The organism is Bacillus sp. 7_6_55CFAA_CT2, from assembly GCF_000238655.1.
GTDB classification, from domain to species: domain Bacteria; phylum Bacillota; class Bacilli; order Bacillales; family Bacillaceae_G; genus Bacillus_A; species Bacillus_A cereus.
This window is the reverse complement of record NZ_JH414710.1, coordinates 801,743-859,413: the sequence shown is the minus strand read 5'-3', so window position 1 is coordinate 859,413 and position 57,671 is coordinate 801,743. Positions and strand designations below refer to the sequence as shown.

Below are 57,671 nucleotides of genomic sequence, written 5' to 3'. Positions count from 1 at the left end.
TTATTTACTACTTCTTGTTGTTCTACTTCTTGTTGTTCTACTTCTTGTTGTTCTACTTCTTGTTCTACTTCTTGTTCTGCTTCTTTTTGTTTCTCTTCATCTTGTTTCGTTTCCACTTGCTCTGAAGATTCTTGAGATTCCTTATTTTCTTCTTGTACATTCACTTCATTTATTTTTTGATCTGGCTCAATTTGTTCCTCAGCCTGACTTTGCAAGGGGAAGAACAAGCACACATGTATGCATAGCCAACTCATTAGAAAAAACTTTACGTTTTTCATCTACTAGTTCAAACTCCTATTTCAATGCCTTATAGTGATTTCGTCACTTTTACTCCAAAAAATCCATTTACATTTACAAGTTCACCATACGCCACTAATACATCATTTACATAAATACGAATCGGTTCATCAATATCCTCATCTAGTACAACTGCTTCATTTTCTTGTAAACTTAATATATCTTGAATCGTTTTCACTGTACTTCCAAATACAAATTTCACGTTCATTTCTACATTTTGTAGAATGGACGTGTCCATATATACTGGTTCCATTTGTTTTACTTCTTTAAATTCAATAGGTTGCACAACTGGTTCTACAATTTTTTCTTCTTCAATTTCTTCTGTGGCAATCTCTTCTTCTTCCACCATCGGATACAGAAGTCGCCTTACCATTTCTTTCGCTTCGGAAATTGGCAAAATTTGATACATCTTCGATTGAAGCAAATCGCCAATTTCAAGATTGAACGTAATTTGAACGAGTTCGTCCACTTCCATTGACTCTCCCAAATATTCCATTTCTTCTTTTAACGTTACAAATTTAACATTTGGCGGCGTCATGTCCATTTTTTCTTGAAACATTTCTGACATTGCCGTAGCAGCATGACCCATCATTTGGTTCATAATTTCTTTAATACCGCTCAGTTCTAATTCAGTAAGCTCTTTTTCTGGGTCAACTTCTCCTGTTCCCATCATCATTAAATCTACCATTGTTAAGGCAACATCTTTCGTAAATACGAATACATTCTCATTCTTTAGCCCTTCAACAAAGTCGACATTTAAAATAACAAATGGTACTGGTACTCCATCATAATGACGAACATTGATTGCTTCCACATTTGGTGTACTAATTGTAACTGGCTGATTTAAAAGCGTTGATAATACTGTTGAAGCGGAACCAATTGAAATATTTGCAATTTCACCAAGAACATCTTTCTCTTCTTGTGTTAAATGCTCTTTTTCAACTTGTTCTTCTACAATCTCAGTTTCCACTACTTCTGCTGGTTCGTCTGTTTCTTCTACTCCACCAGATAATTGCATTAATTTATTTACCATTTGTTTCGCATGCTCAACTGAAACAATTTGTACAAGTTTAGAGTTTACAAGATTATCTATCTTTAAATCAAACGATACTTTAACAATCGTATGATTCCCATCGATTTCAGAGATTTTCTCCATTTCTTCTGATAACTTTACAACTTTAATCGTCGGCGGAGACATATCTACTGTATCTTGGAAGAATTCCGACATAGATGTAGCTGCGAATCCCATCATTTGATTCATCGCTTCTTGTACAGCACTTAGCTCTAATTCACCAAGTTCTTTTCCGTCCTCCACTTCACCTGTTCCCATCATCATTAAATCAGCAATGGACAATGCAACATCTTGCTTAAGGACAAGAAGGTTTTCCATATCTAATCCTTTTGTAAAATGAATGTTTAATACAACATGTGGAACTTCGACATCTCTTGAATCATATAAATCTACCAACTCTATACGAGGAGCAGTAATGCTTACTTGCCTATTTAAAATTGTTGATAATACAGTCGAAGCTGAACCAAATGATATATTTGCAATTTCGCCAAGAATATCGCATTCTTGGGGCGTTAAATGCTCATTTTCTTTTTCTAGCACAATCGTGCTCGTATCCCCTTTTGTGTGTTGCTCAGGCATTTTCCCTGCCTCCTCATTTCTGTTTTTCTATCAAATAATATAAACTCTTATTTTATTTTAGCAAACTCATTAGTATAAAACGTTACTATGTATCCCATTATTAGATTCGTAACGATTAGCCAAAAAGCTCCCCAATTGTATACAAGTGGGGAGCTTTCCTTCATTCCTATTATAAACCTTCTGGGTTTAAAATGAGGACCACTCGTCCATCACCGAGAATCGTCGCACCAGAGAAATAGTTAGAACTCTCTGCAAAGAAGTCACCTAATGACTTTAAGACTATTTCTCTTTGACCGATAATTGTGTTTACAATAAGTCCATAGCTGCGATGTGTATTACGAACAATTAACACAGGAACCATTTGACCATCATATGACGCAAACGCCTCATCTACTGTTTTTTCACCAAATACAGTACTTAAATGTTTCACTTCAATAATTTGATTACGATAATTTAATACATCTTTTCCTTGTAAGGATTGGATGTCTTCTCTCTTAATTCGAATTGCTTCAACGATATTTCCAAGAGGTAAAGCATAACGCTTATCATTCGTTTGAACAAGCATAGATTGAATAATAGATAACGTTAATGGAAGTTCAATTCTAAATGTACTTCCCTTTCCTTCCTCAGAATCAATAATTAAATGTCCACCTAAACTATGAATCGTATGTTTTACAACATCTAATCCGACACCGCGTCCAGAAAGATCTGATACAACTTCAGCTGTACTAAATCCCGGTTGGAAAATAAGATCAAACACTTCACGATCTGTTAATCTGTTCGCATCCGCTTCAGTTACAACGCCATTTTTAATCGCTTTTTCTAATACTTTCCCTTTATTAATACCGTTTCCATCATCCGTAATTTGAATAACGACATGATTTCCACTATAAAAGGCTTCTAATTTAATCGTACCTGTCTCATTTTTACCTGCATCACGTCGTTTTTCAACAGTTTCAACACCGTGATCGATTGCATTTCGAATTAAATGAACGAGCGGATCGCCGATTTCATCAATAACAATTTTATCTACTTCAGTATCTTCACCTGTAATTTGTAAATCAATTTTTTTCCCTAAATCTTTCGCTAACATACGTACCATACGCGGGAAACGATTGAACACAGTTTCAATCGGCACCATACGCATATTTAATAGTACATTTTGAATATCTTTTGAAATATCGCCTAATCGATTTAAATGTTCAATTAGCTCCTTGTTTTGAATCGTTTGAGCCAATTCATCAATGCGCCCACGTTCAATTACACTTTCTTCAAACATATTCATTAATCTTTCGATTTTCTCTAATTGAACACGAATTGAACGATTCTCCACTTTAGCATTTTTCGTTTTTGTAGTACTTTTAGCTGGCATAGTACTTGAAGGTTGATTCGTTGCCTCTATCGGTGAGTTTACTTGCGTAACCACAGCAGGTTCTAGCTTTTCTTCTACTTGCACAACTTCTTGTGTCACGACTTTTTTAGAAGCTACTTCCTTCGATATAGGTTCTCCTTGCTTTACTTCCACTTTCTCAATTTCAGAAACATGAAGTACTACTTGTTTCAATTCTTCTATACTACAATCAGTATCCATAAATACTGTAAATTCAAATCCGAAAGCATCTGCTTCAATTTCTTCAATACTCGGAGCTGTTTTTTGTATATTCCCTACATTTTGCAATGCTTCAATACACATAATAGCACGTACCGCTTTTAAAATTGCTTGCTGTTCAACTGTTATATGCACTTCATGCGAAACTCCATCATCGGTGTCTATATGATTTTGCTCTATATGTTCCGTAGGAGTTTCTACATTGCCGTTCAATAATGCTTCTAATTTCTGTTTAGTTGAGGCTACATCAATATTGCCCATTCCACCTTGTTGCACATCTGCAACCATCTTCTCCAAATTATCAATGCACTCAAAAATCACATCAATAATATCCGCATTTACAACTATATTTCCATGACGAATTTCATCTAACACATTTTCCATCTTATGCGTTAAATCAGCCATTTCCGTAAATTCCATGCTCGCAGACATACCTTTGAATGTATGAGCGGATCGGAATATTTCTCCTACAACATCCATATCAGCAGGATTTTGTTCTAACACTAGCACATTTTCATTTAGCGACTGTAAATGTTCTTCTGACTCTTCGAAAAATATATTTAATAGATCTGTTTGCATTTTTATCCCCTACCTGTCTAACAAACATTTCATTTATGTATAACAATTTAGTGTTTTACAATGAGAAAAAAGGGGGCCACACGTCGATCCGCTATCACTGTTTTGATTCCTTGTGGCACCCCTTCTATATTAACTATTTGCTACTTTTGTTAAAGCTTCAATTACACGATCCGCTTGGAATGGCTTTACAATAAAGTCTTTTGCCCCGCCCTTAATTGCATCTAATACCATACCTTGTTGTCCCATTGCAGAACAAATAACAACCTTTGCACTTGAATCAATTTTAATAATTTCTTTTAATGCTTCAAGCCCGTCCATTTCTGGCATAGTAATATCTAATGTTACAATATCAGGTTGAAGTTCTTTATACTTTTGAATTGCTTCTACCCCATTCTCTGCTTCGCCAATAACTTCAAATTCAGCATTACTTTTTAATAAGTTTTTAATCATCGTTCGCATAAACATCGCATCGTCTACTACTAAAATTTTATGTGCCATTCTTTTTAATTCTCTCCTTCTATGTATAAATATATCTTAATATTTCACCTTATCATTCTCACTCATTATACAAAATAAAATGATAAAATTTAATATTTTTTAAAAGAATTTTCGTGTTTTTATTATTTTATTATTAAAATAATAATATACTACTCTTTTATATAAATAACAACGCGACGGTTTTTTTCCCAGTTTTGCGGTGAATCATTTGGTACAATTGGCTTTGTGTCTGCATATCCTACCGCAGCTAGCCTTTTATCGTCCACATTATACACTTCAATTAAATGGTGAATCATATTTGCCGCTCGTGCTGAAGATAACTCCCAATTAGAAGGGAATTTCTCATTATGAATAGGTCTACTATCTGTATGTCCCTCTACAACAATTGGGTTAGGTACGGATTGAAAAAATCCAACTAATTGACTTATTATCCCTTTCGCTTCGGGCTTAACGTTCGCATCGCCTGTATCAAATATTAAATTATCTACTATAACGACGCTTACCCCTGTATCCTCTCGATATACATTCACTTGACTAATACCGTTATTATCTACATACGCTTTTAACTTCTTATATAATTCATCCATTCTCTTTTTTGAAATCATTTTTTCATCATTTTTTTCATGTGAAATATCCGGTATTGTATTTTCCATTACTTTTGCATCTACTTGCCCCGTATCACTAAACTTTTCAAGCATCTTTGACAATTTTACTGCATCTTGCTTTGATGTAGCAACTAGTAATACAAAGAAAGTTAATAATAACATCGTTAAATCTGTAAAAGTCGTCATCCAACGAGGCGATCCCTTTTGCGGTCCTTTACTCATCATACCACTCCTTGAAATATTAGGCTGCTCCTTTTACCTTTTTTACCTTTGTTTCGTATACGTATGTATCCAGTTTCAACTTTAATTTAGAAGGGATTTGTCCACGATACAATTCTGAAATTGCTTCTATTACAAACTTCTTCTCTGTATATAAATCTTCAATACCACGATATACTTTTTCCGCAAGAGGGATTGCAATCATATTCGCAAGTACAGACCCATATAATGTCGTTAACATCGCAACTGCCATTCCTGTACCAATTTGCGATGTATCTTGTAAGTTTTGGAGCATAATGATAAGACCGATTAACGTACCAATCATTCCCCAAGCTGGAGCAAAATCACCAATTTTATCTAATAATACTGCTCCTTTTCTTAACTCATACACTTCCGTTTCAATATCTTTCAATAACACTTCTTTTAATTCATCTTCATCGTAACCGCTTAACATTAATCGAATTCCTTTTTGAATAAAAGGATTGTCTACTTGCTCTCCATCTACCTCTAAAGAAAGCAAGCCGTGCTTTTTAGACTTTTTCGAAAAATCGACAAACAAATCCGTTAACTGTTCTAAATCTTCTTCTCTTCTATGTAAAACAGTAAAAATGCTTTTCGTATATTTTTTTATTTCTCCAAATCGATATGCCACAACAATTGTCGCTGTTGTTCCCCCTATGACAATTAAAATAGATGAAACATCTAAAAAGTTTTTGAAAGCTTTTATTCCACCGCCGCCAAGCATAATTGCCGCTATCACTATAATGAAACCTACTATAATGCCCACTGGGCTAGAAATATCAAACTTCCTTTTTTTCTTTGTGGTCTAGCTAATACTTGATTTTTCTCTCCCATATTTCTGCCCTTTCCTTTCCATTTTTATATAACATTTTTTTATTTTAATAATACGTTTTCGCATATAACATGTATTATACGCTTATCATCTGTTTATCGCAATATACTCATGAAATTGACACATTTCATTTCTATATTAGAATTATGGTATGAATAAATGAGGAGGATCACGATGGAACACAACATTTTACAAGTCATTGCATTAGCAGAAAAACTAAAATATGAAATGCGACATAGCTGGCTTTCCAACGGACGTCAAGAAAGTGTTGCCGAACATACATGGCGGATGTCTCTAATGGCCATTTTAGTTGAACCTTATTTGGATCAAAAAGTAAGTATTGAGAAATTACTTAAAATGGTTATTATTCACGACCTAGTCGAAGCCGAAGCTGGTGATATTCCTGCTTTTGATACAATGAATAGTCACGAATTACAGTTACAAAAACAAAAAAATGAACTGGAGGCTATTTTAAATATTAAACAAACGTTAACAGGTTCTCTCGGCGAGGAATTATATGACTTATGGATGGAGTTTGAAGCGAAAGAAACATACGAAGCACAAGTTGCTAATGCACTCGATAAACTTGAGGTGAAAATCCAGCATAACGAAGCTGATATTGATACGTGGCTACCAATTGAACATAAAATGACATTCCAAGTAGCAAAGCATACAAACTTTGATTCTTTCCTATCTAAATTACAAAAAATTATTGAACAAGATGGAGAAAAGAAGTTAATTGCTGCCGGCATTGATGTTGAGGCATGCAAGCAATAATGAAATAAGACACTCAACAAGAGTGTCTTATTTCATTATTGTTGATATAGCCTGCTTATAAATAAGCTGTTGTTTTCCATCCACTAAGATTAAAACTGTAAATTTATCCACTCCAACAACTTCTCCTACTATTCTAACGCCACTCTTTAAGAAAATTGTAACTGTACCTTTTTCTTCTTTTATTTGTTTATACAATTCTTCCTGTAAATGTTCCAATTACTGTCCTCTCCTTTCTGTGAAACATCTTAATATAAAAAACTATAAATTTTTTATTTATGCACTTTGTCTTTTATGTTCATAAACTTATTAATAAGTATATCTAAATCACGACTAAATAACAAAACTTTATCATGATCCAATCCGTGTCTCGCAACAAGTTGAATTAACTCTTTCTTTTTGTTTTCTATTTTATTTTTTAATTGTCCCATCTCCATCTCTATACTAAAACTCCCTTTTCCCATAATATTACTTGTAAAATTATAGTACATATTCTCTCATAAAAAAATAAGAAAATGGTTTTTTTACAATTTTTTATTTTTTATGCCTAAATTATGAATTACGTAAAGGTTTATTTACAAATCACTAACATGCAATCCTAATGAATCTACAGGCATTTGTCTAATTATAAATGAGACTGGCTCGTTTTCTATACAAAAAACATACTGTATATAGTAGTCCATGAACCATATAGATTAACTTACTAAAAAGGAGGAAAACATATGAGTTATGGTGGAAGTTGCGCTGGTTTCGGCGGTGGATTTGCTTTGCTTATCGTACTATTCATCCTTCTAATCATCATCGGATGTAGCTGTTGGGGTGGCGGCGGATACGGATATTAATATATCCTATCCTTGAAAAATGAACTAAAAACTATAGAAAAACAGCTCAAATATGAGCTGTTTTTTTCATACTTTCGTATGAATTTATATCCCTCTTATTTGCGATTTCAACTAGCAACATATTGTTTACTATGGAATAAGAAACATTTTTACTAAGGGGGATTACAATGATTAGAGGTCTTTACGAAGCACATTTACCTGTCCGCAACTTAAAAGTATCAATACCTTTTTATGAATCACTAGGGCTAAAATTATATAAAAGAGGAGATAATATTGCTTTCTTTTGGATTAAAGAAAATGAGAGTTGGCTCGGCCTTTGGGAAGGCACAGAATACAAAGTGAATTATCACCCCTCTTTACGACATATCGCCTTTCAAGTAAGTTTACATGATTTAGAAAATGCGATTCATTGGCTAAATCAAAAAGGAATTTCAGCACGAAAAGACTTTGGAATGGAACCAATTGAACCGATTGTTTTTCCGGAATTAGCACATGCAGCCGTATACTTTAACGACCCTGATGGAAATAGTTTAGAATTGATTGCACAATTACCTGTTGGACTTCCCACAGCGGAAAAAGTGTATTTAAGTGAGTGGAAAGAACAAATTCAAACATCGTCATTACATAAGGATTAATCTATTTATGTCAGTTTCTTATTCCACACTTCTTAAAACAAATAAAAACTTCAATAAACTATTTTATGGGCAAACATTAAGTGTACTTGGGGATTGGTTCCATACGGTAGCTTTATTAACATTTGTCTACAACATAACGGAATCGCCGTTTATGATCGCACTTACTTTTATAAGTAAAAGTTTACCACAGCTTCTTCTTAGTCCATTCATAGGCGGAATTGTAGATCGTTTCTCTAAAAAGAATATTATGATTTTTACCGATATTACACGGGGAATTCTAGTCCTTACATACTTACTCGCAGGCTATAAAATTGAGATTATTTTCATTGCTAATATATGTTTATCTGTACTTTCTTGTTTATTTGAACCGGCTAAACAAGCAACTCTAAAAAATATCGTACACCAAAATCATTTCGTAACTGCTAACTCTCTTTCTAGTACAATTAATGGTTTTATGTCTATTATGGGGGCTTCTTTGGGCGGAGTAATTGCACAATCTTTACATATTGAGTTCGCTTTTTTAGTAAATAGCCTATCATACTTTATTTCAGCCTATTTTATTTATAACATGAGTATTCCTGCTCATGATACTTGTAACAAGAACAAAGCATTTTTCACTGATATAAAAGGTGGTTATACATACATATTACAAACAAAAATCATTTTAACATTAATTCTTGTCGGCATTTCATGGGGGATTATTGGAGGTGCTTATCAACTACTTCTAACGATCTATGCCGAAAAAATTTTCCATACGAACATTGGGATTTTATATACGGTTCAAGGGGCTGGGCTTATGATAGGAAGCCTTCTCGTTAATCTTTATATATCCCATAATAAAGAAAAAATGAAAAAAGTATTCGGTTGGGCCTACTTATTACAAGGAATTTTCTTTCTCGGATTCATTCTATCCGATCAACTTATTATCGGTATCATTACTTTATTCTGTATGCGCATAGCAGGAGGAATCATCGTTCCACTTGATACGACATTACTTCAAACTTACACACACGAAAATATGATAGGTAAAGTTTTTTCATTCCATTATTCCATTTACGGATCTCTTATTCAGTTATCGATGTTTTTTACAGGAGGGCTGTTAGAAATTCTTTCTCCTCAAATGATTGGCTGTTTATTAGCTACATGCTGTATTTTTGTAAGTTTTATATGGCTGTTCTTGTTTTATCGCGGGGATCTCAGTGAATAATTTAATGATAATCAATACATTTTGATCCCATTCATTATTTGTTTCCCCATAATAAAATTGTTTAAAAACACAAGTCAGATTTTTTAGTTAAAGAGCCTTATATGGCAACACTATTTGAGAAAAAACTAGATATTTATGTTAAAATACAAATAAGTTTGTGAAACATTGCACTTAAATAATAGACTTTAACTAGTTAAACTTGATTAAATAGGAGGGCTGTTTTGGGTATCACATTCTTTTTCATATGTATTATATTAGTGGCTTCTATTCTGCAAGCAAGTACAGGTTTTGGCTTTTCCATAATGGCAACCCCTTTCTTACTTATGTTATTTCTACCACAAGAAGCTATACAAATAAACATTATTTTATCTTTAATTATCTCCATTTCACTCATTTGGAAAATAAGAATGGACGTTGATTTTGTTCTACTGAAAAGGTTTATTTTTGGAAGTATAGTTGGTGTTCCTTTTGGCATTTTAATTTTCATTTCCGTTAACATAAACACTTTTAAATTAGCAGTTAGCATCCTACTCTTACTATTAACATTGTTGCTAATATGCAACGTTAAGGTTAGATCAACACAATCTAGAGATTTCATAGTTGGCGGATTATCTGGTCTTTTAACGACAAGTATCGGTATGCCAGGTCCACCCCTGTTACTTTATTTTACAGGAACTAATACTGAAAAAGAGAAGTTAAGAGCAACTACATTAGCTTTTTATCTGTTTATATATTTCATTAGTCTAGTAACTCAAATACTCTTTACTGGCACAAACAAAACCATTTGGGAATCAAGTTTTTATGCCATTCCAATTGTATTTTTAGGTTTGTTTATAGGTCAAATTATTTTTAAATGGCTTAATCAACGGATTTTTAAAATATTTACGTACATTCTTTTAAGTTGTACAGGGGGTTATCTTCTTATTGAAAGTTTGAACTTGTTATAGAGGATGCTTTAGATCGTGCAATAACAGATATGTTCAAACGAAATTATTACTGTATTTTCCGGCGGGGTATTCCATATCAAAACTTAAATAACTTTATTGACAGTTTACAATTAGCAATAATCTTTCTTTCATAAGGAAAATATTTCAAATCAAATACTAAATAAAACGATAAAAAGCGGCTATTATGCCGCTTTTACTTACTATTGGCATTTCATTCTCATTTTCTATCACTTTTGTAAAAAATTATTAATTTTTATTTCTATGTACATGATAACAAACAAAATACCTAAGTTCAGAAAGAATAAACAACTTTCTGGCCTTAGGTATTTCTCCTTCTCAAAAAAGGCAAACCCGCATCACAGGTTTGCCATTTCACTCATTTTTTATTTAGTCCTTTTTCACTTAAAAACTCTTTCATATGCATTCTTTTTTCTTTAGACATAAACGAACTCATTGATTCCGTCCATGTTACGTTTTTCTTGTTTGATGATCTTTCTTTATAATACGCGTTCATCGTTTCATCATATTCGTTTAGTAATTCATCATATTTTTGTTCATCATATCCATTTTCATGAAGAACTGCTGCTACTGGTAAACGTGGTTTAACTCCATGTTCTTCATCTGGTACACCGACTGTCATTCCGAATACAGGATATACTTTATCCGGTAAATGAAGCAGTTCACTCACTTCTCTCGGATTATTACGAATACCACCAATATAACAAATACCGTATCCTAACGATTCTGCTGCTAGTGCTAAGTTTTGCGCAAAAAGTGAAGCATCTACCGTCGCAACGATAAAGTCTTCTACTCCCTCATGCTTTATCTCTGTACTATGTTTTTCACATGCAATTTCAAGTCGTTTTAAATCTGCACAACAAACAAAAAATGCTGCACAGTCCTTCACATGGCGATTTCCGGATAGCTCTGCTAGTTTAGCCTTTAATTCCTGATCTGTTACATATATAACAGAATACGCCTGTACAAAATGTGATGAGGCTGCATGTTGCGCAGCATGCACCATCTTTTCTACTACATCTTTCGGAATTGATTCTTCTTTATATTTACGAACTGAAACATGTTGCTCCATCTTATGTATGATCTCATTCATGAAAATCACTCCTTTTTTCTCTTCATAATGAAAAATTAACATATCTTTTTCAATTTTCACAACTTATAAGCACAAAAAGAGCAATTCTTTTTGAATTGCCCTTTTTTAAAACGTTTATCGATACGGTAAATGAAATTATAATTATCTTATTACGCCGTTTTCAAAACTTTAATACCTTTTACGATATTCCAAATGAAGTAGTAAATTCCTACAAGAATGAACACTGCATATGTGATAGCCATTCCAATTCCAGCACCGTCAGATTGATTGAAACCTAAACCGTACATGCCTGATACTGCTAGTCCTCCAAATAAGATTGCGTATGGGAAAACATGTGACCAAAATGCTTTTTTCGCGTGATACTTCACTTCATCTTCTGCAACAAAGTACACGATAATTGGTAGTAAAAATGGTGCAAAAAAGATACTAAAGTAACATAACGAAGATAAAATATTATTTCCTTTCATCCGATTCACCTCTAAATAGTTTTTGTTACCTTCATTATGTCAGGAAATCATTCTAGAAACTATCGCTTTACCTTTCACGAACGTGACATATTTGTAAGATTTTCCTCAAACTAAATCCCGCCTAGAATTTCAGACGGGATCACTTTCACTATATTCGATTCATAAACCAATACTGTGTAATTGCTAAATATTCTCGTACATTCGATGGAATGATGATTGGTTTCGGTGTTTTTGCCGGAAGACCTTCTAATTGTAAACCTTGTTTGGCCGCTATTTTTTTCGCTCTAAACATGTGAAAATCGTTTGTTACGATCATACCTTTTTTCATATCGGCTGGAATTAACGGTTTTGAGAATGTAATATTCTCATCTGTACTCGTAGATTTGTCCTCCATTATAATGCGGTCTTCTACGATATTTTGTTTTATTAGTCCTTGTTTCATTGCTAATGCTTCTGAAATGTCTTCACCTTTTCCTTGTCCTCCAGATACGATAGCGATTGTTTTCTCATGTGATTTTAAATATTCAGCTGCTTTATCAATACGATATTGCAATGAATAAGATGGTTTCGTCCCATTTACTTTCGATCCTAGTACAATTATGTAATCAGCATCGTAGGTTGCATTCATATGCCCATGCTTATAAATGTGATATTGTAAAAACCCCGCATACACGGCGCAAATCATTATAACAACTAAAATGCCCTTCATTATTTTCTTCTTTCTCATATTCATATACTCCTATTTTCTTTTACTTCCTTCATGATAATATCCATTTATTTGTTTGTATACAGACAAATTCCAATAAACCCTAATTTATCCTCTGAAAGGTAATATTTATATTACTTTCGGGAATAGTAAGTACAACTTTACACGAAGGAGTGTCTCTATTGCTTCTCTTTTTATGTAACGTGTCGTTCTTTTTCATCTTATTTTTACTATCGCTTAAGTTACTCGGTAAATCCGCGTTAGCGCAACTAACTCCTCATGATTTTGGGGCTATAATTTTTTTATCTTATTTAGCTTTCCAGGCCATACCCGTCTCTGGTGCTTTACAAGCATTTCTCGGTATGGTTGTTATCACATGTTTACATTTACTCCTTACAAAATTAAGCCTATTCAACAAACTAAATCGTTTTATTCTCGGACACCCTATCATTTTAATTAAACATGGTGATATTATTTTTGAGAACTTACAAAAAAGTAGATACCCCATTGCAGAACTGCTTTCTAATCTTCGCGTTGCAGGATATCCAAGTGTTCATGAAATTGAATACGCTATTTTAGAAGCGAACGGCGCTATTAGTATTTTACCAAAAAGAGAACTTGTACCATTAACTCCAAAAGATTTAAACATAGAAGTTAAGTATGCTGGATTACCAATTGCACTTATCGTCGATTCACAAATTCAATATGATAACTTAAAGTTAATACATAAAGATGAAAAATGGTTATATAAAGAATTAAAAGAAAAAGGAATTACAAATATTAAAAACGTTGCCTTTGCTTCTGTTCAAGAAACGGATGGATCTTTTGCGATTAGTTTAAAGGAATAAAAAAATCCCCTTAATTGCTTAAGGGGATTTTTTATCATATCGCTTCTTTCTCTCCTGCCATATTTAATGGAACAGGATGTTTCATACGATTCATCGTAAATACGATAATCGCTGTCATTACTTCTGCAACTGGCATAACGAGCCAAATTCCATTTATACCAAATAATTTCGGCATAATCCATAACAATGGAATAATAAATAGTAATCCTCGGCTCATTATAATAAGTACTGATTTCTTCGTTTGTCGCACTGATTGGAAGTACTCTCCATACACAATGTTATAACCTAAAAATACGTATTGGATAAAGAATAAACTAATACCTGTTAAGGTTAACTCCAATAATTCTGGAGATTGAACATCAAATAAACCAATGATATATTTCCCGAAGAATAATCCGACAATTATCGCAACGCCTCCGAGGACAACAGCAATTTTCACAGCAAACTTCAATCCTTCACGAAGTCTCTCTGATAAATTTGCCCCGTAATGGAAACTAGCAATTGGCTGTAATGCTGCTCCAACACCAAAGAATAATAGTAATGTCATTGCATGAATACTATTCACCATCGCATAGGAAGCTACTCCTACTTCTCCTGCATATTGGACAAATGCAATATTAAAACCAATCGTTACGATTGCAACCGTACTTTCTGCTGTAAAACTTGGGAAACCAATCACCATAATTTGTTTGACAGTATCCCATTCAAAATGAAATTTCGTCCACTTTAAAATACTACTTTTTCTAAAGAAATGAGTTAATAATACAAGGAAACCAATCGCTGCCGAAAGAATAGTCGCTGAGGCAGCACCTGTTACGCCCCATCCAAAGATAAAAATAAAGATATAGTCAAACACTATATTTAATACAGCCGTTACAACAAGACCAGCCATTGCTAAATTAGGATTTCCATCATTTCGTATAAATGTACTTAAAATATTTTCTAAAACGTATATCATTCCAAATGTTAATAATACGTGTAAATAGTCTAACGCATATGGTAAAATCACTTCATTTGCACCAAATAAGTATGCTAAATCTTCTATTCTCCATAAGCAAATCGCTGCTAAAATCCCTACGATAACAACTGCTACCGTCATTGATTGAGTAAAAATAGACCTTGCTCTCTCTCGTTTATTTTCACCTAATGCAATGGAATATAACGTTGCCCCGCCCATTCCAATCCATAATGAAATAGAGAAGAAAATCGAAAAGGCTGGAATAGCCACGTTCACTCCTGCTAAACCGTTCGCCCCAACTCCTCTACTAATCATAACCGCATCAATTACAATATTCACTGACATTAATACCATTCCGAGGACGGCTGGTATTAAATAAGAAATAAATAAACTTTTAATTGGTTTTTCTCTTAATTTTTCTGTTGCTTCCATACTCTAACATGCTCCTTTTTTTCAACTCTCTTTTCTTAGTTTAAACCTTCAAGTAACTTTAAGGTCAATAGAGAATTAAAAAATAGGTGACTTAATTATCGCGTTTGATGCTCATTTGTAATTATACGAGTCCTATAACTTATTGCTTTGTTTTTTCATTATAGGAATTTGAATTTCTGTTACTTGCTCCTCAGGATCTTCTGTTACAGACCAATCAATCAATCCAATCTCAATCGAATCTCCATGTACTTCGTAACCTTCTTTATCAATGTATGTAAGTAACTCCTTGTACGTTGCATCTGTTTCTTCATACGGTCCATGATGATAAGAACAAGCATATAAACCTTCTTTAATTTCATCTGAAGTATGCACTTCATACGGCATATAATCCAAAAGAATAAATACACTGCTATATGCTTGAAACTCATTTTGCATTAACCCTTTTTTCGCAACAGTTACACCAATATCTCCAGAAAATAAACTATCATCCATTTGCCTCATATTTTTTTGCAACGAATGGATGTAGTACTCAAACATATCATCCGTCGTATTTGGAGCAACCGCAATTGCTGTAATTTTTCGCGGCGGGATCTCTTTAATTACCATTTGTTCAGCTTTTGCTTTTGTTGCTTCCTTAATTAAATGAATTCTATGCTCCATTTTCGCCAGAGCATACTCAATTTCTCTTTGTTTCTTCAGCATCATCTCTTGTTGTTTTTCCAGTAAATTGAGTGCGTATGCTGGATTTCTTTCATCAATATATTTTTTAATTTCCTTTAATGGAATGTTTAATTGGCGTAAAAACTTAATCGTATCTAATAGTGAAAATTGATCGATTGTGTAATAACGATAATTTGTTTGCGGGTCCACAGTGGACGGATGAAAAATTCCCTTCTCATCATAATAGCGTAAAGTTGATTCCGCTATATTATGCATTTTTGCCATTTCTCCAATTGTAAAGCGTTTGTTTAATAACATCTTTTATTTCCTTCCATTTCTATTTACTTCATTATATGTTCATTTTGTCTTTAAAACAAAAAAAGAATTCCCATACGAGAATTCTTTTTTTACTATTAAACCTCTATTATTATAGGAAGAATCATCGGCTTTCGTTTTGTATTTGTATATATATACTTCCCTAACGCTTCTCTTACCTCCCTTTTCAAAATACCCCAGCTATTCACATTCTCTTTCTTTAAATTATTAATTGTAATAACAGCTAATTTATTTAATTCTCTTAAAAATTCTTCTGAATCACGAACATAGACAAATCCACGAGAAATAATATCAGGACCTGAAATTATTTCTCCATCCACTTTATTAAAAGTAATAACTATAACGAGCATTCCATCTTCTGAAAGTTGTTTACGATCACGTAATAATGCATTTCCAACATCTCCAATTCCTAATCCATCTACATATATATTTCCTGCCTGTATTCTTCTAGATTGAATTGCCACTTCACTACTTATATCTACAACATCTCCATTACGTACGATAAAGATATTTTCCTTTTCAATACCAATTGATTCTGCTAACAAACTATGGTGATGTAGCATTCTAAACTCTCCATGAATTGGAATAAAATATTTTGGCTTCATTAATGTAAGCATTAACTTCAACTCTTCTTGATATGCATGACCGGATACATGCACTCCAGTAGAACTGCCTGATCCGTAAATCACCTTTGCCCCTAATGCAAATAAATTATCGATAATTCGAGAAACGTTACGTTCATTTCCTGGGATAGGGGTCGCGGCTATAATAACCGTATCTTCTGGTAAAATATCCACTTGTCTATAGTTTCCACTAGCTAAACGCGCTAAAGCTGCCATTGGTTCTCCTTGACTTCCTGTACAAAGTATTGCAACCTGCTTTGGATCTAAACGATTTACCTCATTTGCTTCAATTAACATACCTTCTGGAATATGTAAATAACCTTTCTCTAGAGCAACCTCTACTACATTTACCATACTTCTCCCTAGCAAAGCTAGTTTTCGATTTGTCTTTATACATGCTTCAACTATTTGCTGAACACGATTCACATTAGAAGCAAACGTAGAAATAATTACTTTTCTATTTGCTTTCATAAATATTTCCTCTATCCGTTCTCCTACTGACCTTTCTGATGGAGTAAAACCTGGGCGTTCTGCATTTGTGCTTTCAGATAATAAAGCTAGTACACCTTCACTTCCTATTTTAGCCATTTTATGAATATCAGGATGTTGATTATTTACTGGTGTTAAATCAAATTTAAAATCACCTGTATGTACTACAGTACCTTCTGGTGTATGAAAAACAATACCGAGACAATCCGGGATACTGTGGTTCGTTTTAAAAAAGGTTGCCTTAATAGAACCACAATCAATTTCTGATTCTGAATGAATAACGATTAATTCCGTATCATTTTGAAGATTGTGTTCCTTTAATTTAATTTCAATTAAACCTAACGTTAACTTTGTTGCATAGATTGGTACATTTAGTTGTTTTAAAAAATATGGTATTCCGCCAATATGGTCCTCATGCCCGTGCGTTACTACTAAACCGCGAATTTTTTCTTTATTTTCTTGCAAATATGTGACGTCTGGAATTATTAAATCAATCCCTAATAAACTTTCATCTGGAAATTTAGACCCACAATCAATGACGACAATATCATTTTCATATTGGATAGCATACATATTTTTTCCTATTTCATTTACTCCACCTAAAGCAACAATAGACAAGTTATTTTTTAATGAATTCAAATGATAAAACCTCCTTTTCACATTTATAATTCGTGAAATAGCATTTAGGCTTTATTATTTGTAATGAAAAAGGACTTCATACTATTTTATACATATAAAATTCACACGCTACTCTTACACCTATATCTCAATAAGACAGCTTCTTCCTCAAAAAGCTCCCATTTTTTCATTGATTTTTTATAAAATCTATTATATATTAATTACAGGTTCAAATTACGAGTTCAAAAGAACTTGTAATCAGACCCTTTTGTTTAATGGGTTTTACATATTTTCATTAGGCAAATTCCGAGAAATCGTATGATAAAACTAAAAATGATGAGGAGAGGATCAGATGGAATTCGAATTTTTCTTTCAAATTGCACTTATTTTATTAAGTACAAAGCTTGCTGGTGATCTTAGTGTTAGATTAGGTCAACCTTCTGTACTAGGTAAATTAATTGTCGGTATCGTTATCGGTCCAGCTTTATTAGGTTGGATTGAAAATTCAGAGCTTCTAACTCAATTAAGTAATGTCGGGGTTATACTTCTAATGTTTATGGCTGGACTTGAAACAGACTTAGAAGAATTAAACGCCAATCGTAATTCTTCTTTAGCAGTTGCACTCGGAGGTATTATTCTTCCATTCGTAGGTGGTTACGTTTCTGGCCTTGTTATGGGAATGGAACAAGGAAACGCTGTATTCTTAGGATTACTTCTATGTGCGACAAGTGTTAGTATTTCCGTACAAACACTTCGTGATTTAGGTAAAATGAAAACACGTGAAAGTACGACGATGCTTGGAGCCGCTGTATTTGATGACATTCTTGTTGTTATTTTATTAGCATTCGCAATGAGCTTCTTAGGCACTGATGATGTTAACTTAACAATGATTATCTTGAAGAAAGTAGTATTCTTCGCTTCTATTATTTTAATCGGATGGAAAGGTGTTCCAGCAATTATGCGTTGGTTATCACCACTGCGCGTATCTGAGTCTATCGTGAGCGCAGCTCTTATCATCTGTTTCTCATTCGCATATTTCGGCGAACTATTAGGAATTGCTGGTATTATCGGTGCTTTCGCTGCTGGTATTGCAATTTCTCAAACAAACTACAAACATGAAGTAGAAAAGAAAGTAGAACCAATTGCTTACGCTATGTTCGTTCCAGTATTCTTCGTTAGTATCGGTATGAATATTACATTTGACGGTATTGGCAATCAAATTTGGTTCATCTTAGCATTAACAGTAATCGCTGTATTAACGAAACTAATTGGTTGTGGTGTTGGTGCACGCATGACTGGATTTGATGCTAAGTCTTCTGCAATTATCGGTTCTGGTATGGTTTCTCGTGGTGAAGTTGCACTTATCATCGCAGGAACAGGTCTTTCTTCTGGGCTATTGGCACAAGATTACTTTACAGCAATCGTTATTGTCGTTATTTTAACTACAATGATTACACCACCAATGTTAAAATACACGTTTGGTGCAAAAGATAAAGCAATGAAAGCAAGTAAATAAGTTTACTATAATAAAAGGAGATTGCTATTTTAAAAGATAGCAATCTCCTTTTTGTTTTATCTTTAAACAATCTCGTTCTTTTTTAACCATTTTCAAAAATAGTTCGTGCTTCTTCATCATCCATATCATTACTAAATGAATACACCATAATGCCGTAATTATCTATATATTCACCTAGCTTCATTTCCTCCACTTTCTTATAAAAATCGTCCACCTCATAGTGCGGAATATAAGCATCCCAAACCGGCTCATTTATTCTCTTATACGCCGTCACTTCTAAATCATATCCGTCTTCATAATATCCGATGTGATAATGTTTGTTCGAATCATATTTATCCATTAAAAGTCCCCTCTACTAAACAAAAGCGAGCCTTATATTACAGCTCGCTCCTCTCTCTACTTATTAAATACGTTCCATCGCCGTCTTCAACGTTCCAACAACAAAGGCAATTTCTTCACTTGAAATAATAAGCGGCGGTGCTAATGTTAAGACGTTATTATATCCTGCTGTCGTCATACCGTTTCGTCCTATAATAAGCCCTTTTTCTTTACAAGCATTTACGACACTTGCGATTTTGTCGTTATCAATTGGCTCTTTCGTCTCTTTATCATTTACTAATTCAATTCCAACTAATAGACCTTTTCCTCTAATATCCCCAACAAGCGGATGTTCCCCAATTTCATCTTTTAGTTGCTCTAATAAAAGGGAACCCATTTGCGCAGATCGCTCAATTAAATTTTCATTTTCCATAATCTCTAAGTTTTTAAGGGCTAATGCACAAGCTGCTGGATTTCCACCAAATGTATTAATATGTCGGAAGAATTCATACTCTCCCTTCCCTTTAAATGCTTCATATATTTCTTTTTTCACAGCTGTTGCAGATAATGGTAAATATGCGCTCGTAATCCCTTTTGCCATCGTAATAATATCTGGCTTCACATCATAATTCATAAATCCAAATGCTTTTCCTGTACGACCGAAGCCACAAATCACTTCATCACTAATAAGTAGCGCGCCGTGTTTTTGACACGTTTCATGAACAGCTTTCATATAGTCTTGTGGTGGCATTAATATGCCCCCACCTGTAATAATTGGTTCCATAATAAAAGCGGCAATTGTTTCACTTAATTCCCACGTCATAACACGATCGACTTCTTTCACACATTCTACATCATAAATATGCTGCCCTTCAATTTCAGGCATACGGTAACAATCCGGTGGTGTTACGTGTAAAAAGCCTGAAGCAAACGGTTCATATTGATATCTACGCTGCGCTTGTCCCGTCGCTGCCATTGTCGCCATTGTATTCCCGTGATACCCACGATAACGTGACATAAATTTATAACGATGTGGTTCACCTTTTTGCGCATAGTATTGTCTTGCTATTTTAAAAGCTGTTTCGTTCGCTTCTGAACCACTATTTGAGAAGAAAATAACATACTCTCCCCCAAGCCACTCATTTAATTTTTCAGCAAGCTTTATAGCTGGTTCATGAGATTGTGACATTGGAAAGTATGATAATGTTTGTAATTGCTTATAAGCCGCTTCTGCGAGCTCCTTTCTTCCATATCCACTATTCACACACCAAAGACCACTCATACCATCTAAATATCTTTTTCCTTGTATATCTTCAACCCAGCACCCTTCAGCTTTTGCCCCTACCATTGTACTATTTGGACTAAAGGGACGCATTCCGTGCCAAACATATTGCTCATCTTTTGCTAATAATTCATCAGTTTGCTTCGTTTTCATCATTACTTCCACCTTCCATAACAACTTATTTTTCACAAAAGCTGCGCTGGTGCCATGATGACTTAAATTTCTCCCTGCTATTTTCATTCCACAAAATTAAGACAAATCCTACTTACAAATCAGTAATATTTACAAGAAAATGACAAAAGAAAAAAGAGCTTTTCTTATCTATCGAAAAGCTCCTCTTTTATTTAATGTGAAGACGCATCGCTAATACCGTGACCAGTATTAGATTTCACGAGAATTTCATCAAATTTCGCTGCATCTTCTTTCTTACTAGATAAAACAGTTCCTAAATACGCTGCAAGAAATCCAAGCGGAATTGAAATAATTCCTGGTGTCGTATATGGGAATATCGCTTCCCCAACAAAAATAGCTTTTCCAGCTACAGGGTTCCAAACATTCGGACTCAACGCTACGAGAACAATAGCTGATACGAGACCTACAATCATACCGGAAATAGCACCCGTTGTATTAAAACGCTTCCAATATATTGTAAATAAAATCACTGGTAGATTTGCACTCGCTGCAACTGCAAATGCTAATGATACTAAAAATGCTACGTTTAATGTTTGGGCAAATAATGCAAGTATGATAGATAGTATCGCTACCCCAATAGATGCATAACGAGCCATAGATACTTGCTCTTTTTCCGTTGATTTCCCTTTGCGAATGATCTCATTATAAAAATCATGAGCGAATGCTGATGCTGCCGTTAATACGAGACCTGCCACTACAGCCAAAATTGTTGCAAAAGCAATTGCTGATACGAAAGCAAATAAGAAGTCTCCACCTAACGCTTTGGCTAATAAAGGTGCTGCCATATTACCCGCTGGGTTCGCTTTAATAATCGCTTCATTTCCTACAAACGCTGCCGCACCAAATCCTAAGAAAATCGTCATAATATAAAATGCACCAATTAACCATGTCGCATATACGACAGATTGACGTGCAGTTTTTGCATCACGTACTGTAAAAAAGCGGACAAGTATATGTGGTAATCCAGCTGTACCAAGTACTAGTCCTAAATTTAAAGAAAGTGTATCAAGGCCATCCTTATACTTTACACCTGGATTTAAAAATGAATCTTTTAATGGTGTAGCTGTTTTCATTTGGGCAAACATTTCAGTCACGCTGAAGTTGAATTTTGCGAAAACGATAACAGAAATAATAAACGTACCGGCCATAAGTAATACAGCCTTTACAATTTGTACCCAGCTCGTTGCTGTCATACCACCAAAAATAACATACACCGTCATAAGTGTTCCAACGATTAATACAGATGTCGTATATTCAATCCCTAATAATAATTTAATAAGTGCACCCGCGCCAACTAATTGTGCAATCATATAAAAGATAGAAATCGTCATCGTATTAAGAGCTGCAACTCCGCGAACTTTTTTCGCGTCAAAGCGTGCTGCAATCATATCCGCCAAAGTGTACTTTCCTAAATTTCTAAGCGGTTCTGCAACAAGATATAGTACAACTAAATAAGCAACTAAAAAACCGATACTATAAAAGAATCCATCAAACCCAGTTAATGCGATTGCTCCAGCTATACCGAGAAATGAAGCAGCAGACATGTAATCTCCAGCAATGGCCAGACCATTTTGCCAACCAGTTAATCCCCCTCCAGCCGTATAAAATTCACTCGCATTTTTCGTTTTTTTCGATGCAAAATAGGTTATGACGAGCGTACCAAGAACAATAATTAAAAATAGTGCAAATGCAGTAGTATTCAAGTTCAGCCCCTCCCTTTTTGCATATCTTGCAAAATTTTTCGGGAGATTTCATCAAATGATTCTGCTTTTTTACTATAAATCATACATAGTGCCCATGTCATGATAAATTGGGAAAAAGCAAATACCCACGCCCATGTAACGTCACCAAATGCAGGTGTATTAAGCACCTTTGAATACGATGTTAAAATAGGTAATGCGATAAAAAAACTAAAAAAGAAAATACTCATTGGAATGATAAACTTCTTTTTCGTATTTAATAACAATTGAAATTCTTCCGACTGAACGACCTCTGTATAATTCACCTCATTTTGCAACTTACGTGCTGACGTATCGTCTCGTTTCATTAACCGATCCCCTCTCTTACTTGAAATACACTTCCCCCTTGCATACCTAAAGACTAAATTTTATAAATATTCAGAAACTTATATTTATTTTAGACAATCTATGCATTCATGCAAAGATTTTTTGATAGACATTTTTCGGCAATTTCCCCTAAATTTTTAATATACTTTTTCAAAATAAAGTGACATCTTACTTATTTATCCTCATTAAGACAAAAGCAGTGCTTAACGCACTACTTTTGTCTTTTTTTCCTTTTCTAAATTACGAGCCGTTTCGCTTAACTCAACATCTTTTCCGTCTTTAAGTGTTCCAAATATAAAATCGAATACTGGATTTGAAACACCAAACCAAAACTTTTCGTTTTTATAATGGTGTAATATATGTTGTTTTTTTAGCCATCTTCCAAACTTAGTGACGGGACGAATCGGTCTATGAGCAATATAATGTTTCCATTCGTAAACGAGCAGCATGATAATCATTCCGATTCCAAATGAAAGTGCAATAGTAACACTTTTTGTAATACCATATGCTATAAGTAAATATATAGTAAAACTAGGTATACTAAACCATACAGGTAAAAACAAAAGTTTTAAATCATCTGGATATACGTGGTGATCATAATGCAATCTTCTTAACATTTTTAATAGAAATGTGTTTTTAGGTGGCTTTATATGGAATAAAAAACGATGTGTCATATATTCATTAAGCGTATAGAAAACAATCCCAAACATACATGCTAACATGCCAAACCACGTAAAAAATTGCATTTTTAAAATAATAATAAAAATAAATAGAATGCTATACATAATAACAATATCATGTTGTAAAAAGAACTCTTTCCCCACTTTCTTCATCTTGTTTCCCCCTTTTCCAAAAAAACAGCCGCAACATATCGTTACGACTATTTCTTTTCTATTCTTATTCTATTCACTTTACAAATTTGCCTGCTGTTCTATTGTCGAGAAAAAATTGTTTGGTCCAAATATATTTTGCTTCGGAATAATATGTTCCACTGCAAACACTGTTACTTCTCCTCTTTGCACTTCTCCAATAATGAGCCCAAATATTTCATGATTTACTGCAAACGTCGGTTGCTTTGTTTGTAACAATCTTGCAGCATTATGAAATACCGCTTCATATAGTGGATTTCTATCAGTAATTTCTTTTCGGATTTTTGGCGCTAACGTAATTATAATTTCTTTTCCGTCAATAGTGGTTCGATACATAAAAATCTCCCCTTCAATCTTATGTGAACAACTGTAAAGCTTTGTATGCAAAATGGATAGAGTAACCTACTAAAATAATACCTGCTCCGGCTGTTATGTAGCCAAGCGCTTTTGGTTTTAATAAAGTTCTTCCAAAATGTACAGAAAAAGCAATATTTAAATTCCATAAAATAATACCAACAATAATGCAAAGACTGTACAAAAAAGCTTCTTGTTTCGTTACCTTCGTAAGTAATGAGCTAAGTGTACTTCCGTATATACCAAACCAAAAAACAAGATTTAATGGATTGGATATCGCAATTAAAAATCCTGCCATAAACGATTGCTTAAGGCCACCTACCTCTTCTTTTTTATATTCCATATTCGATTCGAAAATTCCTTGTTTTACACTTTGAAATCCTAAATAAAATAACAAGAAAAAACCCGTGCAATACATGAAGGCTTGTACATATGTATACATAAACACAGAAGATAAACCGAAATAAATGAGAAGCATAAATAAAACATCTGCAGTCATTCCACCAATTCCAACAACCCAAGCGTGCCAAAAACCACGTTCAATTCCTCGTTTTAACATTTCAATATTAATCGGCCCTACTGGCGCAGCTAATGATATACCTAATACGATTTGCTGTATAATTGCTCCAATCATCGCTCTATCCTTTCTACTCTCTTTACTACTAGTTAATGATGTAATTTTAAAAAATAGACTAGCTTTCATAATAAAATACCCTTTTTTATCCAAAATATACAAAAGAGCCATCTAGATGATGGCTCTTACTTTTCTATCCTATGAAGAAAAGGACATTTCCCTTTTATTGGCTCTACATCGTCTCCTATGAAATATTGTTTCCATTCACGATGCTCTGGGTCACCATAATGACTAATGTTAGGATGTTTCGGCAATTGATCCCACTTTTCAACTCGCTCACGGACCATTTGTCTTGAATATGCTCCTTTAGGACGATCTCCCTCTAATCCATCAAAAATAGTGCGTGGCTGAAACCCAATAACGAGAGAATTCCCTAAATGTCTAGTTTTTCGTTGTTTATAAGCTGGCGCATTTCCAAATGCGAATATTGGCTCACCACCAAATGAAAATTCCCATAAATAATGGTCTGGGTCTTCAGGAATTTGCTTTGGCCATGCTTCATTATCGTTTTCATGTAAATACTGTAACACTTTCCAAAAAGAATCACGGTAATATTCGAGTGATTGTTCTTCACATTCCGGTTCTACAAAAAGGAAAAAGCCCCTTCTTACAATCGGTCTCTCTTTCATTAACTCTAAAAAAGATAACATTGTATGCGGCAAATGACTCCAATCATTATGAGAAAGAAATGAATAACGAAGTTCATTCTTTTTCAAAGCTGTTAAACCGAAATAGCATGGAAAAGTTGGTTCTAACACGACACTTGAAAAAATCTCAAATTCTTTTGCAACCCAATCCGGTATGTCGGTTCTCGTTCTCATTCCTTCATTATCTAATAAGTAAGACTTATTCATTCTTTCACCTCATTATGTATAGCATTCAATTAAGAATATTACATACTCGGCCTGTCCTATACCTATTTAAAAATTTGACTGAAAAATTATTTAAAAATACAAAAAAATAAAATCGCTTACTTGACTAAATTCTCCCAATTCGTGTATATTTAAATTAATCATTTAGCAGAATATTCAAGAATATAGCATTTTTAGTTTATATTATTTTTTAAATGAATTTCACTAAATGAAAATAGTAAACGCTTTTAGGAGGAATTGTAACATGCAAGGAAAAGTAAAATGGTTTAACAACGAAAAAGGTTTTGGATTTATCGAAATGGAAGGCGCTGACGATGTATTCGTACATTTCTCTGCTATTCAAGGAGACGGCTACAAAGCTTTAGAAGAAGGTCAAGAAGTATCTTTCGACATTACTGAAGGTAACCGCGGACCTCAAGCTGCTAACGTAGTAAAACTTTAATCCAACATATAACAGGAGGTTGCCTTACTTGGTAACCTCCTTTGTTATTCCTTTGTATATTTCCGTTTTACAGAGCAAAAACTATGTGAAATGCGCACTATACAAAGGAGGAATTATTAATGGGATCAGAAGTAAATGATTTTGAAGAAGTGAAATTCCGTGTAGAAACAGCACAAAAAATGGTAGGATCAGCAACAATTTCAATGGATCCAGATACATTAGAGCATGCTACTACTGCTGTAGAAGCAGCTCGCTCTCAGCTTGAAATTATGAAATCTGTTGCAACTGATTTAGATGAGCCATTTTTAATGAATGAGGAAAAGAAATTAAATAAATGTGAGCATCAACTAAACGAAGCAAGACACTAAAAAACATCCAGAGAATTTTCTCTGGATGTTTTTTCATGACAACCGTTCTCCATACTTTTTCAATGTTTCTCCAACTGTACATTGCCGTATACAAAATGAATGGGCATAATATTTACTATTTGTCTTTCGATTATGTTCTCGCAAGAAACATCCTTCACAATACGTTTCTAATAAGTCATTTACCTCTGTAATGAGTTGCTTTTTATCCACCTTTGCACCTCTCTATTCAGTTATTTCTTTATGACTATCAATAACTGTCCCTTCCAATGCTTGCGTAGCTAATTGATGTGCTTCTTTATTTTGTTTTCTAGATATTGGTTCACATATAAGTTTTAATTTCATTTGCTTCGCCTTTTGTTCAATTTGATCTAAATAATGGTTTAAATGCTCATCATAACAAGGCCATTCTCCGGCTAATTGCTGCAGTACAACTTGAGAATCACCGTGAAGTGTAACTGCTTCATACTTAATCCCTAATTCCTCGAGTATATTCATACCGTATAGTAACGATGCATATTCCGCTTCATTATTATCATATATACCTTCTATATATGCATTGCGGCGAATCCGGTAGTTTGTATTTCCTTTTTTATAATACACACATATACCAACGCCAGCTTCTTTCGTTTGCACATCATACCCCCCATCAAAATAAACGAGTATTTCTTGGGGCTCTTCCTCTACTTGCTTACTTAACTTTTTCATCTCTTTTAATGACCATTCCGCGTCCATTTCATCATAAAATGAAAATTCTTTTACTCTTCCTGTTTTCTCAAAATCCTCTGCAAATTGAAGTACTTCTTCTATGTTCATATACTCTGTCGTTAATTCCGTCTGCAATCCGCGCTTTGTTTTATACAACCAATGAATTTTATATTTCATACTTCATTCCCCTTATGTAAGACTTCTTATTTATCCGGCTAATTGAAGCCTCACTTTATTTTATTATATTTTATCAAGAGTCAAAGAATTATATTCAATATAATCACATACAAAAAGAGCCATCCTATATAAGGAATGGCTCTTTCATCTATTACATAAATCTTTCAAATTGTACTCGCTTATTAATCCAGTACATTACAGGCATACCGATCGCCATTACTACGAATTCACCTGCTGCACATGTTAACCAAGTCCACATAAATGGTAGATCAAATGCAAGATGAAGTTCAATTGCAATCATAAACATTGTAATCGTAAAGATAACTGTATTAAAAATCATACGAGCCCAAACACCTTTAATAAATCGCATAGAAATAATCGTTGCAACTAATGCAAGAATAGATTGACCTACTCCAAATACTAAATCATAAGCGATCATAGGTGAGAAAAAGAGATTCGTTAAAAATACACCTAATACAATTCCGTAAATTGCTTTCTTGTTAAATACAACGAGATGATTAAACATCTCTGAAATACGAAACTGTACATTCGTAAAGCCAAATGGCTGAATAAGCATAGAAACAGCAATATATAATGCCGCTAAAATACCATTACCGACTAATGTTCTAATATTCATGACAAAATCTCCTTAGTTTTTTTACGTGGGATGGTTTCGAACCACGTTATTCGTTTTTAAGCAACAAGATTATATTTTACGTGGTAGCCCCTCTTTCGTCAATAGATTCCTATCGTGAACTACCTTTTTTCTTTTAGACAACGTATAATGAAACATATGAAAGATTTAGGAGGTTTCACTTCATGACAGCAACAATTCAAAATGAAAAAGTGATCGTTTCCATTTCTGACAAAGGTGCAGAATTACAGAGCGTTCGCTTAAAAGAAGACAACATAGAATATTTATGGCAAGGTGATTCTGCTTATTGGGGACGCCGTGCACCAATTTTGTTCCCAATTGTCGGTCGATTAGTAGATAATACATACTACGTAGACGGTAAACCATATTCATTAACACAACACGGTTTCGCTCGTGATCTTACTTTTTCTGTGAAAGAACAAAGCGAAACAAAGATCACTTATATCGTTACTAGTAATGAAGAAACATTAAAAAAATACCCATACGAATTCGAATTACTCGTTTCTTATGAGCTAGATGGACAAAGTGTTCATGTAACATATGAAGTAAACAATCCTACTTCTAAAGAAATGTTCTTCTCAATCGGAGCACATCCTGGATTCAACTTCCCTTTATTGGACGGTGAATCATTTACAGATTATCACTTATCGTTTAATGGTTCGGAACGCTTAGAAACAAGCGTATTAGAAGGACCTTATCTTTCAAACAAAAAGCAATTAATCGCTGAAAATACGACTGAATTGCCACTTACATACGATTTATTCAAAAATGATGCACTTATTTTTGAACATATGAATACGAATGAAATTTCGATTCGTTCTCATAAACATAATAAATTTGTAAAAGTAGAATTTGATGGATTTCCATTTGTCGGCGTATGGACACCAGGGGATAACGCACCTTTCTTATGTATTGAACCTTGGTATGGAATCGCTGATGAAGTAAATCCAGCAAAAGATTTCAAGGACAAAAAGGGAATTCAATCTTTACAAGCGAATGAAACATTTACATGTCGTTACAGCATCACAATCGGATAACTACTCTATCCCCTACTTCAAAAAAATATTTAAGTAGGGGATAATCTTATAATTTGGAGGTTTCTCATTTTGATTGAAGTATATATTGATGGTGCATCAAAAGGAAATCCTGGTCCTTCTGGTGCAGGAGTGTTTATTAAAGGCGTTCAGCCGCCTGTACAATTATCAGTACCACTTGGAACAATGTCCAATCATGAAGCAGAGTACCGCGCTTTACTTCTAGCATTAAAATATTGCATTGAGCATAATTATAGCACTGTCTCTTTTCGTACAGATTCGCAGCTTGTTGAGCGGGCTGTTGAAAAGGAATACGCAAAAAATAAAATATTTGCACCTCTTTTAGATGAAGCACTACAGTACATAAAAAACTTCGATCTCTTTTTTATTAAGTGGATTCCAAGTAGTCAAAATAAAGTAGCTGATGAATTAGCTAGAAAAGCTATCTTACAAAATTAACGGGGGTATGAGTGTGAAAAAAGAGTGGATTGCTCCTCTTGCTTTATTATTTGTCTCTTTTATTTGGGGAGCTACGTTTGTTGTCGTTCAAAACGCTATGTCTTTCGTTGGTCCATTTACGTTTAATGGTATTCGCTTTTTATTCGCTGGAATTATTTTATTATTCGTTCAAATTATTTTTTCACAGAAAACTTCAAAACAAGAATTAAAACATAGTAGTTTAGCTGGATTAATGGTTGGGTTCTTCTTATTTGTCGGCTATTTATTACAAACATTTGGCTTACTTTATACAACTTCTTCAAAAGCAGGTTTCTTAACTGGGCTAAGCATTGTTATGGTCCCAATCTTATCCTTTATCTTTTTAAAACAAAAAGCCACCATTTTCATCGTACTTGGCATTGCTGTAGCTACAACAGGTTTGTACTTATTAACAGCTGCTGATTCTTTCCAATTAAATATAGGAGATATACTTGTTCTCGGTTGTGCAGTCGCTTTCGCTGCCCATATTCTTATTAACGGCTTCTTTTCTAAAAAAATATCACCTTTATTATTAAGCACATCTCAAGTATTAGCTGTTGGTATATTTTCTTCTATTTGCGCTTTCTTGTTTGAAGATTGGAAAAAGTTATTTTCAGTATCACTATGGACGAATCAATCCTTTTTATTCGCACTCTTTCTAACTGCCCTGTTTGCAACATCTATTGCTTTTTTCATTCAAACATCGGCACAAAAACACACTTCTCCAACGAGAGTAGCAATTATTTTCGCAATGGAGCCCGTTTTTGCTGCATTAACAGGCGTTCTCGTTGCAAATGAACAACTTTCTATTTCTGCTATTATCGGATGTCTATGTATTTTTCTAGGCATGATTTTTGTTGAATTACCTTCCAAAACAAAAAAAGAAGCGCAGGCTGCGTGAAGTTACGCTTGTAACTTCCGCATAAAAGCCTTAGCGCTTTTTTTATCTGTAATTTCTTCCTCTTTCAATCGTTCTAATAACGCAACGAAATAACTACCATCAAACTGCAATTGATGTTTAATTGTCGCTTCTATTGCTGCGTTCACAATCCCATCAGACGCACCAGTATATCCTTGTCCAAACATAATAAACCCTTGTGCTTCCTCTGATAATTTAAATCCTTTCGTATGTAAGAATGAAAGATAATCTTCTACTGTTTGCATGTTATTCCCACCTACTCAAAAATTCTCCATCTCCTATCATACATGTTTTTACACGCTATGAGAATGAAATTTCTTTGACAACTTTGTAAATCAATCTTCTACTTCTCTTACAATAGAGGATTTCCTAACAATCTGAAGGAATATGTACAGTGGAACTTATTTCATATTAAAGGGGAGACACGATGAAACAAGTACTATTAATTATCGACGCTCAACAAGAATTAATTGATGGAAATGAGCAAGAAAATGAAGTTTTTCGTAAAACCGAGCTATTATCTACACTAAATATAGCCCTGCAGAAAGCAATAGATTCAAATGCTCTTATTGTTTTTGTAAGAGATATCGATGTTGCTTCAGGTAGTGGCGAAGGATTTGAAGTACATAATCAAATTCAAGTACCCCAGTCTGCAATCTTTATTAATAAAGCAGCAACCAATTCATTCTACGGTACTTCTTTACTTGAACTTTTAAAAGAAGAAAACATTAATCATATTGTTATAGGCGGATGTAAAACAGAACATTGCATTGACACTGCCGTTAGGACAGCAACTGTACAAGGATTTGACGTTACATTAATTAAAAACGGTCATTCAACAACTGATTCTAACGTATTGTCTGCAGAACAAATTATTGGTCATCACAATAAAACTTTACACGGTCATTATAACGTTGATCATTTTTCTATGGTGCGAGATATTGAGGAAGACCTCTTTCAGCCAACTCATGACCAATATCGTGATTAAATTGGCTCAAAAAAGAATCCTTCATTTAAAAGGATTCTTTTTTATCCAAAAATTTGCGCTGCAATACTATATAGTTCACTATTTCTTTTTAATAACCGATTACTATTTTTCATCATAATTGGTGGTATATTCACTTTTTTAAAACCAGCAATCTCTAATTCTTTCATGAAATCGTTCTTTCCTTCTAGTACATCAATTCTTAATTTACCATTATGCCCTCTTGCTAAATCATGTACTATTCTCATTGCCATCTCATCATTTTTAGCAACAACCGGCCCTATTATCTTATTTTCTGGTGTTTGTATGCTTAAACCGTAACCTAATACATTTTGTTCCTTGTCCCTTACAACGATACACTGTTCACTTTACATAATTCTTTTCTTTAAAAACTCTTTTCTATTTGTTCCAAACGCATATTCATCTATTTTTATTATTTTTTCTAAATCACCCTCTTCATAATTCATCACATAATCTTCATTTCTTACACAATAATCTTTCGCATTGTATGAGTTACATATGTATTTAGAAACATAACTTACTGCCCTAAATCCTAACTTTTCATATAAAGGTTTCCCTTCATCCGTAGCAATCAGCATAATTGGAGTATGAGCTGATACGCTTTTAACGCACGCTTCCGTTATTATCTTTCCAATCCCTCTCCCCTTATAATCTGGATGTACAATCACCATTCCGATAGACGCTAATTTCTCCCCATATAATATTATTGCCGCGCTAGCAATTAGTTCCTCTCTCTCATTCCAAACACCGTATACAATCCCTGCGTTAAAAATAGTCTCAATTTCTTCTCTGTTATAATCCCACCCAATATAAGAAGATAATGATACAATATTCCCTGTTTTTGCTTCCCTAAGACGCTCCACTCTAATTTCCAATTCAATCATACTCCATCCCCTTATCTAGACATTTAAATCATTATTATCAAATCAACTTGTACATGTTTCCATTTATTTATCACACACATATCCTATTTTGACCAAGACTATATTGGAAATGAGGTGACAACATGCCCATTACGAATCGATTTTCTACCACCACTAACGGCGCACTCGCTATTACAGGTAATACTTTAGGATTAAGTAAAATTAGTAATCAAAACCGTGCTGGTACAATCGGGGCAATTGGTGCGTTTATAACTACGAATACCGCTTTACAAGTACCTACTTTTCCCGCAGGTACAACGTTAACCTATACACAAAATAGTTCTACCGCTATTTTAAATATCCCTGCTGGTAGCACTATTCTTTACGCAGAACTCGTTTGGGGAGGAAACTATTTATCTCGTGATCAAAACATTACGAGTGTTCTAGGTAATCCCGTTTCATTTACAACACCCGTTTCAACATACTCAATTACTCCTTCAGCTGTTACAGCTTCAAATCAAACGTTCGTTTCAAACTCTATTACATTTGGCTTTTATACTCGTTCAGCAGACGTAACAACTCTTATTCAAGCTGGCGGTTCTGGTTCTTATACTACAGGAGCTGTCCCTGGACTTGTTGATCCTTTAGATGCTTCAAATGGATCCATTAACTCGGCCGGATGGACACTCATTGTCGCTTATCAAAACGGGACATTACCTGCAAGAAATTTAACTATTTACGTAGCTGGTAACCGTGTTTCTGCTGATACTGGTAGTGCAGATGTAGCTGTTTCAGGATTTTTAACACCTTCAGGAGGACCAGTAAGCGGGAGATTATTTTTAAGCTCCACTGAAGGAGATGCAGATTTAATCGGGGATCAAGCTTTATTTGGGCCAAATTTCAGTTCATTAAATGCCTTATCTGGGCCAAATAATGCTGTAAATAACTTCTTCGGTTCTCAAATTAATAATGCCGCTGGAAACTTAGATACAACTGGGACATTTGGAACGCGAAATCAAAGTGCTTCTACAGGCACAAACATCTCAGCAGGAAGACAGGGCTGGGATATTACTTCTATTGATATTTCTCCTTATTTAACAAACTCACAAGTGTCCGCCGCAATCCGTTTAACTACTAACGGAGATGCGTATATGTTAAATACAGTCGGTTTACAAATCAACATAAATTCACCTACTATACAAGCAACGAAAAGCGTGAATAAAAGTGTTGCTGCAATTGGAGATATTCTCACTTATACAGTTACGATCCCTAATACCGGGCTTCTTCCTGCCAATAACGCTATTTTTATAGATAGTCTCCCTAACGGTACTTCTTTTATACCCGGCACTGTAACAGTAGATAACGTACCACAAACAAATGCTAATCCTGCGGCTGGTATATCTCTTGGAACAATCAATAATGGTGCTTCTCGTACAGTAACTTTCCAAGCTACCGTCGTTTCTCTTCCAAGTCAAAATCCTATCTCTAACACTGCTAATATTACATTTCAATATACACCAATCGCTGGAGGAACAACCTTTAACGGCCTTGCAACAAGCAATTCTGCTGGAACACAAATTAATCTGGCAGATATTAATGGAACAAAATCAGTTAACAAACTTTTTACCGATATTGGTGAAACATTAACTTACAGTATTGCCTTAGCTAATATAGGAAATATCGCTGCAACGAACGTTATATATACGGATCCGATTCCTAGCGGAACTACTTTCATTCCAGGGAGTGTAACTGTTAACGGAGTTACTCAAGCTGGAGCAAATCCCGCTAATGGTATACCAATTGGTTCGATTGCAGCAAATTCCACTACTACTGTTTCATTCCAAGTGCTCGTTCCTTCTATCCCTCAAACAAACCCAATATTAAATAGTGGAACAACAACATATCAATACATTCCTGTACCTAATCAACCAGCAGTAAGTGGGACTGATACGACAAATATTGTCTCCACTCAAGTGAATAATGCTACTGTAACAATGACGAAAGCAGTAGATAAAAATTTTGCAGATATTGGTGACACACTAACGTACACCGTTTCCTTTACAGGTATAGGTAATACCAATGCAAATAACGTTATTTTTACAGATGTCATCCCTACTGGAACAACTTTCGTTCTAAACAGTTTAACAATAGATGGCACGACACAAGTGGGCGCAAATCCCGCTAACGGCGTGAATATTGGATCCATCCCAACAGGCACAACAAAAAATATTACATTTCAAGTAGTAGTAAATACAATACCCGCGTCAAATGTCGTATCTAACGGATCAAGCGCTTCTTATCAATATACCGTCAATCCTAGCCAATCACCTGTTACGAAAAACATTTCTTCTAATCTCGTTTCCACTCAAATTAACAATGCGAATGTAACATTAACAAAATCCACTAATAAACAATTTGCTACAATTGGCGAAACGATAAGTTATACAATCCTTATTACAAACAGCGGAAATACAGCCGCTAATAACGTACAACTAACAGATCCACTTCCAAATGGAACGATATTAAATCCTGGTACTGTAACACTAAACGGAGTTTTGCAAAATGTAGATTCTCTCGTTGCATTACCTATCGGCACAATTCCTGGCGGGGCTACTTTTACCCTCTCTTTCCAAGTAACACTCATCAATATTACCGCCCAAAACCCTATCATTAATAATGCCTTTGCTTCTTATCTATATACTGTAAATCCAAGTCTGCCACCGACTTCAAAAACAGCAAATTCTAATTCTGTTACATCAACAATTAGACTAGCAAATCTCCATGCTAATAAATCTGTAGATAAAACGTTTGCGGAAGTTGGTGATGTATTAACTTACACCTTTTCTCTCACTAATGATGGAAATGTTGCAGCGAACAATGTATTACTATCTGATTCAATTGCGAATGGAACCGCCTTTGTCCCAAACAGCGTTATAGTTAACGGTGTTACTCAGCCAGGCGTTACACCAGCTAGCATCAATATTGGTAGCATCAATGCTAATACTACAATTATAGCTTCATTCCAAGTAGTAATAACTAACATTCCAAATCCAAACCCTATTTCAAATAGCGCTTCCATTTCCTATAACTTTATCGTTGATCCAAACACTTCACCTGTAAGTAAGAACACTACTTCAACCACTACATTTACTCAAGTAAACGATGCAAATGTCATTTCAGCCAAAACAGTGGATCGAGAGTTCGCTACCGTAGGGGATATATTAACTTATACTGTTACTTTGACGAATGCAGGAAGTGTTTCTGCTGATAGCCCTACTTTCGTAGATACGAATCCAGACGGTACTACCTTTATTCCAAACACTTTTCTTATTAATGGTGTACTTCAAAATAACGCAGATCCAAATATAGGTGTTCCGCTACCTTCCATTGCTGCTAACGGTTCACTTACCGTCTCTTATCAAGTAACCGTCACCTCTTTACCAACACAAAATCCAACATTAAATTCATCTAGTACACAGTATAGCTTTATTTTAAATCCGGGCGATCCACCAACTATAGAAACATCTGTAAGTAACACTGTAAGTACACAAATTAATTTAGCAAATGTAGTTATTGTCAAAGAAGTAGATTTAACTATCGCCGACGTCGGGCAACCAATCACATATACAATTTCTTTAGCTAATCTTGGCAATACTACAGCAAATAATGTTATTGTTACCGATATAATCCCTAATGGCACCACTATCGTTCCAAATAGTATTTTTATAGGTGGTGCTTTACAACTAGGTGCAGACCCTAGTGCCGGTCTTCAAGTGGGCTCCATTCCTTCGGGTGGTTTTACAACGATTGTATTTCAAATAAGTGCAAATGGGCTACCTTCACCAAACCCAATTCAAAACAGCGCTGCACTTCAATATAGCTTTATCGCTGATCCAAACTTACCTGCTCTTGTTAGAAACACTGCTAGCAATATAGTAACTACACAAATTAATACTGCTAATATCGTTGCTACAAAACTAACGAGCACAAACTTCGCTGATGTCGGTGATGTCATACTATATGCGACTATTTTAACGAATAACGGGAATATCCCTGCTGCTAATGTAACATTTACAGATATCATTCCAGCGGGTACCCTCTTCATTCCTAATACTGTAACGATTAATAATGTCCCTATAGCTAATGCAAATCCTGCTAACGGCATTTCGATTGGTACGATAGGAGCGAATTCATCACGCACTGTTGCATTCCAAGTTTTTGTACCAACTATCCCTGCTGTAAACCCAATTACAAATCAATCAGGCACAACATTCCAATATACGTATGATCCATCCAAACCAGCTGTAATGCAGATGGTTGCTTCTAACACTGTACAGACAACTATTAATAACGCCTCAATTGCCGCTACGAAATCGGCAGATAAACAGTTTGCTAACGTAAATGATATTATTACGTACACGACTACTTTAACGAATAACGGGAACACACTTGCATCAAATGTAATATTTACAGATGTAATTCCAAATGGGACATCGTTTATTCCTAATAGTGTTACTGTAAACGGGAATACACTGCCTAATGTAAATCCAGCAAGTGGAATTGCCATTGATCCAATAAATCCGAATGCAAATACGATCATCTCGTTCCAAGTACAAGTAAATTCTATCCCGAATCCAAATCCAATCCCGAACCAAACCAATACAACGTACCAGTACGTCGTAGATCCTAACTTACCTCCAGCATCGGCCAATACGTTAAGTAACGTAATAACAACTCAAATTAATAACGCTACTATTGTCGCTACTAAGTCAGTGAATACACCGACAGCTGCAATTGGCGATATCGTTACCTATACGATTGCAGTAACAAATACAGGTAATATCCCTGCTAGTGCAACTGTTTTAACAGATGGGCTTGGCGCAGGAGCTTCATTTATCCAAAACTCCGTAACTATCAATAATGTTCCACAACCAGGATTAGATCCTTCACTTGGTGTTCACTTGGCAGATATTTCGCCAGGAGATACTGTATTCATTACTTTTCAAGCACAAATTTTAGCGATACCACCTAGTGGCACATTAACAAATAATGCTCTTGTAAATTATGAATATACCGTGAATCCAAACCAATCTCCTGCTGTTGGTAGCACCGTAACAAATACAACAGTTACACCAATTATTGACGCTACTTTAGTAATAAATAAAAGCGCTAGTACAACTTTCGCTACAATTGGTGATACAATTACATTCACTTCATCTATTACAAACACCGGAAATACTATTGCGAACAACATTATTTTTACTGATACAATTCCAAACGGTACTACCTTTATCCCAAATAGCTTTAAGATAAATGGTGTAACCGTTCCGAATGCAAATCCACAAAACGGTATCAATATTGGTAACTTGAATTCAAATGCATCTGCTACACTCAGTTTTCAAGTAAACATTACAACACTTCCAAACCCGAATCCAATCCCGAACAAATCATCGCTTCAATATAGCTTTATTGTAGATATAAATGAACCGCCAGTTTCACGAACAGTTCAATCTAATAAAACTTTTACACAAGTAAATACTGCTTCTGTTATCGCAACAAAAACTGCAAGCAGTGTTTTTGCTGCTGTTGGAGATACAATTACGTATACAACTACCCTCACCAATAGCGGAAATACTACCGCAAACACACCTGTTTTTATCGATATATTACCACCTGAACTTTCATTCGTTCCTGATAGCGTACAAATTAATACCATCCCACAACTTGGATTTAGACCAGATAGCGGGATCTCTTTAGACTCAATTCCAGTTGGAGGAACGACAACAATTAGCTTTCAAGCTATCGTTGGCTCAATACCAGCTACCAATCCAACTTTGAACCAATCTAGCACAACATACTTGATCATTGTTGATCCTACCCAGCCGCCTGTGACAAAAACAGCTACAAGTAATCCAACTTTAGTTCAAATTAATGAAGCAATTATTCAAGCAACGAAAAGTGTGGATCGACTATTTTCTGACGTAGCACCTGGAAATTCATTTTTAACGTATACTGTTTTATTGGATAATATAGGAAACGTAACTGCTACGAATATCATTTTTACAGATCCGATTCCAAACAATACGATATTTATAGAAGATAGTGTTCGAGTAGGCGGGGTTTTATTGCCTGGGGTAAATCCGGCGAATGGGATACCAATTGGGGATATTATTGCAGGAGATTTTACAAATGTCACCTTCCGCGTGCAAGTAGTTAGCATTCCAAATCCAATTTTCACAATTGGACCTGGTGGACCAAACTCACCGGTTGTAAATGGTGCCTCCATTGACTATCAGTTTATTACAGGACCTAATTTACCACTCGTTTCAAGAAGTACGACATCCAATCCGGTTTCGACACAAATAAATTCCGGAGAAATTGTGGCAATCAAATCTGTAGATAAAACTTTCGCAACGATTGGTGATACAATTTCTTATACAATTACATTAAGTAACCCTGGAAATGTCACTTCACAAAATATAATTTTCACAGATATTTTACCTGACGGAACGACATTCATATCTGGCACTCTTACAAACGATTCTGGTACACAGCAAATCGGAAATCCAGCTAAGGGGATTCAGATTGGAAATATAAACCCAAATGGAACGGCCGTTATTACTCTCAACGTACTTGTTACAAACATTCCAAGTATAAATCCAATTTCTAATTCTAGCTCTGTACAATTTGCACATGTAGTCGATCCTAGCCAACCTGCCGTATCGCAAACGAATGTATCTAATACGGTTTCGACAACTATTAACAGTGCGATATTAACAACCAAAAAAAGTGTGGATAAATCTATTATTTCCGTCGGGGATACACTTACGTATACAACAACTATTACAAATACAGGAAATACACCAGCTACAAATATAACTTTTACAAGTGCAATTCCTCCTAGTACTACTTTTATACCAGATTCCGTCACAATAAATGGTATCCAACAGCTTGGTGCACAGCCAGCACTCGGAGTAAATATACCAAATATCGCTCCTGGTGAAACAGTAACTGTTACTTTCCAAGTAAATGTTATTTCTGTTCCCTCTTCAAGTTCAATTATGGGTAATGACACAATTTTATATTCTTATACTGTTGATCCAAACGGAACTCCTGCTACTACTTCTACTTCAACGAATATTGTTACAAACCCTGTATTAGATGCTATGATAACGATGGTAAAATCGGTCGATCAAACCCTTGTAACACTAGGCGATACCATTACCTATACGACAATTTTAACGAATAACGGTAATACAAATGCAACGAATATTACTTTCACTGATCTTATACCAAATGGTACAACATTTATTACTGACAGTGTTACAATAGATGGCATCACGCAAATCGGTCTTAATCCTAATACAGGCATAACAATTGGAGCAATTGCTCCTAACAGCTCAACATCTATAGCATTTCAAGTGACCGCTACTTCTACTCCTGTTCAAAATCCTATTGCCAATTCCGCTACTGCTTCTTACACATTTATCGCTGATCCCAATGCACCTATTGTTTCAAGAAACGTTACTTCAAACACAGTATTTACTACGATTAATACAGCTAACATTCTTTCATTAAAACAAGTCGATAAATCCTTTAGTCGTATTGGGGACACACTCACTTATACTATTGCTTTAACAAACAATGGAAACTCATCCGCACAAAATGTTATATTCACAGATACCGTGCCAAGTGGAACTACATTTATTGCAAACACATTTTCTATTAATGGAGTTCCTCAAAGTGGGGCGGATCCATCGAACGGTGTGAATATCGGGACAATAACAGCCGGGACTACAGTAACAGTTTCGTTCCAAGTTACTGTTACATCATTACCAACCGAAAACCCAATTGTAAATTTCTCATCAACATCGTATCAATTAGTCTCACCACCTGACTCAGAAACTTCAATTAGTAATCCTGTTTCAACACAGATTAAAGAAGCCATATTATCTATGACGAAAAATGAAAGTGTATCCTTTGCAGATCTCGGGCAAACTGCTTTTTATACTACTTCTATTACCAATGTAGGCAATACCGATGCAACTAATATTGTATTCACAGATGCATTACCAAGTGGACTCACATTTGTTCCTAACACATTAACTGTCGATGGCGTTTTACAACCTAACGCGGATCCAAATACAGGTGTATTGCTTGCAACACTTCCACCAAATGAAATATATAGTATCGTCTTTCAAGTTACAGTGAACAGCATTCCTCTTAGTAACCCTGCACCAAATACAGCATCAACCACGTATGAGTTTACTGTTAATCCAAGTAATCCGCCAGCATCGAGTGCAGCTACTTCCAACACTACACTTCTTCAAATAAACAACGCAACTATTATTACCACAAAAACAGCTAATCTTACTTTTGCGGACATTGGTAATACAATAACATTTACACTTAACCTCCCTAATACCGGGAATGTGACCGCAACTGATGTAACTATTATCGATATTCTTAATAGCAATTTAAGTTTCGTTCCAAATAGTTTCACAGTTAATGGGCAAACCATTCTAAACGCTGATTTATCAACGGGGGTAAATATTGGTTCCATTAATGGTGGTAATACGGCAATCGTTACATTCCAAGCAACTGTTATTACACTTCCAACACTTAATCCTATTTCTAATTCTGCTTCTACCACATATCATTATGTCGTTGACCCTAGCCAGCCACCTATTACAACTTCCAATCAATCTAATACAACGACAACACAAATTAATAGCGCTATCCTTACTGCACAAAAAAATTCAAATGTATCAACGGTAGATATCGGGCAGGATATTACCTACACCGTTACAATTACAAATGGCGGAAATGTTAGTGCAACGAATGTTATTTTTACCGATCTTATTCCAGACGGAACTTCCTTTGAACCGAATAGCTTTACACTGAACGGAACTACCATCCCAAATGCAGACATCATTACAGGCGTTCCAATCGGTGATATCGCGCCAAACGAATCTGTCATCGTAGCATTTCACATTATCGCCAATGAAATTCCGCCTATAAATCCAATTACTAATCAAGCTAGCGTTAGCTTTCAACATATTGTTAATCCAGCTAATCCTCCAGTTTCAAAAAATATTACTTCTAACAACGTTACAACAAAAATTGAAAGTGCGATTTTAAATACGATTAAAATAGGAGATAAAACTTTTGCAACGATTGGTGATACGATTACGTATACAACGACTATTACGAACACAGGCAATATTCCTGCTAACAACGCTATATTCTCAGACCCTTTACCATCGTGGACACAATTTGTTGCAGGATCAGTTATTGTTGATGGCACTCCATTACCATCCGCTTCGATTATTAACGGTGTTGGCATAAATACAATCAATCCAAATCAAACTGTTACAATCATATTCCAAATACAAATTGTAAGTAATCCTACAACGTTCACACCTGAACTCCAAAACTTAGGTTTTGTTAACTTCCAATATAACGTAGGCAATGCATTACTGGCTCAGCCTGGCAATGTGGAAACGAATGTCTTCGTTACTTCTATTAATACAGCAATACTTTCAGCTGTAAAAACTGCTAATACAGCCTTTGCAAATATTGGAGATACGATCACTTATACAGTTTCGATCCAAAATAACGGCAATACAAACGCTACGAATGTAAATTTCTCAGACCTAATTCCAGCAGGAACGACCTTTGTTGAAAATAGTTTTGCTGTAAATGGAAGTACCATTCCAGGCGCAAATCCAAATAACGGAGTGAATATCGGAACAGTTAGCGCAGGTAGTTCCTTAACCGTTACTTTCCAAGTCATAGTTACATCTACTCCACCTTCAAATCCGATTACAAACGTAGCATCTATTCAATACGTATTCATCGTTGATCCAGCCTCTCCTCCTGTTACAGGTACGATAAATTCTAATAGCGCTTCAACACAAATTAATAACGCAACTGTTACAACTGTTTTACAAGCAAATCGTTCAATTGTATCTATCGGGGATATAATTACGTATACAGCAACATTAACGAATACTGGAAACTTCCCTGCAAACTCTGTATTACTCATTAACGGAGTTCCTGAAGGAGCATTATTTGTTCCAAATAGTGTTACCCTCAACGGGATTTCACTTCCAGATGCAAGTCCAACTCTTGGTATTCCAGTTGGTATTATCGCACCAGGTGATTCCGCTACTATTACGTTCCAATTTCTTGCAAGTTCTATTCCACCGCAAGGAGCGATTATAAATCAAGCACTTACAAGTTACACGTATATTGTCGATCCAAGTCAACCTCCTGTTACAGCAACATCCTCGTCTAATACGGTTAATACAGCTGTTGTTGATGCATCGTTATCCGTAATTAAAAGTACAGATTCTCTCGTACAATCTACTGACGGTACAATCACTTACACAGTAGTCGTTCAAAATAACGGAAATACTACTGCAAATACAGTTACTTTAACAGATTTGGTCCCAGAAGGAACTGCATTTATTCCGAATAGCGTTACCATTAATGGTGTTTCTGTTCCAGGTGCCGATCCTAACGTAGGAATACCATTAAACTCCATCACACCGTCAGAAATCGTCACTGTAACATTCCAGGTTATCGTTCAATCTATACCAAGCGTGAACCCAATTTCGAATACAGCCCGTATTGACTATACTTTTATCGCCGATCCAACTGCTCCTATCATCTCTCGAACAATTACGTCTAATCCTGCTTTCACACAAATTTCGGATGCGACTATCCTTTCTTTAAAAGCAGTCAATGCACCTCAAGCAACAACAGGTGATATTTTGACTTACACAATAACACTAGAAAATACCGGAAATATTCCAGCTACTAATCTCATATTTTCAGATACTATCTCCCAAAATACTACATTCGTAGAAAATAGTTTTACACTTAACGGAACAACTATACTTGGTGCTAATCCAAATGTAGGTGTTACTTTACCTACCCTAGCAGCAAACGCTACTCATCTTATTTCGTTCCAAATTCTTATTAACGATTCATTCTCGCAAGAATCGATTACAAATCAATCCAATACAACATATACAATCCAACCAGACCCAGGGCAACCGCCTATTACTGAAACATCTACTAGTAATATCGTCATTACAAATTTCGTGCAAGCACAATTGACAATTACTAAAACATCCAATCCAACAACTGTAGATATTGGCGGAACTATACTTTATATTTCTGAAGTGAAAAATATCGGTAATGTTGACGCAATAAATATTAATTTCACAGATTTTATTCCAGCTGGGACTACATTCGTTCCCGATAGTGTCACAATTAATGGTGTCCTTCAGCCAGGTGTAAATCCTGAAAACGGAATACCGATTGGAACAATTCCAGCAAACAGTTCCAAAACGATACTATTTCAAGTGCAAACAAATAATCCACCTACTGAAACCGAAATTGCAAATCAATCTTCAGCAACTTACCAATATGTAAGTATTCCTACAGCCCCACCAGTAAATCGCTCTGCAAATTCTAACATTGTTACAACATCACTTCAAAATGCAAATATTATTTCTGTTAAAAGCGCGGATGTAAATTTCATATCAATCGGGCAAATTATTACCTACACAAATACACTACAAAATATAGGAACCGTTCCGGCTAACAATACCGTGTTCATTGATAACATTCCAGAAGGTACTATATTCATTGAGGATAGCTTAGCAATAAATAATGTAACTCAGCCTGGCGCTAATCCTGAAAACGGAGTAACTCTCGGCACGATACAACCAAATGAAACAGTCACTATTTCATTCCAAGTACAACTTACAAATATACCAGAGGGCAATACAGTCATTAATATTTCAGACACTTCGTACGAATACCAAATTGACCCTAGTTCTCCAATTATTCAGCGTAGATCGTTATCAAATGCAGTAAATACTGAAGTGCGAACGGCAAATGTTAGTGCAATTAAATCCGCTAACAGATCCATTACACGTATCGGTCAAATCATCACATATACAGTCGCAGTTACAAACGCCGGTACAATACCTATTACAAATACTCTCCTACTTGACGCAATTGCTTCTGGCACCACATTCGTTCCAAATAGCATTCTTGTAGATGGCGTACCAAGACTTAACGAAAATCCAATTACCGGTATCAATCTTGATATAATTCTTCCAAATAATACGATTATTGTTACGTTCCAAGTAAGCGTAGTCTCTATACCGCCACAAAATAACATTAATAATATCGCCGTCATTCACTATGAGTATCGACCAGACCCAAGCGGACCACCAATTTCAGAAACAACCTCTTCCAATAGTACAAATATACAATTTATTGATGCTATTCTTATTGCTACAAAATCCGCTAATACTGTATTAGCTAACATTGATGAAACCATTGAATATACAGTATTCATTCAAAATAATGGATCGACTACAACTAACTCCATCTTTTTTACAGATACTATAGCGGATGGAACAGTATTTATTCCAGGAAGTGTAATAGTTAACAATACTGTACTTCCTGCAGCAGATCCGAATATCGGCTTTTCCATTCCTAATGTCGCAGCAGGTCAAATGGCTACAATAACATTCCAAGTTTCCGTTACGAATTTACCTGCTGTAAATCCAACACCTAATACTGCAAACATCGTTTACGACTTTATTTTCAATCCTGACTTTGCGCCAATTCAAAAATCTACTACTTCCAATACTACTTTCGTTCAAATTAATGATGCTGATATCATTTCACTTAAAACTGTTGATTTGACCTCTGTAACAATTGGTGACATTTTAACTTATACAACAACTTTAACGAATACAGGGAATACGGATGCCACTACTGTTGTATTTACAGACAATATACCTGATGGAACAACCTTTATTGACGGTAGCGTTTTAGTAAATAACATTCCTCAGCTTAACGCCAACCCAAGTGTAGGTATACTTGTAGGAACGATTGCTCCTAATATTTCTATCCCAGTCACATTTTCTGTTACCGTCGTAGCTCTTCCTGCTAGCGGCCATGTTCAAAATCAATCAACTTCTCGTTATACAATAAACGTGGAAGAACAAATATCGACTAGCAATATTACCTTCACTGAAGTTATTTCTGCTAATGTAATTGCGACAAAAACAACGCCTATCCAATATGCTGACTTACAAACTATCATCCCTTATACAATTTCCATCATAAATAACGGAAATATACAAGTCGAAAACATTATTGTTACAGATATCATCCCAGCAAATACGAGCTTTATAGAGAATAGTGTTATCGTGAACGGCAACGCTCGGCCAAATGACAACCCTCTTAACGGTATACAAATTGATAACATTCCGCCTAATACGACAGCAACTATTCTATTCCAAGTACGGGTTACTTCGATTCCACAAACAAATCCAATCTCTAACACGAGTACAATTGAATATGAATACACGGTACCAGATCGACCACCTATTACCGAAACTATTATTTCATCAGCTGCCGCAACAGAAATTAATCACGCGAATTTGAATAGTAATAAAGCTGTTGATCTTGCATTTGCAACGGTTGATGATACGTTAACGTATACGATTACACTAAATCAAACCGGTAATGTTGCAGTAAATGATGTAATCATTCAAGATATTATCCCTCAAGGTACTACGTTTATAGAAAATAGCGTCATTGTAAACGGAGAAACTCTTCCAGGAGCGAATCCAGTAAGTGGCATACCAATTGGTACTATAATTGTAGGTGGAGACGCTATCGTTTCATTCCAAGTAACTGTGACTTCTATTCCAACACCAAATGAACTAAACAACAACGCAATTACTACTTTTAACTATATAGTCAATCCAAATAACGTACCCGTTACAAATACGACTATAACAAATACCGTCACAACTACTGTCCAAAATGATAATGTCATTGCCATAAAATCTGTTGATGTAACGAATGCCTTACCTGCTCAAACTTTAACGTATACAATTACGATTACGAATAGCGGTAATGTAACGATTGAAGACCTTCTTGCCATAGACACCGTACCAATAGATACGACTTTTGTTGCTGGTAGTGTTACGATTAACGGAATCAATCAGCCTAATGAGAATCCTGAAAATGGTATTACGTTAGGAAATCTTGCTCCTAATGACTCTGTCATTATTACGTTCCAATTGACAATATCTTCTTCTACTCTTCAACCTACAATTAATAACGATGCTTCTGTTTCCTATACCGTTATCATTGATCCAACAAAACCACCTATTACAATTACAAAGCAAACAAATACCGTTACAACGACAGTCATTGATCCAATGGTTCGTATTGAAAAAACAGCTGACAAATCTATTGTCGTTATAGGAGATATCATTACATTCACATTAGCGGTATTTAATCACTCCCCAATTCCGACAATCAGCACTTCTGTTATAGACACAATTCCAGCTGGTACAACATTTATAGAAAACAGCGTAACAATTAACGGTACTCCCGTTCCAAATGTTCGTCCAGACACTGGTATTAATATCGGCTCTTTACCTGCAGATTCAGTAGCAACTATAACATTTCAAGTCCTCGTAACTTCTATTCCTTCAAACAGTACAATTATAAATTCTGCAACAGTTACCGCTGCCTTTCAATTGACACCACAGGATCCAATTATTACTTTCATTGTTAATTCAAATATCGTTCGTATACCAGTTCAATTTATAACTACAACAGTCACGAAAAATGCTTCCGTCAGCTCTGCTTATTTAAATCAATATTTTGATTACACGGTGCGCATTACGAATACTTCCAAAATTTCACTCTCAAATATTTCATTACAAGATACTATTCCAGCAGGTTTACAATTTATAAACGGCACTGTCTTTATTAACGGTGAACGCTCTCCACTAGCGAATCCGAATATCGGTTTCCTAGTCGCTACTAATTTGGAACCAAACGAAACAATTATCGTGTTATTCACAGTACAAGTAATAAGTCCACCTGTTAATAATGAATTTAAAAATACGGCCAATATTTCGTTACAACTTCAAGTCTCACCTACCGACCCACCAATTACAGTAACCGTTACAAGTAACGAAAACATCGTCACCTTTGTTTCAGAAAATCCAGATGAAACACTTCCAAATTTAAATTGCTTCTTTGACGGTGAGCGCTTCATTCGTATTACTCCTCGAAATGTACGAAATTACCTTTGGACTTGGATTTGGTGGAAGTAATTGAAACAAAAAAGAGATTGTAGTTTGGTTGAAACCAAATTACAATCTCTTTTTCATTACCTATATTCCACTACGTTGTAACTCGTCCAATGATATACGATTAAACACCATCTCAAGTTATTTTAGTCGTAATAAGTTGGCCAGCTTCATTAATAGTAACTTTCCATTTCACTCCACTAGCAGTCTTCATGATTATACCTTTACTTGCCTCTATTTCAATATCTCCAAACATTCTTCCTCCAGTTGTCGCTAACCAAGCATTCCCATTTTCCATAGAAGATCTTGCAAAGATACGATTAATTCGAAAACGCTTATGGTCTTGAGAATAACCACTTAATGTAATTCTAACTTTATATAACTGACTCGCCTTCATATTCGATATAATTGTATCGCCAACATTTAATGGAACATCCAACGCGATAACCCAACTTCCAGTTGCACTTAATGCATATTCAATTTTAATTTTCTTTGGACTCTCTCCCCACCCAAAATACATTCCAAAACAATTTAACATTTGTATTGGTTTTTTCGTAAAATCAAGTTCAATGACAACTGGGTTACTATCTGGAACGTCAATATAGTTTACACTTTGCTCATCTATTAAATTAAAGCAATTGGCTAGATTTCCCCCATACGGTACTTTCCCACTTACTTGTTTAACATTATATTTCTGCTGAGCATTTACTAAAATATCATCTTGATTTCCTATTAAATGAGGTCTATTTAACGTCAATGGTAACTGAATTCGTAGGGATTCTTCATAAGTAGACTTACAAACATTGTATTGTCCTTTATCTACAATAGTTGTCGAAAGCAGATTTGAAAAAAGGTAGTTACGATGAGAATTGGAAGAAAATTCAATAACAATTTGTTCACTACTCATCCGGTACGTATCCCAAATCATACAATCAAATGTATTATACGCACCTGAACAACGAATTACTTTTTCCGTTTGTTGTCTACATTGCACTTGAATATCATGAAACGTATTTCCTGAACTTTCATTTGGCAAATCACTATTTCCATCTACTTCAATCCCATACACACATCCATCAATAAATATAGATTGAAATACATTGGCGTTAATCCAGCAAGGTGTATTGATATCATTTATATATTCTGTCTTCAAATGTATTGCAGTTTGAAAGTTTTTAATTTGAATAAATTTAACTTGAAAGAAACTAATAAAATCCCATGCCTTTTGACAATAAAAATGTATAGCTTTTCCTTTATACGATGGAGTTGTATTTATTATATTTATATTTGATATAACAGATTGATTAGGTACTTCGATTTGTTGTGAACCAGAAACATAAATAACAGCAGATTGAAACAATGGATTTATAACTTGAAGAGTACCACCAACTATCGAAGCGTTACTTTGTAGCTCAAATGCATTAAAATCCCCATCAATTTGCAGTGTTACGGTAGGATCCAACTCTAATCTTACGTTTGATTTAATAACAATCGGCTTTACAATTTTGTACGTATTTATCCCTGTAATTCTAACCGTCGAAATTCGATTCGCTACACAATAATCAATAGCTTGCTGAATTGCTAATGAGCTATCATTTCCCGAGTTTGGAACTGCGCCAAAACAATCAATATGAACGCTACTTTCTGGCGCACAATCTTCTTGGGATGAAATATATTCTGACAAAATAAATTCACTCCTCATATTACCTTTTTCATATAATATGTGAGTTGTCTCTTAAAAGTTTCTATAATAAAAAAACAAACGACCTACTCGGTCATTTGTTTAATTCATATATATTTTTCGTTTCCTCTATCATTTTAGTTAACGAAAAATATCTCATTGCTTTCTCTCGTGCTTTCAATCTAATAGCAGTTACCTTTTCTTCATTCCCTTGTAGTTCCTCAAGCGCACTTGCGAATTCAGATTCGCAATATTCAGATATCAAAACACCTGACTCTCCATCTATTACCGCTTCATGTATTCCACCAACATCTATTGAAACAATTGGTGTCCCTGTAGCCATCGCTTCAATTACTACCATTGGAAACACTTCACGAAAAGATAATAAAAGTAAGGCGTCCATATTCCCTATAAACTCATGCGGCTCTGAAATATTCCCTAGCATCTTCACCCTTTGCTGCAATCCATATTTTTCTATTTCTTTCATAATCGATTCTTTCTCTGGTCCATCACCAGCAATATAAAACATAAAATCATTTCTCTTTTTCAACACATTTGCAATTTTGACAAATAGTTGATGGTTTTTCTCTTTGGATAATCTAGCTAATATCCCTATTTTATATGTAGATTCTTTCTTTTTCTGCTGGAATAAAAACTTTTCAATATCGACACCGTTATAAATTGTATTTATTTTTTCTTCTGCTACATGAATTGAAATTAAATTGTTCTTTTCAAACTCACTTACTGTAATAATATTGTTCACATATTTATTCATGAAATACCGAAAAAGCGTTGGCATTTTCTTTTCTAATATCGTTACATTGTGTTTCGTATAAACAATTTTTATCTTTTTTTTAATAAACTTTTGAATTAGAAAAGCATATAATACCATTCGCAAACTATTTGCATGAATAAGTTCTATCTTTCGTTTACAAATTTCGTTTCGTAAATAATAAATATTTCTCAAATGATTCCATCGACTAAGTAATATAAAATTTTCTTTTCTAGTAAGAGATTCATATAGTTCTCCATCACCTGCAGCTGTATAAATCTTAAAATCATCATAACGCAAATTACTTTCCAATTTACAGAAATAGCTTTCGGCTCCGCCAGTTATCAATTTATCTGTCATCAACAGTATATTCATAATTGCGTCTTCCCAACTACATTGATTTTATTTTTTTTATAAGCATGATAAGCATACTTACTAAAATAGTAAAAAATTTGCACCGAATTCAGTCGTTCTTGTTCCCTTAACAATTTCCAATACCGAAAAGCTGCTCTAATTTTATTTCTCGAAACAGAATTTGTAACAATTCTATATTTTGCTAACACTTGCTGTATCCCTTTTGCTTCATACCCTTCATGTAATAAGTTCAGCCATAACGCTGTATCCTCCGGCTGTATACTAGGCATTTCGACATACGGAATTTTTTCACGATCAATCATCACTGTTAAACACCCGATAATTGTATTTCCTACTAAATAATGATAGTCAACAGATTTTGGTACACTCACTTCACGATTTAATTCATTACCATTTTCATCAATTAAACTATACGACGCATATGAAAAAGCTATATTCATTTCTTCCATAAATAACAATTGTGTCTTCAATTTATGTGGCAACCATATATCATCACTATCTAAAAAGGCAATGTACCTTCCTCTTGCCTCTTGGATCGCTAAATTCCGAGCTTTAGCAGCACCAACATTTTCTTTTAATGATAATAACCTAATTCGTGAGTCTCCTTCTATTATCTCTTTAATTTTTGCGGCAGATTGGTCGGTTGAACCGTCATCAACGATAATCATTTCCCAGTTTTCATACGATTGATTCTGTACAGATGAAATTGTCTCACCTATAAATCGTATACTATTATAAGAAGGTGTTATTACAGAAACATAAGGCGGCTCGTTATGTGCTGATAGACATTTTACCATCTATCTTTCCCCTTCCTTCATATATTGAAATATACTTCACAACAACTGCTAAAAATAAAAAGAACGCTTCGTTAATAATGAGTGACAATGACATCATCTGAAATAAAAATGCAATCATAGTCAATAGAAGATATGGTTTTTCACGAAACAAAGTATGCTGCGCTAGCTTGAACATTAATATGAATAAAAACGCGCTATATAGAAGAAAACCAATTGTACCCGATTCAGACAAAATTTCTAAAAATGTATTGTGTACATATAATTTTTCATTAAATTGATACTCATAATAATTCGAAAAGTTAAAAGCGCCGATTCCAATATATGGATTGGATAAATAATATTTAAAAGCAGCTTCCCATAATGTAAATCTACCACTTCCATTATCATGGGAAAAATCAGAAATTCGTTTATTTAATATATCATCTAATTGGCCCCCCATTACACTATTCGATAAACTAAAAATAACTACACTAAACAATACTAAACTCATAATTATTTTTATTTTTTTGGCGAAACTAGACATACATATATATACAAAAACGACAAGTACAAGCGCTAATATACCGCCCCTTGAAAAGGTTAATAGACTTGTCGTAACACATAAAATCAATCCTAAGATGTTAGTAATATTTTGTAAATTCGTCATATAGTACATAAAAAATATTGTATTATAAAAAATAAAAATGTTAGGATCATCTAGCAATCCAATTAATCGTGGATATCCTCTATCCACTAATAACCCAGCAAAAATTTCTCTCTCTTCTCCACCGTATAAACTAAAGTATTGTAAACCAATTATATATAGTATTAGACTTACAACATTAAATACTACTCCTACATAAGCAATAGATGATTCAAGTACCACTATTTCAGTATTCCCCAATAAATTCCTCATTATAAAATAGCATCCTAAAACGAGTAGCACGCCAAAAATCATACGAATACTAGCATTTAAATACATAGAAAGAATTCCACTTAAACAATAAATGAAATAAAACAGTAAAAATACAACTTCATGAAAATATAACTTTTGAATATGAAAGTTTTTAATTGTTAAACAAAAATATATGACTAAAAAAATCATATATATCTTCAATGAAAATCCAATATATAAATTGTATTTACTTAACATAACAAATAATATTAGAAGAATAATCCATCCCATCGATACTTTCATATTATTTTCCATAGGCTATATCCCCTGTTTCGTAATATAATCCTTTTTGCGTATTTTTCTTATAAAAGAAAGAAGAAGTTTTTTTCAGCTCATAATCATATAGGAATATGGCAGCTACTACGATTAATATATTAAGAACAAGCGCAATTAAATGATATGTATGCAATATATATTGCACTCCAATAAAGGTTACACCAAAATAAATTGTATACGGTATTACAATTTGGAATACAATTTTTTTCTTCACTACACTTACCGCTATGTATCCCACTAAAGCGACGATTTCAAATAAAACCATAGCGTATGCCGCTCCTATCACTCCACCAATACTACTAAAGCTATAAAGCATAACCCCACCTATCACCAATGCTACACACTGCACAACAGTCCTCTTATTTTGACATCCACTCGTCGTTAAACCGTCAGCAATGGCAATATTTAAACTTTGTAGCACAATAAGAAATGATAATATTTGGAGTGGTTCTACTGCATCGCTCCATTCTTCATGAAAAAATATAGAAATAAAGTATGGTGCTAAATGATATAAACCGATTGTCATACATATTCCTACAATCGCCATTGATTTAATTTGAAGCAAATTTAATTTCGTATGCTCTTCTATATTATTCTGGTTATAATGCTTAAAAAGCACTGGAAAAAATGCACCTGCAATTACCCCTGGTACTTGATATAAAGCTGCCGGCATCCGGTACGCCACTGCAAAAACACCTACTATACTTAATGGCAATGTATAGTTAAGCAAGATAGGCGCTAATTGTGGCGTACTCATTATTAAAAAACCGCTTATAATAAAGGGAGTTAATTGCCAAAATAACGCTTTATGAATTACGACTTTCATATTCATTTTCGTCTTTCTTCTCATGATATATATACTGAATAAACCGCCGATCATATACCCAAAAGCATATAAGCGAGCCGTTACATACACCGGTAACTCTCCGAAAATACAAAAACATGTAATTATAATGACAACTGATGCTGATACAACTTTTATGAGCGCTATATACTTCATACGTTCCGTCAGTTGAAAATAGGCAATCCCTATGTTTTGCCAAGTTAATCCTATTAACATGAAAAACATTACGTTTATCATCATATAAATTAAATTTTTATCCGCATACATATAATGAATAGCAATATAACCGATGATAGAAATAAAAATAAGTAGAATCATCCTTATTTTTATATACGATGATAAAATCTGCTCTAAATCTGCTCCATCCTTTGCCCCTTCTCGAAGAAACGTATTACTAAGTCCTAAGTCTGTAAAGAATAACATAACAAACGTCACTGCTATGGCAACACTAAACATCCCATAATGTTGTGCGTTAAAAAAGTTTGCTAAAACAATTAAACTGACGGCCTGAAGAAGGTTAGCTAAAATCGTACTATAAAATAGATGGATAATATTGTTTAGAATAGATCTACCCATACAAGTTCTCCTTTGCAAGTAACCTACTTACATATGTTGTTTATTTACATATATATTTATCTTGCACCATTACCGTTCAATACAATTAAAACGGTTTTACATAAAATACGGATGTCCATCCGAAATGTTTTCATTTCAATATACTCCATGTCCAGCCTCAACTTTTCCTTTGGATCAAGATTATACCCTCCATTTATTTGTGCCCATCCTGTTAATCCTGGTTTTACTATTAAACGTTCCTTAAATTCTGGAATATACGCATCAAACTCATTATAAAAAAACTCTCTCTCTGGTCTAGGGCCTACAAAAGACATATCTCCTCTTAAAATGTTTAAAAGTTGCGGTAATTCATCAATTCTCGTTTTTCTTATAAACAATCCAACTTTTGTAATTCTTTGATCATGTTCTGTTGCCCATTGTGGTCCGTTCATTTCAGCATCCTTTACCATCGACCTTAATTTAAATACATTAAACTTCTTCCCGTTTATACCTAAACGTTCTTGAAAATATATTGGAGCCCCTGATGTTTCTAAAGTAATCATAATACAAAAGAACAACATAATTGGTATTGTTAATAGTAACAATATGATTGAAAATATAATATCAAACAAGCGTTTTACACTTCGATTCAATATGCTAGGCTTTTCTTGAGCCGGAATCGTATACAACTTGGCTTGATTTGTTTCACGAATCATGGATCGTTACCCCCACATTCAAGAATATAAAATTATACCTATTACTTCACATTCTTTCCTATTTATATCCGCTATTACTTTTTGCACTGTACGTAGTGAATCTTTTCGCTTTTTAACTGCTAAAACCACTCCATCGCATTTCCCTGCAATAATGTGCGTAGCAGGAAGCTCAAATACTTCAGAAGAATAAAAGAAAATGTAATCAAAATCTTCTTTCCACTTAGCAATCGCATTATCAAATTCATCCATAGCAACTAAGGGCGTCCCTGTGTGTACTGTTTTTTTTGCAGGAATACAATATAAGTATTTAGACAAATTACTAGAAAAAGATTCATAATTACAGGGGGAAGAGCTTATTATATCGTTTACTGTTATCATGTGATCACTTTGTAATAATACATGTAATTTTGGGTCAGAAAAATTCACATCAATAAGTAACACCTTTTTCTTCATTTCAGCAAACACTAGACCCATATTTACTATAAGCGAGGCAACAACACCTCTGTCCTTCGTTGAACTAACTGTGAACAGTTGTTTTCCAGATTTTCTCAACTCGTGATGCACCGTATAAAACTGCTCTTTCATCAGATCATCATGCAAATCGAATGGCAGCTGTTTCTTTGTCCTAAACATCGACATGTTCACCTCGATATATAGATGATTGTTTATCAACCTCTGTAGATTTCTGTTTTCTATTCGGTTTCATATTTATGTGACCAATAACAGAGACTGTTGTTATTTTCTCTAAATCTTGTTCCGTGTATATACGTTCATCAAAATAATCTCGAAATACAGCTAAACCTATCCCAACAAAAAAACTAACAATTAAAGAAATAGGAATGATCAGTTGAAATTTCGGAAACAATTTTTCAGCCTGTTCCTGTAACTCAGGATCCGTCAACACTTTCACACCTTGTACATTTGTGTACTGTTGAAAACTTTTTTGTGATTGCTCTGCCAATGTCTTTACAATGTCTTTCACGACTTTCGGATTGGAATCTTTTACTGTAACAGTTACAATTTGTGAGTTGTCCGTATTCACTACCGAGATTTTTTGTGCTAATTCATAACTTGATTGCTCTAATTTCAAAGTTTTTTTGACTGTTGAAATAATTAATGGGCTTTTTAAAATATCAACATACGATGTTACTAGTTGCTTATTTTCTTGTGTTTTATTTGTTGAATTTTCCTTATTAAACTCATCTAAATTCCCAACAAGAATTTGCGTTGAATATTGATATGACGGCTTTAAAACATACATAGAGATAAGAACTAAAGAAGCGGTTAAACAACACATCGTTAAAATAATCGTTACGAATCTTCTTTTCAATAATTGTTGAAAATCTTTTATACTCATTTCTTGCTTCAATTATTTCACCGCCCTTTTCTGAATAACATCCTGCAAGTCACTCTTTACAGATACCCCTCTCTTCTTTCTATCCACTTGTTTTGTTACATACTTTCCGACTCTGAATGCAAATTTTTCTACATATATATACGAAAGTATTGCAAATATAAACGAAAATACAAGTGAAAAAATTAAAATAATAGGCAACGGTAATATTTCATGGAGCATGTATATAAGGGAAAACAACGATATAATATGGTATAAATAAAGACTGTAAGAAATCTTCCCCAAATATAACAAGTATTTATTGCGTAGCAAGGATGACAAAGTTGATATTGACAAACTTAATATGACAAATAGACTTGCACTTATCGCCACTACGTAGTCTCGAAATATAAAATTATTGAGTACTTTAATTTCTCCAATAAGTCCTTCATACATAAAAAGTAAAATCGCAAATAAAAACCATGCAATTTTCGTATTTTTAGTACAATTACTATAAAAAACTATTAAATTATTTTTATACTTCGCAACTAGTGCTCCGAGTAAAAACAGCACCGTATAATGCAACGTTAATGCATAGCTTGTTAATGTTAAGCCCGAGCGAAACAAAAATAATATTACGACAGAACATATACTAAAACTAAACAATAATAGTAATGAACACCTTAACGTTTTTCGTAAACAAATCATCAAAATTAACGGAAAAATTATTGATATTCGCATTTCATGGACAAGTGACCAAATCACACCGTTATATGCATCTGTATTATATTTCCCAACCAATAAAATATGTTGCGCTATTAAGCTTGGAGAACTTTCAATCGTCCATGAGCGATTAAACCATTCACTTAAATAAGAAATACCATATTCACTAATTGTAGCTTGGCATATAATAGCTATAATTATTGCCACAATATAAGGAATATATATTCTGCATATACGTTTTAAAAGGTATGACCCATAGCTACTATAGGTTTTTTGAATAGATTCATACAAAACAAATCCGCTCAAAACAAAAAAGATAATAACAGATTCGTTACCACTACTAAAAATAAGACGAGCAGGCGTTTCTTTTAATAGATACACAACAAATGGTTTATTATCTTCATAGCTGTAATTTTGAAATGCTGAAAAAATCATTAAATGATGACCGATCATTACTATTAATGAAGAAATCCCTCTTATAGAATCCAATTCCTCGTATCTCTTCATCTTTTTACATCAACTCCTAATGAAATGATAATAATCATTTCAAAGCGACATCTTTATTCATATTCCTCTCCTTTCTTTTCATTCCAATTTTTCATATTAAAATGATTTTATAGTATAAATTTGAGTGTATTGTAACATTTTTTGTAATATTATGAATAGCGAATCTCAAAAATTGGTATATACCAATTTCAACCTCGAAAAATGAGTAATATTGATAGAAAAACACTATAAAAATTTCTTGCATATTTACAAAATTAAAGAGATGAATAGCGTTTTTTCAATATAAAATAAAA

General features: G+C 34.4%; 45 protein-coding genes, 5 pseudogenes and 1 riboswitch (1 of these 51 cut by a window edge). Of the genes and pseudogenes, 14 read left to right on the top strand and 36 right to left on the bottom strand.

Annotated elements, in window-relative coordinates:
- The 6 genes and pseudogenes from HMPREF1014_RS20100 to HMPREF1014_RS20075 form a co-directional block, all read right to left on the bottom strand.
- Positions 1–278: pseudogene (locus tag HMPREF1014_RS20100) on the bottom strand (transglycosylase) (it extends 1,154 nt beyond the left edge of the window).
- 29 nt (positions 279–307) lie between these two features.
- On the bottom strand, positions 308–1,948 hold the full coding sequence (locus tag HMPREF1014_RS20095; RefSeq protein WP_001115011.1) for a flagellar motor switch protein: 1,641 nt from the start codon (positions 1,946–1,948) through the stop codon (positions 308–310).
- Between the two features lie 169 nt (positions 1,949–2,117).
- Positions 2,118–4,136: a chemotaxis protein CheA gene (locus tag HMPREF1014_RS20090; RefSeq protein ID WP_001192616.1), complete on the bottom strand. Its 2,019-nt coding sequence runs from the start codon at positions 4,134–4,136 to the stop codon at positions 2,118–2,120.
- 129 nt (positions 4,137–4,265) lie between these two features.
- Positions 4,266–4,634 (bottom strand): response regulator, encoded by a 369-nt coding sequence (locus tag HMPREF1014_RS20085; RefSeq protein ID WP_000940568.1) that lies wholly within the window; start codon positions 4,632–4,634, stop codon positions 4,266–4,268.
- Between the two features lie 149 nt (positions 4,635–4,783).
- Positions 4,784–5,461 (bottom strand): OmpA family protein, encoded by a 678-nt coding sequence (locus HMPREF1014_RS20080; protein WP_000033627.1) that lies wholly within the window; start codon positions 5,459–5,461, stop codon positions 4,784–4,786.
- Between the two features lie 19 nt (positions 5,462–5,480).
- Positions 5,481–6,313, bottom strand: a pseudogene (locus HMPREF1014_RS20075) (flagellar motor protein MotP).
- Between the two features lie 172 nt (positions 6,314–6,485).
- Between HMPREF1014_RS20075 and HMPREF1014_RS20070 the strand changes: the two are divergent.
- A complete protein-coding gene (locus HMPREF1014_RS20070; RefSeq protein ID WP_000400781.1) occupies positions 6,486–7,088 on the top strand; it encodes an HD domain-containing protein in 603 nt (200 codons plus the stop codon).
- A gap of 27 nt (positions 7,089–7,115) precedes the next feature.
- Here HMPREF1014_RS20070 and hfq read toward each other — a convergent pair whose 3' ends face one another.
- Positions 7,116–7,304, bottom strand: a complete 189-nt coding sequence (gene hfq / locus HMPREF1014_RS20065) for an RNA chaperone Hfq (RefSeq protein ID WP_000400665.1) — start codon at positions 7,302–7,304, stop codon at positions 7,116–7,118.
- 53 nt (positions 7,305–7,357) lie between these two features.
- Complete coding sequence (locus tag HMPREF1014_RS20060) at positions 7,358–7,576, bottom strand: aspartyl-phosphate phosphatase Spo0E family protein (RefSeq protein WP_000291688.1); 219 nt, start codon at positions 7,574–7,576, stop codon at positions 7,358–7,360.
- A gap of 231 nt (positions 7,577–7,807) precedes the next feature.
- On the opposite strand from HMPREF1014_RS20060, the gene HMPREF1014_RS20055 reads away from it, so the two are divergent.
- The 4 genes from HMPREF1014_RS20055 to HMPREF1014_RS20040 all read left to right on the top strand — a co-directional run bounded on the left by HMPREF1014_RS20055 (position 7,808) and on the right by HMPREF1014_RS20040 (position 10,716).
- Positions 7,808–7,927: a YjcZ family sporulation protein gene (locus HMPREF1014_RS20055; protein ID WP_000120179.1), complete on the top strand. Its 120-nt coding sequence runs from the start codon at positions 7,808–7,810 to the stop codon at positions 7,925–7,927.
- Between the two features lie 167 nt (positions 7,928–8,094).
- Entirely contained in the window at positions 8,095–8,562 is a 468-nt protein-coding gene (locus HMPREF1014_RS20050; protein ID WP_000617953.1) for a VOC family protein, read from the top strand.
- Positions 8,563–8,569: 7 nt separating this feature from the next.
- Positions 8,570–9,769: an MFS transporter gene (locus HMPREF1014_RS20045; RefSeq protein WP_000117053.1), complete on the top strand. Its 1,200-nt coding sequence runs from the start codon at positions 8,570–8,572 to the stop codon at positions 9,767–9,769.
- Between the two features lie 221 nt (positions 9,770–9,990).
- Positions 9,991–10,716, top strand: a complete 726-nt coding sequence (locus HMPREF1014_RS20040) for a sulfite exporter TauE/SafE family protein (protein WP_000513081.1) — start codon at positions 9,991–9,993, stop codon at positions 10,714–10,716.
- Between the two features lie 376 nt (positions 10,717–11,092).
- Here the strand turns inward: HMPREF1014_RS20040 and nfsA are convergent, their stop codons facing one another.
- From nfsA to HMPREF1014_RS20025, 3 genes are all read right to left on the bottom strand, one after another.
- On the bottom strand, positions 11,093–11,827 hold the full coding sequence (gene nfsA / locus HMPREF1014_RS20035; protein WP_001002392.1) for an oxygen-insensitive NADPH nitroreductase: 735 nt from the start codon (positions 11,825–11,827) through the stop codon (positions 11,093–11,095).
- Between the two features lie 149 nt (positions 11,828–11,976).
- A complete protein-coding gene (locus HMPREF1014_RS20030; protein WP_000678055.1) occupies positions 11,977–12,294 on the bottom strand; it encodes a magnetosome magnetite crystal formation protein family in 318 nt (105 codons plus the stop codon).
- A gap of 148 nt (positions 12,295–12,442) precedes the next feature.
- Positions 12,443–13,021: a YdcF family protein gene (locus HMPREF1014_RS20025; RefSeq protein WP_001227678.1), complete on the bottom strand. Its 579-nt coding sequence runs from the start codon at positions 13,019–13,021 to the stop codon at positions 12,443–12,445.
- Positions 13,022–13,182: 161 nt separating this feature from the next.
- Here HMPREF1014_RS20025 and HMPREF1014_RS20020 point away from each other — a divergent pair, with 161 nt between their 5' ends.
- Positions 13,183–13,848: a DUF421 domain-containing protein gene (locus HMPREF1014_RS20020; RefSeq protein WP_000923924.1), complete on the top strand. Its 666-nt coding sequence runs from the start codon at positions 13,183–13,185 to the stop codon at positions 13,846–13,848.
- A 34-nt stretch (positions 13,849–13,882) separates the two neighbouring features.
- Here the strand turns inward: HMPREF1014_RS20020 and HMPREF1014_RS20015 are convergent, their stop codons facing one another.
- The 3 genes from HMPREF1014_RS20015 to HMPREF1014_RS20005 all read right to left on the bottom strand — a co-directional run bounded on the left by HMPREF1014_RS20015 (position 13,883) and on the right by HMPREF1014_RS20005 (position 17,985).
- The gene (locus tag HMPREF1014_RS20015; RefSeq protein ID WP_000388390.1) at positions 13,883–15,238 is read right to left on the bottom strand and encodes an MATE family efflux transporter; all 1,356 of its coding nucleotides are present in this window, start codon (positions 15,236–15,238) and stop codon (positions 13,883–13,885) included.
- Between the two features lie 132 nt (positions 15,239–15,370).
- Positions 15,371–16,216, bottom strand: coding sequence for a MerR family transcriptional regulator (locus tag HMPREF1014_RS20010; protein WP_000925945.1), 846 nt, complete (start codon positions 16,214–16,216; stop codon positions 15,371–15,373).
- A 95-nt stretch (positions 16,217–16,311) separates the two neighbouring features.
- A complete protein-coding gene (locus tag HMPREF1014_RS20005) occupies positions 16,312–17,985 on the bottom strand; it encodes a ribonuclease J (RefSeq protein WP_001086701.1) in 1,674 nt (557 codons plus the stop codon).
- A gap of 331 nt (positions 17,986–18,316) precedes the next feature.
- Here HMPREF1014_RS20005 and HMPREF1014_RS20000 point away from each other — a divergent pair, with 331 nt between their 5' ends.
- Positions 18,317–19,480, top strand: coding sequence for a cation:proton antiporter (locus HMPREF1014_RS20000; protein WP_000393878.1), 1,164 nt, complete (start codon positions 18,317–18,319; stop codon positions 19,478–19,480).
- 62 nt (positions 19,481–19,542) lie between these two features.
- Here the strand turns inward: HMPREF1014_RS20000 and HMPREF1014_RS19995 are convergent.
- The 8 genes and pseudogenes from HMPREF1014_RS19995 to HMPREF1014_RS19960 all read right to left on the bottom strand — a co-directional run bounded on the left by HMPREF1014_RS19995 (position 19,543) and on the right by HMPREF1014_RS19960 (position 26,049).
- Positions 19,543–19,820, bottom strand: a pseudogene (locus tag HMPREF1014_RS19995) (DUF3986 family protein).
- A gap of 63 nt (positions 19,821–19,883) precedes the next feature.
- The gene (locus HMPREF1014_RS19990; protein ID WP_000850959.1) at positions 19,884–21,233 is read right to left on the bottom strand and encodes an aspartate aminotransferase family protein; all 1,350 of its coding nucleotides are present in this window, start codon (positions 21,231–21,233) and stop codon (positions 19,884–19,886) included.
- A 191-nt stretch (positions 21,234–21,424) separates the two neighbouring features.
- Positions 21,425–22,975: a solute symporter family protein gene (locus HMPREF1014_RS19985; RefSeq protein WP_001098235.1), complete on the bottom strand. Its 1,551-nt coding sequence runs from the start codon at positions 22,973–22,975 to the stop codon at positions 21,425–21,427.
- A 2-nt stretch (positions 22,976–22,977) separates the two neighbouring features.
- The gene (locus HMPREF1014_RS19980) at positions 22,978–23,319 is read right to left on the bottom strand and encodes a DUF485 domain-containing protein (RefSeq protein ID WP_000817366.1); all 342 of its coding nucleotides are present in this window, start codon (positions 23,317–23,319) and stop codon (positions 22,978–22,980) included.
- A gap of 222 nt (positions 23,320–23,541) precedes the next feature.
- Positions 23,542–24,171: a sterol desaturase family protein gene (locus HMPREF1014_RS19975; RefSeq protein WP_000755396.1), complete on the bottom strand. Its 630-nt coding sequence runs from the start codon at positions 24,169–24,171 to the stop codon at positions 23,542–23,544.
- 78 nt (positions 24,172–24,249) lie between these two features.
- Positions 24,250–24,543, bottom strand: coding sequence for a hypothetical protein (locus HMPREF1014_RS19970; RefSeq protein WP_000286361.1), 294 nt, complete (start codon positions 24,541–24,543; stop codon positions 24,250–24,252).
- A 19-nt stretch (positions 24,544–24,562) separates the two neighbouring features.
- A complete protein-coding gene (locus tag HMPREF1014_RS19965; protein ID WP_001196839.1) occupies positions 24,563–25,306 on the bottom strand; it encodes a LysE family transporter in 744 nt (247 codons plus the stop codon).
- Between the two features lie 14 nt (positions 25,307–25,320).
- Entirely contained in the window at positions 25,321–26,049 is a 729-nt protein-coding gene (locus HMPREF1014_RS19960) for a YqcI/YcgG family protein (RefSeq protein ID WP_001043770.1), read from the bottom strand.
- A gap of 262 nt (positions 26,050–26,311) precedes the next feature.
- On the opposite strand from HMPREF1014_RS19960, the gene cspB reads away from it, so the two are divergent.
- Complete coding sequence (gene cspB / locus HMPREF1014_RS19955) at positions 26,312–26,509, top strand: cold shock-like protein CspB (protein WP_001161731.1); 198 nt, start codon at positions 26,312–26,314, stop codon at positions 26,507–26,509.
- A gap of 119 nt (positions 26,510–26,628) precedes the next feature.
- Positions 26,629–26,877 (top strand): DUF2564 family protein, encoded by a 249-nt coding sequence (locus tag HMPREF1014_RS19950; protein ID WP_000534392.1) that lies wholly within the window; start codon positions 26,629–26,631, stop codon positions 26,875–26,877.
- 33 nt (positions 26,878–26,910) lie between these two features.
- On the opposite strand, the gene HMPREF1014_RS19945 is transcribed toward HMPREF1014_RS19950, so the two are convergent.
- The 3 genes from HMPREF1014_RS19945 to HMPREF1014_RS19935 all read right to left on the bottom strand — a co-directional run bounded on the left by HMPREF1014_RS19945 (position 26,911) and on the right by HMPREF1014_RS19935 (position 28,396).
- A complete protein-coding gene (locus tag HMPREF1014_RS19945) occupies positions 26,911–27,087 on the bottom strand; it encodes a zinc-finger domain-containing protein (RefSeq protein ID WP_001987028.1) in 177 nt (58 codons plus the stop codon).
- A 12-nt stretch (positions 27,088–27,099) separates the two neighbouring features.
- On the bottom strand, positions 27,100–27,759 hold the full coding sequence (locus HMPREF1014_RS19940) for a ribonuclease H family protein (RefSeq protein ID WP_000875551.1): 660 nt from the start codon (positions 27,757–27,759) through the stop codon (positions 27,100–27,102).
- A gap of 151 nt (positions 27,760–27,910) precedes the next feature.
- Entirely contained in the window at positions 27,911–28,396 is a 486-nt protein-coding gene (locus tag HMPREF1014_RS19935) for a QueT transporter family protein (protein ID WP_001026471.1), read from the bottom strand.
- Positions 28,397–28,402: 6 nt separating this feature from the next.
- Positions 28,403–28,447, bottom strand: a riboswitch (PreQ1 riboswitch).
- 131 nt (positions 28,448–28,578) lie between these two features.
- On the opposite strand from HMPREF1014_RS19935, the gene HMPREF1014_RS19930 reads away from it, so the two are divergent.
- The 3 genes from HMPREF1014_RS19930 to HMPREF1014_RS19920 all read left to right on the top strand — a co-directional run bounded on the left by HMPREF1014_RS19930 (position 28,579) and on the right by HMPREF1014_RS19920 (position 30,826).
- A complete protein-coding gene (locus HMPREF1014_RS19930; protein WP_000127390.1) occupies positions 28,579–29,451 on the top strand; it encodes an aldose 1-epimerase family protein in 873 nt (290 codons plus the stop codon).
- 69 nt (positions 29,452–29,520) lie between these two features.
- On the top strand, positions 29,521–29,907 hold the full coding sequence (locus tag HMPREF1014_RS19925) for a reverse transcriptase-like protein (RefSeq protein ID WP_000573880.1): 387 nt from the start codon (positions 29,521–29,523) through the stop codon (positions 29,905–29,907).
- A gap of 13 nt (positions 29,908–29,920) precedes the next feature.
- Positions 29,921–30,826, top strand: coding sequence for a DMT family transporter (locus tag HMPREF1014_RS19920; protein ID WP_000712611.1), 906 nt, complete (start codon positions 29,921–29,923; stop codon positions 30,824–30,826).
- A gap of 2 nt (positions 30,827–30,828) precedes the next feature.
- On the opposite strand, the gene HMPREF1014_RS19915 is transcribed toward HMPREF1014_RS19920, so the two are convergent.
- Positions 30,829–31,089, bottom strand: a complete 261-nt coding sequence (locus tag HMPREF1014_RS19915) for a DUF6123 family protein (RefSeq protein WP_001195212.1) — start codon at positions 31,087–31,089, stop codon at positions 30,829–30,831.
- Between the two features lie 182 nt (positions 31,090–31,271).
- Between HMPREF1014_RS19915 and HMPREF1014_RS19910 the strand changes: the two genes are divergently transcribed.
- A complete protein-coding gene (locus HMPREF1014_RS19910; protein ID WP_000815786.1) occupies positions 31,272–31,832 on the top strand; it encodes a cysteine hydrolase family protein in 561 nt (186 codons plus the stop codon).
- 41 nt (positions 31,833–31,873) lie between these two features.
- Here HMPREF1014_RS19910 and HMPREF1014_RS19905 read toward each other — a convergent pair.
- Positions 31,874–32,734: pseudogene (locus HMPREF1014_RS19905) on the bottom strand (GNAT family N-acetyltransferase).
- 122 nt (positions 32,735–32,856) lie between these two features.
- Between HMPREF1014_RS19905 and HMPREF1014_RS19900 the strand changes: the two are divergent.
- A complete protein-coding gene (locus tag HMPREF1014_RS19900) occupies positions 32,857–47,889 on the top strand; it encodes a DUF11 domain-containing protein (protein WP_001123115.1) in 15,033 nt (5,010 codons plus the stop codon).
- Positions 47,890–48,001: 112 nt separating this feature from the next.
- Here the strand turns inward: HMPREF1014_RS19900 and HMPREF1014_RS19895 are convergent, their stop codons facing one another.
- The 9 genes and pseudogenes from HMPREF1014_RS19895 to HMPREF1014_RS19855 form a co-directional block, all read right to left on the bottom strand.
- Positions 48,002–49,549, bottom strand: a complete 1,548-nt coding sequence (locus tag HMPREF1014_RS19895; RefSeq protein ID WP_000006053.1) for a glycoside hydrolase family protein — start codon at positions 49,547–49,549, stop codon at positions 48,002–48,004.
- 91 nt (positions 49,550–49,640) lie between these two features.
- Complete coding sequence (locus HMPREF1014_RS19890; protein WP_001023698.1) at positions 49,641–50,693, bottom strand: glycosyltransferase family 4 protein; 1,053 nt, start codon at positions 50,691–50,693, stop codon at positions 49,641–49,643.
- On the bottom strand, positions 50,690–51,490 hold the full coding sequence (locus HMPREF1014_RS19885; protein WP_000237686.1) for a glycosyltransferase family 2 protein: 801 nt from the start codon (positions 51,488–51,490) through the stop codon (positions 50,690–50,692). Before HMPREF1014_RS19885 ends, HMPREF1014_RS19890 begins: the two co-directional genes overlap by 4 nt.
- Positions 51,465–52,679, bottom strand: a complete 1,215-nt coding sequence (locus HMPREF1014_RS19880; RefSeq protein ID WP_000429880.1) for an O-antigen ligase family protein — start codon at positions 52,677–52,679, stop codon at positions 51,465–51,467. The genes HMPREF1014_RS19885 and HMPREF1014_RS19880 overlap by 26 nt, the downstream gene beginning before the upstream one ends.
- Positions 52,680–52,682: 3 nt before the next feature.
- Positions 52,683–54,120, bottom strand: a pseudogene (locus HMPREF1014_RS19875) (oligosaccharide flippase family protein).
- A 56-nt stretch (positions 54,121–54,176) separates the two neighbouring features.
- A complete protein-coding gene (locus tag HMPREF1014_RS19870; protein WP_000617652.1) occupies positions 54,177–54,815 on the bottom strand; it encodes a sugar transferase in 639 nt (212 codons plus the stop codon).
- A gap of 18 nt (positions 54,816–54,833) precedes the next feature.
- The gene (locus HMPREF1014_RS19865; protein ID WP_009327313.1) at positions 54,834–55,454 is read right to left on the bottom strand and encodes a CpsD/CapB family tyrosine-protein kinase; all 621 of its coding nucleotides are present in this window, start codon (positions 55,452–55,454) and stop codon (positions 54,834–54,836) included.
- Positions 55,441–56,184, bottom strand: a complete 744-nt coding sequence (locus HMPREF1014_RS19860) for a YveK family protein (protein ID WP_000807059.1) — start codon at positions 56,182–56,184, stop codon at positions 55,441–55,443. The genes HMPREF1014_RS19865 and HMPREF1014_RS19860 overlap by 14 nt, the downstream gene beginning before the upstream one ends.
- On the bottom strand, positions 56,185–57,378 hold the full coding sequence (locus HMPREF1014_RS19855) for an acyltransferase family protein (RefSeq protein ID WP_000833040.1): 1,194 nt from the start codon (positions 57,376–57,378) through the stop codon (positions 56,185–56,187).
- Positions 57,379–57,671: the final 293 nt, after the last annotated feature.

Coding starts and splice junctions, on each gene's coding strand:
- HMPREF1014_RS19930 (WP_000127390.1), top strand. CDS start 28,579: ATGACAGCAACAATTCAAAATGAAAAAGTGATCGTTTCCATTTCTGAC.
- HMPREF1014_RS20025 (WP_001227678.1), bottom strand. CDS start 13,021: ATGAGAAAGAAGAAAATAATGAAGGGCATTTTAGTTGTTATAATGATT.
- HMPREF1014_RS20030 (WP_000678055.1), bottom strand. CDS start 12,294: ATGAAAGGAAATAATATTTTATCTTCGTTATGTTACTTTAGTATCTTT.
- HMPREF1014_RS19890 (WP_001023698.1), bottom strand. CDS start 50,693: ATGAATATACTGTTGATGACAGATAAATTGATAACTGGCGGAGCCGAA.
- HMPREF1014_RS19900 (WP_001123115.1), top strand. CDS start 32,857: ATGCCCATTACGAATCGATTTTCTACCACCACTAACGGCGCACTCGCT.
- HMPREF1014_RS20070 (WP_000400781.1), top strand. CDS start 6,486: ATGGAACACAACATTTTACAAGTCATTGCATTAGCAGAAAAACTAAAA.
- HMPREF1014_RS19940 (WP_000875551.1), bottom strand. CDS start 27,759: ATGAAATATAAAATTCATTGGTTGTATAAAACAAAGCGCGGATTGCAG.
- HMPREF1014_RS19870 (WP_000617652.1), bottom strand. CDS start 54,815: ATGATTCGTGAAACAAATCAAGCCAAGTTGTATACGATTCCGGCTCAA.
- HMPREF1014_RS19980 (WP_000817366.1), bottom strand. CDS start 23,319: ATGAAACGAGACGATACGTCAGCACGTAAGTTGCAAAATGAGGTGAAT.
- HMPREF1014_RS19855 (WP_000833040.1), bottom strand. CDS start 57,378: ATGAAGAGATACGAGGAATTGGATTCTATAAGAGGGATTTCTTCATTA.
- HMPREF1014_RS20050 (WP_000617953.1), top strand. CDS start 8,095: ATGATTAGAGGTCTTTACGAAGCACATTTACCTGTCCGCAACTTAAAA.
- HMPREF1014_RS20095 (WP_001115011.1), bottom strand. CDS start 1,948: ATGCCTGAGCAACACACAAAAGGGGATACGAGCACGATTGTGCTAGAA.
- HMPREF1014_RS19970 (WP_000286361.1), bottom strand. CDS start 24,543: ATGTATCGAACCACTATTGACGGAAAAGAAATTATAATTACGTTAGCG.
- HMPREF1014_RS20010 (WP_000925945.1), bottom strand. CDS start 16,216: ATGTTATTAAACAAACGCTTTACAATTGGAGAAATGGCAAAAATGCAT.
- HMPREF1014_RS19965 (WP_001196839.1), bottom strand. CDS start 25,306: ATGGCTCTTTTGTATATTTTGGATAAAAAAGGGTATTTTATTATGAAA.
- HMPREF1014_RS19990 (WP_000850959.1), bottom strand. CDS start 21,233: ATGAAAACGAAGCAAACTGATGAATTATTAGCAAAAGATGAGCAATAT.
- HMPREF1014_RS20085 (WP_000940568.1), bottom strand. CDS start 4,634: ATGGCACATAAAATTTTAGTAGTAGACGATGCGATGTTTATGCGAACG.
- HMPREF1014_RS20055 (WP_000120179.1), top strand. CDS start 7,808: ATGAGTTATGGTGGAAGTTGCGCTGGTTTCGGCGGTGGATTTGCTTTG.
- HMPREF1014_RS20060 (WP_000291688.1), bottom strand. CDS start 7,576: ATGTACTATAATTTTACAAGTAATATTATGGGAAAAGGGAGTTTTAGT.
- HMPREF1014_RS20090 (WP_001192616.1), bottom strand. CDS start 4,136: ATGCAAACAGATCTATTAAATATATTTTTCGAAGAGTCAGAAGAACAT.
- cspB (WP_001161731.1), top strand. CDS start 26,312: ATGCAAGGAAAAGTAAAATGGTTTAACAACGAAAAAGGTTTTGGATTT.
- HMPREF1014_RS19960 (WP_001043770.1), bottom strand. CDS start 26,049: ATGAATAAGTCTTACTTATTAGATAATGAAGGAATGAGAACGAGAACC.
- HMPREF1014_RS19885 (WP_000237686.1), bottom strand. CDS start 51,490: ATGGTAAAATGTCTATCAGCACATAACGAGCCGCCTTATGTTTCTGTA.
- HMPREF1014_RS19910 (WP_000815786.1), top strand. CDS start 31,272: ATGAAACAAGTACTATTAATTATCGACGCTCAACAAGAATTAATTGAT.
- HMPREF1014_RS19880 (WP_000429880.1), bottom strand. CDS start 52,679: ATGGAAAATAATATGAAAGTATCGATGGGATGGATTATTCTTCTAATA.
- nfsA (WP_001002392.1), bottom strand. CDS start 11,827: ATGAATGAGATCATACATAAGATGGAGCAACATGTTTCAGTTCGTAAA.
- HMPREF1014_RS19935 (WP_001026471.1), bottom strand. CDS start 28,396: ATGAATATTAGAACATTAGTCGGTAATGGTATTTTAGCGGCATTATAT.
- HMPREF1014_RS19865 (WP_009327313.1), bottom strand. CDS start 55,454: ATGTCGATGTTTAGGACAAAGAAACAGCTGCCATTCGATTTGCATGAT.
- HMPREF1014_RS20080 (WP_000033627.1), bottom strand. CDS start 5,461: ATGAGTAAAGGACCGCAAAAGGGATCGCCTCGTTGGATGACGACTTTT.
- HMPREF1014_RS20015 (WP_000388390.1), bottom strand. CDS start 15,238: ATGGAAGCAACAGAAAAATTAAGAGAAAAACCAATTAAAAGTTTATTT.
- HMPREF1014_RS19950 (WP_000534392.1), top strand. CDS start 26,629: ATGGGATCAGAAGTAAATGATTTTGAAGAAGTGAAATTCCGTGTAGAA.
- HMPREF1014_RS19915 (WP_001195212.1), bottom strand. CDS start 31,089: ATGCAAACAGTAGAAGATTATCTTTCATTCTTACATACGAAAGGATTT.
- HMPREF1014_RS20045 (WP_000117053.1), top strand. CDS start 8,570: ATGTCAGTTTCTTATTCCACACTTCTTAAAACAAATAAAAACTTCAAT.
- HMPREF1014_RS19975 (WP_000755396.1), bottom strand. CDS start 24,171: ATGAAGAAAGTGGGGAAAGAGTTCTTTTTACAACATGATATTGTTATT.
- HMPREF1014_RS20000 (WP_000393878.1), top strand. CDS start 18,317: ATGGAATTCGAATTTTTCTTTCAAATTGCACTTATTTTATTAAGTACA.